Consider the following 57,671-nt stretch of genomic DNA (forward strand, 5'->3'; position numbering starts at 1 on the left):
GAAAAAACAAACGCATCCAGAAATAATTAATTTAATTTTTAATGGCTAAAGTTAACGGCTATGGAAAGTAATCGGGACAAGTTATGCCTCGTTTCAGTAATGCCTTGTTTTATTGTACTTGCAATGCTCATGACGAACCCCCAATACATAATCCGGGTTTAATTGTAACCATAAAAAAAGCCCATGTCAACAACAACATGGACTTTTAAATTATTCATTAAAATATTTATTCAACAGCATTGGAAGCATTGATTCTACCATGCCCATAATATGCATCTTTACCTGGTTTACCCAGGTCATCTGAAGTTTGCTTCAGGATTGATATGATTTGGCTTGGTGTAATATTTCCGTCATATTTTTCTATAATTAAAGCAGCTGTTCCGGCCACATGCGGAGCGGCCATGCTGGTTCCCGCGGAGAACCCCCAACCGTTACTGATGGTACTGAACACCATATCGTACCACCAATAATCTCCGGGATAATCGAAATCGCCGCCGGGAGCAGCCAAATCTATCAAGGACTGACCATAATTTGTGTAACTGGCTGGTATATCAGGATCGGTATTCGGATCAAAAGCGATTCCATAAGGACCGGTAGCGGAAATGGCCAACAAGTGATTTAAGCTTGCAGGTAGAATCACCAAATTACCTGTATGGTTGGCATCGATAGCATCGTTACCGGCAGAAGTTACCACCAATACACCTTTTTGATAAGCATACGTAATGGCCTTTTGGTACGCATTAATATAGGCGGCCACTTCATTGGCTTTAACTTCAACTATGGTTCCGTCGGGCAATTCCACATCAAAACCATTTCTTGGAAGTTGAGAACCCAAACTCATATTAATAACATCAGCCCCGTTGTTGGCCGCATAAATTATCCCTGAGTAGATACCCGAAAACCCTCCGGACCCTGTGTATTCCGAGAGCACCTTTACGGCCACAATCTCGGCATTAGGAGCTACACCAACTACACCAAAATCAACACCTCCCAAATCGGGCCCATCCGCTGCAGCAACAGTTCCTGCCACATGGGTTCCGTGGTTAAAATAAAAACCCGGCTGAATATTGTAATCCTCTCCGGCAACAAATGATATTGACAGATCCGTGTTTAAGTTAGGTGCCAAATCCGGATGTTCGGCATCAATTCCACTGTCAAGTATAAACACCCGGACCCCTTCTCCTGTATATCCTTTATCCCAGGCACCTGGTGCATCGATGGCATCCATACTCCACTGGTAACCGTAATAAATTTCGTTTGATCCCAAATGCATGGGAACAAACTGCAGCTCGTCAGATTTGTTGGGTTCTAACCATTGCAATTGCACATCGGGCAAAACATATTTAACCCCTTTTATTTTTTTAGCATTCTTTGTAAAACTTAAATCATCTGATTCAACAAGATACATCCCAATTTCAGGATGCTTCCGTTTGATCTTTCCATTCGCTTTCATAATATCATCCTCCATTGCATCAGACATATCATCTGATAATATTAAAAAAGCATCTGCCGTATAGGTTACATTGTTTTTTGCGCTTTTGAGACTAATACTTTGGTCATCCAGGGTTATTTCCTCATCTACAATTTGTTCGGTACAGGCCGCCATTAAAATACCTGCCATCAGATAAAATACAATTTTCTTCATATCATTTATGGTTTAAATTAATAGTCACCTAAATTTAGACTATTAAAACACAAAAGTCAATAAGAAAATACAACCTTATAAAGGTACAAGCGTGATTTCAGGGAATTCGCTTTTAAAACATTATTCCCACCCCACACCTCCGTCTCTCCCAAAAGAGAGCATGTGCACGGTTCTCATTAGAAGGGAATTTAAGGGTGAGGGAAGGACAAATAACAAAAAAGCGAGCGTAAAAACCAATACCCCTAACCATGTGTTTACAGTCTTTGCCATCTTATATTTAATTCGTATATTTAATAAAAACCCAACAACTGGTTTACAACAATCCATCGAAAAAACAACAGCCAACCGCCTTTAAATTATTTACTGATTTATTGATATTCGAAAGAACAACTAATAAAAAAATAAAAAATCGAATTCATCATATATTGCACGTACCAGATGATTCAAATGATAAAAGACGTACAATTTGTATCAGGTTACAATAGCCTTGATTACCTTGTTACAGCACCTATAAACTTTATGTTTTACGACATTATGCAAACAAAATGTTAAAATGCAGACTTATTGGGTGGGTGGTTCTTACTCTGGTAATCAGCGCAGAAGCACAGAACACAGAACAGATTCCGAAAAACATGCCCGAACACAACGGTCAATTTTCGGCCTGGACGCTTTACAATCCCGACAACCCCGTCCCCCTTCTTGCAGGTAGTAGATACATTCCTCAGTTAAACTATGCTATTTCTTTAAACAAAAACAACAAAATTGATTTTGAAGTCTCGGCGAATATTTTTGGCAATATTGGTTATCGTTCAATAGATTCTATCTCTACCCATGGCGGGATAAGGACATACAGAGCCTGGGGAAGATATTCCTCCAAACAGTTAGAAGTACGCATCGGTTTGCAGAAGATAAACTTTGGGTCGGCTACCATGCTCAGGCCTTTACGATGGTTCGACCAGGTTGATCCCCGCGACCCTTTACTACTCACTAACGGGGTATGGGGAGTTTTAGGCCGTTATTATTTCCTCAACAACACCAATATATGGCTCTGGTGTTTGTATAGTAACCATAGCGTAAAAGGTATAGAATTTTTAACGACGAAGAAAGGTTACCCTGAGTTCGGAGGAAGGGTTCAGTACCCCGTTTCATCGGGTGAGGCTGGATTGTCGTTCCATCACAGAATGGCCGATTCAAGAAATTTGAACAATACAATACCTGAATATGATGTTATCCCTGAAAACAGAATAGGACTCGATGCGAGATGGGATAAAGTAATCGGAGTATGGATTGAAGGCGTTTGGGTAAACAAGGGAGAAAACCTCGGAAAATATAGCAACCGCGAAATATTCACCGCCGGAACGGATTATACATTTGGCATTGGGTCAGGGTTAAGCATAATCGCGGAACACATGGTTATCGCCAATGACGAAAAAGCTTTTTCCTTTCGAGACGCTACAAACTTTTCCGCTCTTACCCTATCCTATCCCATCGGCATGTTCGACAAATTAACTTTTATTACCTATTTCGATTGGCATAACAAGTCGGCATACAGATTTGTAAACTGGCAAAAGGAATTTAACAAAACATCGCTTTACATTATGGGTTATTGGAATCCTATAGACAGCATGCTACCAGTTACGAGCTCAGAAGAAAATATACTGGGCGGGGCTGGCATACAATTATTGTTTGCTTTTAACCATTAACGAGAAGAATTATTGTTAATGCACATAGTCAATAAGATGGATATAATTAAAATAAATGCATTGGTAAAAAAATTTCCGGTAGGCAAAGGATACTTTACCGCACTCAATAACATCGACCTAAACTTTGGCAAGGGCGAGTTTGCCGGTCTGGTAGGTCCAAGCGGTTCGGGCAAAACAACCCTGTTAAACATCATAGGCTCGCTTGACATACCAACTAGTGGCAGTGCTATTGTTATGAACAAATCCGTTTCCGATCTAAGTCATAAACAGTCGGCTGGATTGCGCAACCAACATATTGGTTTTATATTTCAAACATATAACCTATTACCGGTTTATACGGTATTCGAAAATGTTGAGTACTCACTTCTTCTGCAAAAGAAATCGAAATCGGAAAGAAAAAAAGCGGTATTGGAAGCCTTGGAGTGGGTCGGTCTGACCGACAAAGCATTGTCAACACCCAACATGCTTTCCGGGGGAGAATGCCAACGGGTAGCTATTGCCAGGTCCATGGTAAAAAAGCCTGAGATTGTGTTGGCCGATGAACCGACTGCAAATCTCGACTCAAAAAACTCTCACCATATTTTGCAAACCATGAAACGGTTGAACGAAGAACTGGACGTGACCTTCCTTTTTGCCACGCACGACGAAAAGGTGATGAAATATCTTAACAGGATTATTACCCTGGAAGACGGTAAAGTTGTTAGTGACGAAACCAACTCCTAAAAACCAGCATTATGATCGCACTAAAACTGGCATATAAAAATTTGATGGGTGCCGGACTCCGAACCTTTCTCAACGTATCGGTATTATCCTTTGCCTTTGTGCTTATCATATTTTACAACGGTATGATCGACGGGTGGAACAGGCAGGGAAGGAACGACACCCAAGACTGGGAAATCGGGCAGGGACAGTTCTGGCACCCGGGGTATGATAAATACGACCCTTATACCATTAAAGAATCCCATGCACTTCTGTCGGAAGAAGTCAATAGCCTAATAAAAGAGCGCAAGGTTACTCCCGTATTAATTTCACAGGCCACTATATATCCTCAGGGACGGTTACAAAGCATTGTTCTGAAGGGTGTAGAGCCCTTCCAACAAATCCTCAAATTACCTACTGCCGATTTATACAATGTGCAGGATGAGTATTCCGCCATTATAGGCAAAAGGATGGCAGAAAACACAAAGTTAAAAGCGGGCGACAAGGTATTGGTTCGATGGCGCGACAAAAACGGAACCTTTGATGCCCGCGAGATATATATTGCGTCTGTCTTTCAGTGCAATGTTCCTTCGATTGACCATGGCCAGATATATATCCAATTGGGAGTATTGCAAAAAATGACCGACCTCACAAACGAAGCAACACTGCTGGTAGTCGGCGAAAAGTACGAAGGTGGCGATATAACAGGCTGGTTATTTAAAGATCCAGATGAACTACTTGCCGATTTCGACAAACTTATCAAATCGAAAAAAGCGGGAGGAACCATATTACAGGCTGTATTGCTGACCATTGCCCTCCTGGCCATTTTCGACACACAAGTGCTTTCCATTTTCCGCAGACAAAAAGAAATAGGCACCCATATAGCATTGGGAATGACCCGCGCGCAGGTGGTGGGAATATTTACCGTGGAAGGCGCAGCACATAGTATTCTGGCCGCTATGGCAGGTGCAATTTACGGCATCCCCCTTTTTATGTATATAAACACCAAAGGAATTTCCTTTGGTTCGCAAGACATGGGCCTTACCATTGCTGACACCATATATCCATACTACAGCCTGGGGCTTATCATCGGCACCCTAATCCTGGTGGTGATAGCTGCAACAATAGTCAGTTATATTCCGGCCAAAAAGATTTCCAAAATGAACCCAACAGATGCTTTAAAAGGGAAAATTGCGTAAAGAACAGGATGATGATACGATTTATTTTAAAAGGAGTAGTAAGAGACAAAAGCCGAAGTGTATTGCCTATTATAGTAGTTTCACTTGGCGTATTCCTCACCGTTTTTATGAGTGGATGGATAGGTGGGGTATTTGGAGATATGATTGACCTAAATGCCAATTTCACCACCGGCCATGTTAAAATCATGACGCGTTCGTTTGCCGAGAACAAGAACCAACTGCCCAACGACCTGGCTTTGATGAATGTGGAGCAATTAACGGCGCAACTCAAAAACGACTATACCAATATGGAATGGGTGAACAGGATACATTTTGGTGGTTTGTTGGATGTACCCGATCAAAATGGCGAAACAAGGGCACAAGGGCCGGCCGCAGGAAAGGCCATCGACATGCTTTCTCCCGGCACCAACGAAGTGCAAAGGATGAACATTACCAATGCTTTAGTGAAAGGCTCATTGCCAACAAAACAGGGAGAAGCGCTTATCAGCAATGACTTTGCTGATAAATTCGGCGTAAATATAGGGGATGATATAAGTATTTTTGGTACCACCATGAATGGCAGCATGATGCTGAAAACCTTCACGCTATCCGGTACGGTAAGCTTCGGTAATACCATGCTGGACCGAGGAGCTATAATCGTCGACATCCGGGATGCCCGCCTTGCCCTTGACATGGAGGATGCCACAAGTGAGATACTGGGTTATTTTACACAAGGTGGCTACGACGATGCCAGAGCCGATTCGGTAAAGACCACATTCAATCGTAAGTTTTCATTAGTTGAAGACGAATTTTCCCCGCAGATGTTTAAACTCAGTGAAATGGGCGGCATGAAAGAATATTTACCGATGGCCAAAAGGATGAGCACCATGATGATCGTTATTTTTGTTGGCGCCATGTCGGTGGTGTTGTGGAATACCGGTTTACTTGGAGGCTTGCGCCGCTATAGCGAATATGGTGTAAGACTTGCCTTGGGCGAAGAAAAAGGACAAATCTACCTAACTATGGTTTACGAAGCTATTATCATTGGTTTGGCCGGATCTATCCTGGGAACATTACTGGGTCTGGTAGCATCCTACTACCTGCAAGAAAACGGTATCGATTTTAGCGCCTTAACAAAAGACCTCACCATGATGATGCCTACGGTATATAGAGCTAAGGTAAGTCCGGAGTTATTTTATATCGGCTTCCTTCCCGGCTTAATTGCCATGACACTTGGCAACGCTCTGGCCGGACTGGCCATTTACAAGCGCAACACAGCACAATTGTTTAAGGAACTGGAAGTTTAACGGGCATAGTCAGACGAGATTGATCAGATTGAAAATAGCATGTTACGACAAATAAAACAAACGCATGAAAGCAACCGTATTATTGTTAGGGTTACTGGCAAGCGCAAGCATTAAAGCGCAAACGGCCAATGAAATCCTGCAGAAGGTAGATTTAAACATGTCGGCCGAAAACCGGGTAGTCGAATCATCGATGACCATTCACGGAAGGCGCATCAGTCGCACGCTGACTTCCAGAACCTATTCGGTAGGTGATAAAAAATCTTTTACAGAATATCTTTCACCTGCACGTGAAATGGGGACTAAAATGCTAAAACTTGAAGACAGGCTTTGGATCTACTCCCCTTCTACCGACAGAATCATACAAATATCTGGTCATATGCTGCGCCAATCGGTTATGGGATCAGACTTTTCGTACGAAGACATGATGGACAACCGCAAACTGACGGAGATATACAATGCGGAAATTATAGCAACAGAGGAAAACGACGGAAGGAAAACTTTTGTACTGAAACTTACTGCCAGTATTGAAGATGTTGCATACCACTCCAGAAAAATATGGGTAGATGCCCAACATTACGTGCCCTTGCGAGAAGAATTATTTGCCAAAAGCGGTCAACTGTTAAAAAGCACCACCCTTGGTGATTTACAGAAAGTACAGGAAAAATGGTATCCCATGAAAATCAAATACAAGGACATGTTGAAAAATGGTGACGGAACAGAAATACAGATAAATAGCATTAAGTTCAACCAGGAAATACCGGAGTATATTTTTACCAAAGCGGCATTGAAACAATAAGCCTTATCGCCATTTACTAAATGATTACGTCATGATTTCATTTGGTTCCTATTTCTTTTATGTACAAGATTTTCTAATTTGACTATTAGAAATTTCAATAACCGGGGTATCCTGTTCATACCCTTTAGCTTCAGTATATTTATTTAGCCCGGGTAAACTTTTTTGACCCTAAAAAATACGGAATATAATAATCAACAGTGCTTTCATCTCATCATAATCCCCAAATTGTCATTATACTTCATGTAAATGCCAATTCGATGATTAAAATTTAAACATTACTTAAACCCGCAATATGCATTAGAAATTCTATTACACATTGAAATTACTTTAAAACAAGACACTTCGTTACATCACTTCAGCTCACCAGAACGATGCTATCCTCGTTTCAGTAATGCCTTGTTTTATTGTCCTTGCAATGCTCATGACGAACCTCCAATACATAATCCGGGTTAAACATAGCAATGTAAGATTTTCTAAACCGGTATTCTCTCGATACGGCTGATGCCTGCTGACAATAAGGATTTTTCATATTCCGAATGACAGATCTCGGATAATTTTACGTTTCGAACGTATTCGATAGAACTCAATTAGCATGTTTCGCCACTGGCAGAGAATTTTCAGGGCGCGTTTCATTTTCTGTTTTTCCATTTGTCACAGTACCTTATAGGGTCTTTTATACTGTAATTCCTTATCACATTCCGATTTTCATTTTTCAATGATGTTTTGATAAACCTCGTTTTTCTTATTCAAAGTGCAAATTGATTCCGCCAAACCATTTTACGGATATGTTATACAATACGGCCCCAATCATTCCCCATATAAAACCGGCAGCTGAAAAAAGTAAAGGCATTCCAATAAGTGCGCCGAATGCCAGGACGGTGCCGAAACTTAACCCAGGTGTTTCTGTTGAGACCATCCAATTCATAGTTACAAGCACATCGACGATTAGTCCACCAAAAGAATAAAGAACTCCGCAAACTAGTCCAATATGCCCCCCTAATACCGCATGGAATCTCCCGAAGGAGAACACTCCAATCTTTTTTATCTTTTCCATTGTTACCTGATTGTCTTCATTTATCTTCATATGCTCCTTTGCGAATAGGTGCATCTCATTTATTTTTAATTGCACTTTTCCTTATATACCCTTCATTATCGCAAGCTGCATTGGCATCAACAATCTTCTCTAATATCTGTTAAAAATATAGCTGCCCCTGAATTATGGAGCAACCCCTTACAATGTGAATTTTGCGATATTTTATTCCATCAAAGTCATTTGTTTAAACATAGCGAAAATATATCACGCACGAGTTGCAATATATAGCGACATATTTCCACAAACAACCTACTCCGGAATCTTCAAATTCGTCATTTCATCCACCACTTTAAAATCATAGTCAGGATATTCGTAAACAGAAAGCCGGGGTTCGGTTTCACCAATGGAATAGCCCCAGATGCTTTCGTACTCTGAAATGTCCTCTCCAATTTCTTCCAGCTGATTTAAATATTCGCTTATAGATTTGGATTCTATAATAACCACCTTACCCATTTTGTGTATAATGGGGCTGTGGTTTCGGTTACCGTCATGATCGAATTCCAATATGCGCCTACCATACCTTGTAATACCAATCACCCTGTATGTCATACTTTTCCCTACACCGGGAAGATTCAATACATTGCGGTCTGTGGCCAGGAATGGGATGCCCGCTTCTTTTCGCAGTTTATTAATGTTGTCAACCATTTCTTCGGCATTCATGGGAAATTCCTTTATGCTATCGTGATATTCTTCAGCTATTTTACCCATAGGTTTTTCTTCCACTTGCTCCTGAACGGCGCGGGCATTGGTGGCAAAGTTGAAACTATTCTCCATGTAACCTTTAACCGAGAAAGTGTAGTAGGTAAGAATTCCTATATCATTCAAGCACTGCCTCAACTTATTGGTATGCCCCCTGCGCGACGATGCCGATGTAAAAACATGCTGGTTGGTCACCGTCCAACCGGCAAAAATGAGCTTCTTCACAGCCACAGCCACCTCCGGAGTAATTTCCAGGGGCGACTCAATGTGGGTTTGGATAAGAAATTGCTTCACGCCAATTTCAGATGCCCTGGTTTTAAATTCTTTTAGTATGGTAATAAGCTCCGGAGTTATCCGTTGAGGAAGATACACCGGCAATCTTGTTCCCAACCTTACCCGGACCATCTCGGCATGCTTTTCACCATCTGCTCTTTTTTCATTGTCCGTTTTTTTATTCCGTGCCATCTCGTAAACAGCATCCAGAATTTTCTTTAACGAATGATCACTGCTCATAAAAGCATCACCTCCGGTGATAAGAATATCGCGGAGCTGGGTGTCATTTTCCCAATATCGCATGATACTTTTCATCCGCTCTTCCCAGGTTTCTTTAGGTTTAAGCTTGTCCAGGTTAAAGTTTAAATGGCCGTTCTGGAAATCGTACATCCTTTGGCAGGATGCACAAAGACCACCGCAAGCTCGCCCCATGGTGGACGGAATAAAAATAGCCACCTCCGGATAACGTCGGTGCACAATATGATGGGTGGGGAGTATCCAACCCGCTGCATTGGGTTTGCCGGGCTTAACAATATCTTCCTTTTCCCAGGCCTTAATATTTCCGAACTCCTCCACGAGCTGCTTACTGTAAAGAACATAGTAACGAATAGCCAGATCGGAACCTATCGCAAAATACGGTACCCGCACATGCAAAAGCGATAGGTAATAAGGGTTGACAAAAAACGGTATGCCTGCCTCTTCGGCTTCGTACAGGATTTTCATGGTATCCGGATCCAACGAGTTCCCCAGCATTTCATTGAGCAATTGTGGGGAGCGGACAGCAAACCTGAGGTGAAACATATGATCTTCCCACCAGTCCAGCACTTTTAGGAACTTTTGTTCATGGGACATTCCTTCTTCAAAAAAATATTTTAAATCGGTAATCTCTCCCTTGTCCATTTTATCGATCAGGATATTTATAATCCTTTCTCGGTTTTCTTCCCTCAGTTTTACAATACGCGGATCCATGCCGGATGGATACCTGTCCATCCATTCCTCTATTTTTTCCTTTGAAGGCATTTGGCAAGTATACTCTCCCCTATATTGCCGAAACAGATAAAGCATGTCTTTGAAGAATGCAGGCTTTGCCCCTCCGTTGCCATATGTTACAGCCAGCCAAATCATTTTTATGGGATTGCTGACGGCAATTTCTCCTCTCAGGTTTAAATCTTCATATTCCTTACCGGCATTATCGATATAGTCCAACAAGCGTATGGTGGCAAAATCCTGCCAATCCAATTTATCGAACACCTCCCGGCCATGTGCTTCATATTTATAAAATTGATAGGCTTCGGATCTTTTACGAAAGTCTGCAACAATCCAATTCCGGACGCCAATCAATGCTTCTGTCTCATTGCGGGCATTCCGCATAATCTCATCCAGCTTAGGGTTTTCCTGAAGTAATTGTTTAAGTACCCTATGCGCTCGTACCGTGATGGCAATTTGATCTAACTGAGGATATGCCGGCATAACGAATTGTTTAAGTTGTACAATATTGTGCACACGAATGCTATATAAATTTACGAATAAATACAACACAATGGAAACACCTTGATATTACTTTTCCCAGAGGTTGTTACCAGCTCTTGTGGTATTTTTAGCCTTTGTGCCATATCGAGCCTCTCTCGTCAGTTTTAACCATTCCTCGTGCAACTTTGTAAGGTCCGCATAAAGATATATGCAGCTGTTGTTAGGGAATGTATTAAACCCGCAATATGCATTCGAAATTCTTTTACGCAAGTAAACTACTTCAAAACAAGGAATTTCACTAAGTTGCCTCAACTCACAGGGCGGTGCTATGATTTGTTTCAGCAACTCCTTATTTTATGGTTTTTTAAATGCTCATTACGTATCTCTAATATATTCCGGGTTAATTAGATATACCATAACTATACGTTATTTTGAATTACTCTTTTGCATTTAACCCGCAATATGTATTAGAAAATCTATTACACATTGAAATTGTTTCAAAACAAGACACTCCGCTGCTTCACTTCAACTCACCATAACGATGAAAACCTAGTAAGATTGTACTTTCAATGTTCACGACGAAGTTCTAATGCATAATCCGGGTTTAACAAGCCATAAGAGTCAGAATGGATCTCAAAAAACATTTGGATAACGAATTAGGATTTAATGAAGAGGATATTTAAATTTATAGCTTGCTGAAATAAACAATGAACAAACAAGAAATCATAACGTGGTTGCTTGCTGGTGATGTTTCGATACAGTACCAGGTTCACCGTGATTTATTGGAAAAAACCAAAAAGGAACTTCAACAGAGGATAGCCAAAGAAGGCTGGGGCAAACGTTTTTTATCAAACCGAAATACAAACGGCCATTGGGGAATGGGGTTTTATCAACCCAAATGGATTTCTACCCATTACACGTTATTAGACCTTCGCAACCTAAATCTTTGTCCTGATCATTTTGCTGTTAAGGAAACTATTGATTTGGTAGTGGGTTCTCATAAATCAAAAGATGGCGGTATTCAGCTGGGTTCGTCAACATTTGAGCATAGCGATGTATGTGTCAATGCTATGTTTTTGAATTATGCTTCGTACTTTAAAACCGAAGAACAGAAATTATACTCGGTTGTTGATAGCATTCTGAATGAAATTATGCCCGATGGAGGATTTAATTGCAGAACAACAAGAAGTGGTGCCAAGCATAGTTCTTTGCACACCACCCTTTCTGTATTGGAAGGGATAATAGAATTTTTAAAAGCAGGATATAACTATCGGATAACAGATCTGCAGAAAGCAAGTGAAAGTGCGGAGGAGTTTATTTTGCTTCATCAATTATTCCTGTCAGATAGAACCGGAGAAATAATCCGAAAAGAGTTTTTGAGAATGCCCTATCCCAGCAGGTGGAAGTATGATATTTTACGCGCACTGGATTATTTTCGATATGCAGGAAGAAAGTGGGACGACAGGATGGAGGCAGCTGTACATGTTATCCTGAATAAGAGAAGAAAAGATGGCCGCTGGAACCTCCAGGCGGCCCACCCAGGCCAAATACATATTGAGATGGAAAAAGCAGGGCAAGCAAGCAGGTGGAACACACTGAGGGCTTTGCGGGTGTTGAAACATTTTGGGTTGGAAAAACTACCACCTTTCCCAAAGTATTGAACTTTGGAAAAGGTTAAAGCACAGGACTATGGGAAAGCTATAAAAACATTTCTTTTGAATTATAAGCTTTTCACTATTGATCGTTATCGCAAGACCAGGGACTATAGGTTTACCTTAATCGCCCTACTCGCCTTATTCGCTTTTTCCCTGGCCTCTTCAACCGAAGCTCCCCTTGCCAAGCACACACCCATTCTTCGTTCACCTTGTACTTCAGGTTTTCCAAACAACCGAACTTGCGTATCGGGTTCAATCAATGCTTGCTCCAATCCTGAATAAGTAACCTGATTTGAGTTCCCCTCTACCATAATTACACTACTGGCTGCCGGTGCATGCTGAACAATGTTGGGAATGGGCAAACCCAGCACGGCTCTAACATGCAAAGCAAATTCGCTTAAATCCTGCGATATCATGGTTACCATCCCGGTATCATGCGGACGAGGAGAAAGCTCGCTGAAATAAACGGTATCTCCTTTTACGAAAAACTCCACACCAAACAAACCTCTTCCGCCTAAAGCTTTCACCACTTTCTCGGCAATATATTGCGAATCTGCCAAAGCTTTCTCGCTCATGGACTGTGGTTGCCACGATTCCTGGTAATCGCCTCCTTCCTGGCGATGACCGATAGGAGCGCAGAACGAAACGCCTTCCACATGGCTGATGGTTAATAAAGTTATCTCGTAATCAAAATCCACAAATCCTTCAATAATCACCCGATCGCTGTTTCCGCGAGCACCTTCAAGTGCATAGTTCCAGGCATAATCAATGTCTGCTTCGCTTTTCACCACACTTTGTCCTTTGCCCGATGAGCTCATGATAGGCTTGATCACACAGGGATAACCGATTTCCGCTACGGCTGCATCAAATTCTTCTTTGGTTCCGGCGAACTTGTAGGGTGAGGTTTTCAACCCTAGTTCTTGGGCAGCCAAAGTCCTAATGCCTTCACGGTTCATGGTCAGTTTGGTGGCGTTAGCGGTGGGAATCACATTAAAACCCTCCTTTTCGAGTTCCAACAAAGTATCCGTTGCAATGGCCTCTACCTCGGGAATGATGTAATCGGGTTTTTCTTGGCGAATAATTTTAGCCAGTGTCGCTCCATCCAGCATGGAAACCTCATAACTACGGTGAGCCACCTGCATGGCCGGGGCATTTCTATATTTATCGATAGCTATCACCTCAACGCCATATCGCTGAAACTCGATGACTACTTCTTTGCCCAATTCTCCGGAACCTAACATGATAACTTTTGTCGCTGTAGGAGATAATGGTGTTCCAATTACTGTTTTTGATGTACTGTTCATGATTAATTGGGTATTTTTAAGCTGCAAAAATAGGTTTTTAATCGAAAAGCAGAAAACCAAAGATCTTGGAATAATTATTTGCTTTCAATCTGATTATTAGTGCAAATAACTGATCAAACCCCAATTGTTGGAAAAAGTGCATTCCCAATTTTACCGTCAGGTCAACATTTCCTGATGATTCACAAAAAGGCTACTCCAATTTACAGGCTCATCAAAGGAGACAATTGTCAACTGAAACCTCCAGGGAGTGCTCGATTTTCAAAAGAACTGTAAAATCATTGATGTCTATATTCTCTCTAACCAAATGCACAAATTATGAGTTATTGTTTTGGGATAAACAACCGTAACCATATTTATTCTATGTGAAAATACAAACGTGGAAATTCAGCGAACTTCCACGTTTCGTATTTACCGTGCAATTATTTTGCACGTCAAATTGCTATCAACACATTCGTAGTTAATGTTCTACTGACTTATGGAGTCAGGCAGCATAATGCTTCTTACTTCCATTTCCCCCACTTCGCCAGGCGCCACAAAATTAAGTTGAGGAGTTGCTTTAACTTTGTCCATTAAAGTTGTACTTATGTTTCCTTCCAATTCCAAGGTTCTGATAGTGGCCGTCGAAACACAATCGCCTGTTTCCTTTAGTTGCACCCTAAACGTGTTAAACTGAATTTCCACTTTTGTATTTCTGCCGATATCGTTTCCGGAACCATCCCCATTGAATATAAATTTTTGGACGGGTCCGCTTCCGGCAAAAACATCCAAAGCATGATCATTATCCGTATAAGAATAAGAAGCAAATGTACTGCTGATTACTTTTTCGATATTGAATCCCGGATCGGCGGTATATATTGTAAAATAACGTTCTCTTTTACCATAGGTCCAGTCACTTCTGGTTTCGCTGGCAGTGACATAAATTCTAGCTCTCAGGTGAGTTGATTCGTTTAATATACTGACAGAACAATACATGCGTGGGCCATGCCCATCAAATTCCTTATCTCCCCTACTCTTACCCGGCATGGTGGCATGAAGTGGCATTACGGATATATTGGAGACCGTAAAATTATCAAACTTGCTTTCGCATATATCAGGTGCAGGCTGTATCACGGCCATGGTTGATATATTTCGTCCATTCCATCTTAAGATTATTCGTTTGCTTTGCGCGTTTAATGGTACGCCTGACGATCCAAGATTCAACGTCATAGCATAATGCGTTGGCATATCCAAATGGTTAGTGATATTAATTTCACTTGATCCGCTAACCAGAAAAACCTGCACGTTGGTCATGTCAAAATCGTATCCAAAAAATTCAATTTTGTTACGACGGTTTTGTGGCAGTGACATATCAACTGCTGAAGGTACTACCTGACAAAGTTGTGGTTCGACGGGTGGCAATTCCGTCCCCAACATTTTTGATTTAATCCGTTGAAGACCTTGCCTCATGCGATGTCGCAGAAAATCAACATTACAACGAAATTCTGTTCCTGCAGCTGCGATACCGCGCTGAAGCAGGTTAGAAACTTCGTTCTTGATGGTGGATTGTATTTCGTCGGGCAAATCAGATATCACCTTGTTCATGATATCTTGCCAATCAGCCGAAGCCGCCCCTAATTCATTGATCCCCCGATCAAGAACAGCAATAGCCTGTTCCGTGGCATTGGGCACTGTAACACCAATGAGTTCCTTTATTTTATTGATCAAATCGCATCCAGTCAACAAAAAAGAGAATGTTAGAAAAACAATTAATACTGACTTCTTCATGATAATAATATTAGGTTTAATACTGTTACCCCTAATTTACACCATGTGCGATTATAGTTCAATAGTTTAAGCCGTATTATTGACCAACAAATAAAATAACACCATAGAACTTATCTTATTTTTGTCGTTTGACTTTGCAAAAATGTAAATTTCATTAAGAATATCTAAGCATTCCGAAAAATCTGCGATGTAAGATTTTTTATATCGGCATTCCCTCGTAATCTCTCTTGACTACTGTGATTAAGGTTAGTGGAGTACAATCTAAATATCGTTACATGGTAAAATTAACCCGTATTAAAGAAAAGGAATTATTAAAGGGAGTAATAAGGCACGCCACCATGCCATGATTGCACATATAAAAGATATATTATTTTTGCATATCGAAATACCCAAAGGGATTGTCGGCATTGTATGTAATTTTACTTAATTTATTTAAAGTGACCATAATATGCCAATGATAAAGGATATTTAAATATTTACACATGAATTAAATATGATGCGGCAAAAATACCGGATGCGTTTCGGGATGTATCTGTAACTTCTGTTATTGCCTCTGTATTGCAGAAATTAGACATACACGTAAAATAATTATACAAAATATAGCCAGGAGAATGTCGGAACTTTATCTTCAGGCATACCGACAGTTTAGTCCAGTTTGCTGGTCGCAGGGGGATAATACAAAACACATCCATGGTACATCCGATCCGTTAAATACCCGACCTTGAACAAGTTAGCAAATGAGGAGGTTGTATTTAGCCAGGCTATGAGCAACTTTCCATTGTGTAGTCCTTTCCGTGGCATTTTCTTTACCGGGACAGATCCCTATGCCAACGGATTAATCCGCAATAGGTAGAGAAAATCCCAACCTGCCGTGCTGGCTGGCAGGGATTACACATTGAATATACTTTAAAGCAAGACACTTCGTTGTTTCACTTCCACACCAGCACGGCGCTCCATCATCGTTGGAACCATCCCAAACCCCTCAGCACAGGTGTTTCCATTTTTACAACGATGTCTTCTTATGAAATTTTAATTTCTACTTTAAAATATACATGGCATTTTATTCCGTTATTGCTGCAACCATATAAAACAACAGGATCTTATTTTATTCATATAATGACAAGAGATCATTCGGCAGGTACGATATTTTGGTTCGTGCTGAAGAAGTTAGCTGGGTCGTACCTGTGTTTAATCTTTGTCAACCTATGGTAATTGTCCTTGAAACTGGCTTTGATGCGTTCCTGTCCTTCATCCATAATAAAGTTTAAATATGTTCCTCCAGATGAATAGGGATGAAGTGCGTCCCAATAAGCTTTAGTCCAATTCGTTAATTTATCTTTATTTGCGGGGTTCGGGTCAACTCCGACAATGACACCTGCATATTTTGCATCGCGATAGGCCCAGGGAGTATCATTTTTACCTACCCGGCCTGCGGCGCCACTTATCGGGTACAGGTGCATTTGCGACAGAGGTGTGGGTATTTCGGATCCAAATTTCTTATGAGCAGTTGCCGCTTCTGGTGGTATATCCGTGTAAAAATCTGCTTTCCAATACCATTGCATTCCGGGAGGAAAGAGTCCGTCGAATAAAGTTTGCACAGCGGGATAAGGCATTTCTCCCACATGTTCAAATATAGGGTTCAGATCCATTGCAGGTCTTAAAATTTCAGGGCCGTTTTTAACATTGCCTGAATAACACCAAACAATACCAATAAACTTTTTGTGATGTAATGCCGGGGGGAATGGCGGGCCGGGGATGTTTAAAGTTGTGATAAATCCATTTAGTTCATCCGGTGCATCATGAATAAAATCATGGTACCATTCCATTATTTCTTCTGTCTGTTCAATCGGCCATAGTGTTGGACCGCCATAAACTGTGGTAACCGGATGAGCCTGAAATTTAAAGGAAGTAACAATACCAAAATTTCCACCCCCTCCCCTAATCGCCCAGAAAAGTTCCTTATTCTGATTTTTATTTACAGTAACAAAACTCCCATCGGCTAAAACCATATCAGCTTCAAGCAGGTTATCAATGGTTAAACCGTACTTTCGTGACAGATGACCAACACCACCGCCTAATGTTAAACCCCCAACGCCAGTGGTTGAAATTATTCCGGCTGGAACAGCCAATCCAAACGGATGGGTTGCATGGTCCACTTCTCCCCAAATATTACCTCCACCAACACGAACCGTATTATCCGAAGTATCTACCCGGATAAATTTGATTCCCGATAGGTCAATGACCAATCCATCATTGCAAATACCTAATCCGCCAGCATTGTGGCCTCCTCCGCGCACAGCTGTTAACAGATTATTATTTCTTCCAAAGTCGACCGAGGCAATTACATCGGCAACATCAACACATTTTACAATGAGCCCCGGCTTTTTGTCGATCATTCCGTTATATACTTTTCTGGATTCTTCATATTCTGCACATTCCGGAAAAACTAATTTTCCCCTTATTTTTGATGCAAACTCATCTTGGGTGTCTTTTTGCACATCTCTTACGGAATTTATCATAATTTATAAATTTAAAGTATTGAATTACATGCCTATGTTCTTTAGAACTAATATTCACTCTCTCGCATTTTGTTGAAATATGTATACAAAACTATGACAAGAAAACGTCATCTATTACCACAATTAGTTCTAATGCAAGCAATTTTGGTTCAAAGAAATATTACAAGAAGAAAGAAAGAAGAAAGAAACAACAAGTTAAAGCTGCACCAATTCGGAAGGCATTATCCTGTATTTTTTACGGAAACATTTAGTATAATAGGAAGGGCTGTTAAATCCCGAATTGTAAGCTACCTCAGATACATTTCCTTTTTGTTTTTGTAATAGACGCAACGATTTTCTTAACCTGAAATGTAGTAAAAAGACATTTGGTGATTTCCCTGTTAACCGAATCATTTCCCGGTAAAGTTTTGATTTGCTGATTCCAATATTTATCTCGAAATCTTCTACTTTTAATTCAGGATTTTGCCACTCTTTTTCAGTAAACTCCATTAAACTGGTGAGGAATTTTTCTTCCCTCGGTGTTAGCACATGAAATTGAGTTCCGTTAACATCTTCACCAATATTTTCGCTCTCAAACAATTGCTGTACTTCAGTTGAGATAACAACCGCAGCAATGGAAACAAAACACATTCTTTGAGCCAGTTTAATAGTATCTTCAAAAATTGATTTTTTATTGGTTACAGGAATACCGGCATGCAATCCGATATGTAATTCTGTAAAATCGATTTGATATTGGGTTCTAGAACTCCTATAATTTTCATGAATCTTTAAAGCACATAAAACTGCTTCCTGTACTGTTCGAAATGAAATCAGAAAACCCTCCTTGTTTTGCCGAACAATATTTCCATTAAAGGTATTCAGAATTGAAAGTATCTGTTTGTAATATTGCTGCACATTTGAAAAAGCAGAAAAAGGATCGGATATTTTAAAAGAGTGATTCTCAATTGTCACCATCATTATTGTTCTGAAGGCCGGGTCGTTAATGATATTTAATTTTGTATCCTGAGCTTTTGCCGGATCTTCAATTCTGCCTAAAAACGATTCAACAATAGCAGCATCTACTTCAATGATTTGATGAGGCACTTCACCATGTGCATCTGCATGCATCTGATTAATGGCATCTCTATCGGGTGCTTCCACCAAACAAAAAGCTGTTTTCCTGATATCATCAAACCAATATGTTAATCCCCGACAATCATATCTGTGCTGAATTTTTAGATCTTCCTGGTGAAGTTGTGCAACAATTTCGGCAGTAACCGATTCAGATACATCGTGGCGATCCATAAATATTGGCATATCATTTTCCTTTTATGAAATGACCTTAAAGTCATCCAGTACACTTTAACCTAACATCGAATTCAGTTAATTGTTTTGTTTGTACCGCAGAGTACAGCCCGATAGCTCACTCAAAATATTACTTTAATAAGTAATTTATCTTCTAGTACAATGTGTGGGATTGATTTAATAAGAAGTTCTATCGTTTATCCTCTAGGTGTTCCTTTAGCACTAGACCATAGATAAAACGAGATCTGTCATTGGGAATTTCAAAAATTCCTTAATATCAACAGCCATAAGCGTATCGAGGTAATCCCGGTTTAAAAAATCTTACATTGCTATGCTTAAGTAATGTTTAGGTTTTGTTCGTCGAATTGGCATTTAAATAAAGTCTGATGCCAATTAAAATTACTTTTTTTTATACTATTCAAGTGTTCATCATTACTAAAAATTTAAAATAGATAGGTAATCCATATTTCAAAAGGTGGGGAACTAACAGAGAGTTTGATTTAGGCCTTGTTTTTGTTAGTTTTGCTCAACAATTAAAATATATAATCAACAAAGCAATTATAACAATGAACAGGATTCTATTAATGATTGGCATCTTGCTGCCTTTAACCGTTCTAGCCCAAAAGAAAACAGTATCACTAGAGGATTTAAATAAAAGCCATACTTTCCACGCCAAGTCGGTTAGCGGCTTGAAATCAATGAATGATGGTATACATTATACCATCTTGGAAAACAAAGCCACACAGATTGTTAAATATGCCTATGCTACCGGAAAGCAAGTAGGTATCATCATGGACCTGGAAAAGATAGAAGATTGTCCTATTCACTATATTCAAAGTTACGAGCTGAACAACGACGAGACCAAGATACTGGTTTATGTGAACCGAAAAGCGGTTTACCGTCATTCGTTTAAGGCCGATTTTTATGTGTACGACATCAAGCGCAAGGAAATCAAAGCACTATCGGAAGAAGGGAAAGAGCAGGTAGCCTCCTTCTCGCCCAACGGCGAAATGGTAGCTTATGTAAAAGATAACGACATCTACATTAACAAGTTAAAATTCGGAACCACAGCCCGGATTACGGAGGATGGTGAGTTTAATAAAATCATTAACGGAATACCCGATTGGGTTTACGAAGAAGAATTCGGATACAACAAAGCCCTGGAATGGTCGCCCAACAGTATGGAACTGGCCTTTGTCCGTTTTGACGAGTCAAAGGTAAAAGAGTTTGCCTTCCCGCTTTACAAAGGTAGTCACCCCACATATGAGGCTAACGCGTTGTACCCGGGCGAGTATAAGTTTAAATATCCCAAGGCAGGCGAAACCAACTCCGAGGTGAGCGTAAATGTTTTTCATATAAAAAACCGCACCACCAAAACCATGAAGATTCAGGACAAGGATGAGTTTTATCTTCCTCGTATCCGATGGACACATGAAGATGGTAAGTTGGCTATTTTAAAGTTGAACCGCTTGCAAAACCAGTTCGACTTGCTGATTGCCAATACGGCCAGTACCCTAACAAAGAACATATTCACACACCGAAACGAATATTACATTGCGGAGGATGTCCTGGATAACCTGACTTTCCTGAGCAATGGCAAACATTTTATTTATGTGGGGGAGCTGGACGGTTACAACCATATACACCTGTACACCATGGCAGGTATGAAAATCCGTCAGCTGACCAAAGGGGAATGGGACGTAATGGAATACTACGGGTACGATGCCAAAAAGAAAATGGTGTATTACAAGGCTGCCGAAAAATCACCTACACAAAGGGAAGTTTATTCTGTATCGCTGGATGGCAAAAAGAAATATAAGCTTTCGCAAAAAGAAGGCACCAATACTGCCGTTTTTAGCAGCAATTATAAATATTTTATCAACTATTATTCCAGTACCAGTACCCCCCAAAAAATAACCCTGCACGATCAAAGCGGCAAGCTGATCAGAACATTGGAGGACAATGCCGAATTCGCAAAGAAAATGGATGAATACGAGATTTCACCCAAGGAATTTTTCTCGTTTACAACTTCCGAAGGAATTGAGCTAAACGGCTGGATGGTAAAACCGTTAAACTTTGATGCCAGCAAAAAATATCCTGTGCTGATGACCCAATACAGTGGCCCGAATTCTCAAAAGGTGTTGGACAAATGGGGTATTGGCTGGGAGCAATACCTGGCCGCCGAAGGTTATGTGGTAGCCTGTGTCGATCCGAGAGGAACGGGTGCCCGTGGGGAGCAATTCAGAAAGTGTACGTACATGAAACTGGGCCAATTAGAATCGGACGATCAGATTGAGGCGGCCAAGTATTTGGGTTCGTTGGATTATTGCGATGCGAATAGGATGGCCATCTGGGGATGGAGTTATGGCGGATTTATGAGTTCGAGCTGCCTGAGTAAAGGGAATGGCGTTTTCAAGGTAGGCATTGCGGTTGCCCCGGTAACCAATTGGCGCTACTACGACTCGGTTTATACGGAAAGATATATGCGCCGCCCGCAGGAAAACGCCAAGGGATATGACAACAATTCGCCGATCAACATGGCCGAAAACCTGACAGGCAGATTATTCCTGATTCATGGCACGGCCGACGACAATGTGCATTACCAGAATACGCTGGAGTACGTGGAACAACTGGTTCAGGCAGGTAAACAGTTTGATATGTTTGTGTACCCGAACCGAAACCACAGTATTTTTGGTGGAAACACACGTATGCACTTGTATCAGATGATGAGCGATTACCTAAATAAAAATCTAAAATAGGGCAGAAACCCTTTTTTAGATTTTTATTTGTAAACCGAGCTGCTATTGCCCAGGACAGGAAAACAGCAAAGGAAAAATCATCTTGATCTTTCATCTTGCCCCGGGCTTCTCTAATTTTTATTTCAGCAAAGGTACCTCATAAATATATTAATATGGGTCATTGCATTACCGCTCATTCACTCCCTTTAACCAGAATATATAATACCGATTTTATGGAAGAGCAGAAAATAAATACTATATTGCCTGACTAGGCATAAGCGTTTAATCCGGTTTATGAATTGGGGGTTCGTCATGAGCATTGCAAGTACAATAAAACAAAGCATTACTAAAACGAAGCATCACTTGTCCCGATTACTTTCGGGAGCATCGTTCTGGTGAGTTGAAGTGATGCAACGAAGTGTCTTGTTTTAAAGTAATTTCAATGGGTAATAGAATTTCTAATGCATATTGCGGGTTTAAGTAGTTTTATCGCAAACAAATAACCAACACAACTTGAAACAAGCATTAATTTATATATTATTTGTTGCATATGCTTTTTGTTCCAACGCACAAGGCTTACAAACAATCCGCAAATCAAACGGTCCTTTTTCAGAGGAATATCTGGCATTGCGCTCAGACACATCTATTAAAGAAGGAAGGTACCTAAAGAAATACAAAAACTTTGTGATTGAACGGGGAGCGTTTAAAAACAATAATAAATTCGGGCGATGGGTGTACTTTTCCCTGGACGGCCATTTTGAATTTGAGTACGATTACAACTCCCAAAAAGTAATTAAAATTGCCAACAAGCAAACCCCGGAAGAATACATGGAAACACCGGTATTGTTTCTGGGAAGCCCTCTTATTCCCTATTTGTTTATGGTCAACAATATTGTGTACAGCGATGAGGCCAAGGACAAAAACATCAAGGGCAAAATTATTCTCGCCATCCGGGTCAACAATAAAGGCCAGATAACCAGTCTCTTTATCCAAGAAAAATTGCATCCCTTATTGGATAAGGAAGTCATGCGAGTGGCCAAAACCATGCCCCTCCATTGGGAATGGATTCCGGCAACCTACAACGGTGAAAATATCAATAGCGAGTATTTAATTGATATCCAGTTTGAGCTGGCCGAGGGGGACTCGAATTAATGGGCTTTCATACTTCCAAAAGAAGGCCAATTTTGATTAATCCAAACTTGAGCACGCATTCGCAAAACTGCATAAACCCGGAGTGCCTGTCCGTTGCCAGATAGGTAATTCAGGGAATATAGCCATATAAATTACCATCCTAAGGGGGTAAACAATCATCTTAACCCTCAATTCGGATTACTAAACACCATATCATTCAAGCAACTGTTTTAAGCTATAAGGATTACTGCCTGTTTTACGCCAATTGATGCCAATAAATCCTTGCGGGAAAATTCGTGTTGTCCGTGGACAAAAATAAAACCATAACTTTTTTATCTTTGCACTTTCTTAAGAATTTTAAAGCAGTTATGAATATTGAAATGCAGCTAAAAGGCAAATTAATTGCCGCCGTAAAAGAGTTATACAATCAAGAAATAAATGAAAACCAGGCACAGGTACAAATTACCCGTAAAGATTTAACGGGAGATTTTACCATTGTGGTTTTCCCCTTATTAAAAGTTTCGAAAAAGTCACCTGAAGATACCGCAAAGGATATTGGAGAATATATTAAAAATAATGACCCCACCGTTGCAAGCTTTAATGTGGTTAAGGGTTTCTTAAACATTGAGTTGGCCACTGATTACTGGCTAAACCTTATCAACGAAATAGCCGGAAAAGAGAAACATGGTTATGTGGCTGCCGATGAAAACTCTCCATTAACAATGATTGAGTATTCATCGCCAAACACCAACAAACCATTGCACCTGGGGCATATCAGAAATAACCTCTTGGGTTATTCTGTTTCCAGAATTGCGGCAGCCAACGGAAACAAGGTGGTGAAAACCAATATTGTTAACGACAGGGGTATACATATCTGCAAATCGATGTTGGCCTGGAAAAAATGGGGCGAAGGCGTTACTCCCGAAAGCGCGGGCAAAAAAGGCGACCACCTGGTAGGTGATTTCTATGTAAAGTTCGATAAAGAATATAAAGCTGAGATCAATACCATCATCAAAGAAAAAATATCGGAATACCCTGCCATCAAAGACACCGAAGATTTTAAGGCTACTTTTGCTGCGTTAAAAAACAAAAAGAAAACCAAGGAAGGACTTAACGACGAAGAAAACGAGCAGTTTAAAGCCTGTGAAGAACTAAGCAAATACGCCGAGAACAATGCCCCTTTGATTCTTGAGGCCCGGGAGATGCTTTTGAAATGGGAAGCCAAAGACCCTGAAGTTTATGCCGACTGGAAAATGATGAACCAATGGGTATACACCGGATTTGATGTGACTTACAAAAAGCTGGGAGTTGATTTTGACAAGATTTATTACGAATCGGAAACCTACACCGAAGGCAGGGATATGGTGTTACAGGGTGTTGAAAAAGGCTTGTTCAAGCGAAGAGAGGACGGCAGTGTTTGGGCCGATTTATCGGACCAGGGTCTGGACCAAAAACTATTGTTGCGTAAAGATGGAACCTCGGTGTACATGACTCAGGATATTGGTACTGCCAAATTGCGTTTTGATGATTTCGGCATAGACAAGATGGTGTATGTGGTAGGTAACGAGCAGGATTACCATTTTCAGGTGTTAGCCCTGCTACTTGACAAGCTGGGTTTTAAATGGGGCAAAGACCTGGTTCATTTCTCCTATGGGATGGTGGAACTTCCGCAGGGTAAAATGAAGTCGAGGGAAGGTACCGTGGTAGATGCCGATGACCTGGTGGACGAAATGGTGAAGACCGCTCGCGAAATGTCGAAGGAGCTCGGAAAACTGGATGGTTATTCCCTGGAGGAAGCCGAAAAAGTTTACAAAATGATCGCCTTGGGTGCGCTGAAGTATTTTATCTTAAAAGTGGATCCGCGTAAAAACATGACTTTCAACCCGGAAGAGTCCATCGACTTTAATGGCAACACAGGTCCTTTTATTCAATATACACACGCACGAATTCAGTCTATTTTCCGTAAAGCAGCGGAGAAAGGCATTGAGGTGGCAGAAACAGCGCCAACCAACATCGAAATTGGCGAAAAGGAAAATAACCTGATCAGAACCATTGCCAATTTCCCTAATGTAGTTGCCGAAGCAGGTAAAACTTTTTCGCCTGCCATCATCGCTAATTTTGTTTACGATCTGGCCAAAGAGTATAACCAGTTTTATCACGATTGTCCCATCTTATTCGAAGAGGACGAAAATAAACGTATGATGCGTTTGGTATTGTGCAAAACAGTAGGAAAAACCATCAAGAATGCCATGTGGTTACTAGGTATTGATGTTCCCGAAAAAATGTAATTTTTGTTAGACGAACGCTATAAACACTTGCATCTTGTTATGCATTACATAAGGTGTTAATTGATTTTAGGAAGAGGCTGGAATCTTTACATTACCGTCTCTTATCTATTATCTAAAATCTATTATCTAAATGCACATCCACTGGATTCAACATGTACCTTTTGAAGGACTGGGAAATATTGAAGAATGGGTCATAACTAATAATCATCAGTTAACCTGCACAAAACAGTTCAATAACGACGCTTTGCCTTCGTTAAACAGTTTCGATATGTTAATTATCATGGGAGGCCCTATGGGTGTTTATGATACGGATAAATATCCTTGGCTGGCTGAAGAACTTGAATTTATTAAGTCGGCCATTGAAGCTGACAAAGCCGTATTGGGAATCTGCCTGGGTTCCCAGTTCATGGCTGCTTCCACGGGCGCCAGCGTCTATCCCGGTCCTATGAAAGAAATTGGCTGGTTCCCGATTAACATCGTAAGCGAATCTGCTCCGTTTAATTTCGAAAGTTCCAGACCAACCGTCTTCCATTGGCATGGAGACACATTTGATTTGCCAACTGAGGCCGTACATTTGGCTTCTACGGATGAAGTGGCCAGCCAGGCTTTTATGATTGGCAACAAAGCCATTGGCCTGCAATTCCACCTTGAACAAACGGAAAAAACCATTAGCGGTATGGTTGAAAATTGCGGGCAGGAGCTGGTTCAGGGGAAAAAGAAAATTCAAATGGCGGAAGAGATTATCAACGAAAAGGCCTTTTTTGCTGAGAACAAAAAGGCCATGTTTGGGATTTTGGATTATCTGAGCCACTAGTTTTACTCACAAGGTGAATATGTGCGACAAGCAGCTATTCACTCTGTGAATAAATCCAACTCTACAAACTCTTTTTAAAATCGGGCAACATAACTAAGCTCGCCAATATCCTTGGCGCCACTTCATAACCATAGCGCTTAAATTTATCCACCACATCCACATAGGCAACATCTTTTTGCTGGATTAATTCAAGAAGGTCTTCCAATTGCGATTGACTCAACTCTTTGCGAATGGCCTCTTCAATGATTTTAACCTCTCCTGTGTCAACCTCTTTCTTTTGCTCTATTTTTTCGGCCAGGCCAAAGGTTTCAATTTCCAGAATAATGGTTTCCAATACATCGGCACATGTTTTTTTTATGGAATCAACATCTCCGGTAGTATCACGCAATGACCAGCTATTGTTTTCAAATTCAATATCTTCAATAAGTTTTCTTTTCAGGTTCTCCGGTCCCAGAACAGAATCTAAAACGGCAATTGTTCCTTTTTTCCAGCTATTAAGGTCGAAGTTACGTTCTTCAATTTTTCGAAATCGGTTATGTAGGAGTTCCAGTGCTTTTTCCATGACGTGAAGTTTAAAAACTAACTAAATATAAGCATTTTAAAAATACCAAAATAAAAAAGCATTGTCCAATATCATGAGCAATGCATGAATCGCAAAAATTTCGATAGACTTCAACTAAATACCAATTCGATTAACGATCAACGTTTATGACTCAAACTGAGCAAAAGTCTTTTTAATGATCTCTAACGCTTCCTGCAGCTCTGTTTCGGAAATGACCAAAGGAGGGGCAAAACGAATGATATGTCCGTGCGTTGGCTTGGCGATCAAACCATTTTCCTTCATGGCCACACAAACGTCCCAGGCTGTTCTTCCGTTAAGAGGCTTGATAACTACCGCATTTAATAAGCCCTTACCTCGCACCAGCTCAATCATTTCGGAACCTATATTTCGTAGTTCCTCTCGGAATATCTCTCCCAGACGGGTTGAGTTCTCTGCTAGTTTTTCGTCCTTGATCACTTGCAATGCAGCAATGGCCACCTTACACCCTAATGGGTTTCCTCCATAGGTAGAACCGTGTTCACCGGGCTTGATGCAAAGCATAATATCGTCATCGGCTAATACGGCCGACACAGGGAATACACCACCGGAAACCGCTTTGCCTAGAATCAACACATCAGGCCGAACATCTTCGTAATCGCAAGCTAACATTCTACCTGTTCGGGCAATTCCTGTTTGCACCTCATCAGCGACAAATAATACATTGTTGGCCTTACAAAGCTCGTATGCCTTCTTCAAATATCCCTCCTCCGGCACATAAACACCTGCTTCTCCCTGAATAGGTTCAACCAGGAATCCGGCCACATTAGTATCCTTCAACGCTTTTTCAAGTGCTTGCACATCATTATACGGAACCACTTCGAAACCAGGTGTGTATGGTCCAAATCCTTTGTACGAATCAGGATCGGTTGACATGGAAATGATCGTCACCGTTCTTCCATGGAAGTTGCCTTCACAAACTATCATCTTAGCTTTGTTCTCCTCAATTCCTTTTTTATCGTAAGCCCATTTCCGGCAAAGCTTAATGGCTGTTTCAACAGCCTCGGCACCCGTATTCATGGGCAACACTTTTTCGTAACCAAAATAATCGGTGATATATTCTTCAAACTCGCCCAACACACTGTTATAAAAAGCCCTGGAAGTTAAAGTTAATTTTGCCGCTTGATCCGTTAAAGCCTTTATTATTTTAGGGTGACAGTGCCCCTGGTTTACCGCCGAATATGCCGACAGAAAATCGTAGTATTTTTTTCCATCGGTATCCCACACAAAAATCCCTTCTCCCCTATCCAATACCACCGGAAGCGGATGGTAATTATGTGCGCCAAACTTATCTTCTCTTTCAATATATTCCTGCTGGGTCATCTGAACATCAACCATATGAATTTATTTTTATATTCAACCAAATCGCAGCCTAAAGATAATAAATTGCAAGAATTGCATCCGTGAGATATATCAGTTTACATTAAATATCGCAATCCATTATTCCGATGTTAGAAACCTTATCATCAGGTCTAAAATCTTGTAACAATCTTTAAATTTAGCCTCCTTGAAGTCAAGTAGTTGGGAACTGCATACTGACGATTATTCACATCGGTTACCCAAAAGTAAGAAATGGTGTTGTTGATATTGAACAGGTTAAATATTTCCAACCCAATCCACAGGTTTTTAAAGGTTCCGGTTGTTTTGTTTGGATTCAGCTGGGTTCCGGTAATTTCTTTAGAAAAACCGATATCTACTCTTCGGTACGAGGGCATCCTGTTGGTAGCTAGATATCTTTCAGATCGGGGCGGTCCAAAGGGCAATCCCGTTCCGTATAAAAAATTAAGGTTCACCTTAAAGGAAGGATTATCCCTGAAGTAATCCTGGAACATCAGGCTAAAGTTTAAGCGCTGGTCTGAAGGGCGCGGGATATACCCCGGATATATCGTTTCACCTGAAGTATTCTCGTAAACATCATCCTCTAAATCCTCCTCCGTACTCATGAGCGAAAGCGTGGCCCACGACTCTACCCCCTTCACAAACTCACCGTTAATTTTCATGTCGATACCGGTCGCATATCCCTCCGCATTGTTCCTGGCGGAATACCGTATCCTTACATTATCGATCTGGTATGGGATCAGGTTTTTCATCTTCTTGTAATACAGCTCGGTCGAAAATTTAAACTGCCGATCGCCCCTGGTAAAATAATGATCGAAACCGGTAACAAAATGGATGGACTGCTGTGCTTTGATATCGTAGTTTATCCCACCCCCTTGTGATCGGTACTCCTTATAAAATGGCGATTGATAATATACTCCGGTGGAAAACTTAAAGCTATAATCTTTCTCCCAACTGGGTTTTATAATGATACCAACCCTTGGGCTTATGAGCAGTTCCTCATTAAAGTCCCAATAATTGGCCCGAACACCCACGGACAAATCCATTTTACTCTTCCCAAGTTCAAAAGTCCTGTTCTCCTGCACAAAAGCCGTAAAACGGTTCGACGAGATATCGTGCTCCGAATTGTAGGCGTAAATCATCTCCAGTTTGTCGGGGTTGAGGGGAATATTAAAATCCGCGGAATCCCTCAGCTCCCATTCGTTAATGATATCGGAAAACCTTTCGTGCTGATATTTCACTTCCCATTCGAGACGGTTCGCATTGATGCGGTGGTTACCTCGTAAAGCCACATTGGTAATTACCCCATACAGATAGTTGCGGGCATGCTCCAGATATGAGCCCACGCCAATTCCAGAGGCTATTCTATCGGCATCGGACACTTGTTGTTCTTCATCTTCCAGTTCCTGCAACCAATACTGTCCCAGAATATCAAAACGTTCATCCTCTGAGGTTCTGTATCCCGAAACCAAAAACTTAAAATTATGGTTACTATTGGGCGAAAAATCCAACGTTCCGGCTGCAAATCCGGTTATAAAGTCGTCTTCCTCCTGTCCTTCAAAATATATCTTCAACACCTTCGCTTCGTTTATAGTGCCAAAAGATGTTTCCCTGTCCACGGGTTCAAAGTCGTACCTATTTCTGGACACGTTACCCAAAAAACCCAGGCGCCACTTTTCCGTAAACCTGTAGGTAAGATATGTTTGTGCATCAAAAAACGAAGGTTTGTAATCGCCCGAAACATCGGTGCTGCCTAACAAGTATTTATTGGTTTTATAACGTATCCCTGTTATATGCGTAAACTTTCCGCTATTATTCGCTCCTTCAAAATGCACATTACCTCCGAGAAGACTCGCCGAAGCACTCCCGGCAAATTCTGTTGGCCGCTTGTATTTAATATCCAGCACCGATGACATCTTATCTCCATATCGGGCATCGAATCCTCCGGCCGAAAACTGAATGTCCGATACCAGTTCCGGGTTAACAAAGCTCAATCCCTCCTGCTGTCCGGAACGAATCAGGAAAGGCCGATATATTTCTATATCGTTTACGTAAACCAGGTTCTCGTCAAAGTTACCTCCGCGAACCCTGTATTGCGAACTTAATTCGTTGTTTGAACTAACCCCCATCTGTGTTTTCACCAAAGCCTCGATACTTCCTCCGGTTGCATCAGGCAGGTTGGCGGACAATTTGGAGTCAATAGCTGTAAAGTTCTGGTCCCTTTCGCGTTTGGCTTTTACATCAACCGTCTCTATTGATTCGGTTTTGCCCGACATGATTACAACCAGATTCTTAAGTTCGGATGGGTTGTTTAAAGAAAGCTCATGTACCCGATAGCCAATTCTGCTAAATATTAAAACAACAGGGAACTCACTTTTTAACCTGATTCGGAACTTACCCATAGCGTTACTGATAGAACCTCCGGGGTTTCCCTTTACAGATACATTGACCAAATCGAGCGGTTCTCCGTCAGCCGCTTTAACTACGCCAGCAATTTCAATATTTTGTTGCGCCGTTAAACCATAAGCACAAACCATATAAAGAGATAAAACAAATAGCTTTTTAAGCATGTATACAGATTAAAAGAGTCCCAGTTTTTTCAAATTCGAATGACAAAAGTACGCAACTGCAACAAATATCCTTTCGAATTACTAAGAAAAACGATAGATTTACTGTTTTATTACACTTACAGCCATGAAGAAAAAGGTTCTGGTCACCTATAAAATCCCAACCTGCGGATTTGACACCCTAAGAGATGAGTTTGATGTAATTTTTCCGGAGGATGATAAAATCAGCGATCTGGAAGTAGACAGACATATTGAAACTGCGGAGGCCATTGTTTCCGTCTTTGGCCACAAGTTATCTAACGGAGATATAAGCAGGGCTGCAAAGCTTAAGCTGATTGCCAACTTTGGTGTAGGATATGACAATATAGACATCCCTTTTGTAACCGGTAAAGGCATTACGGTGACCAATACCCCGGATCCCGTTACCGAACCTACTGCCGAACTGGCCATGGGTTTGATGATTGCCGTTGCCCGTAAAATAGGCTGTTTGAACAACCGGTTGAGAACCCGGGAAGGAGTTAGTGTAGGCGTTATGAAAAACCTGGGCACTACTTTAACCGGGAAAACACTCGGAATTATAGGCATGGGTTCGATAGGACAAGCTGTAGCCCGGAGAGCACTGGCATTCGGGATGAACATTATCTATCACAATCGCACACGTTTGAGTACAGAAATTGAAAATAGATATTCTGCCGGCATGGTTTCACTTGAAGAGGTTTTAAGGACTTCGGATGTGGTTTCGTTACATACACCGTTAACCCCGGAAACCAAACATTTAGTGGGTGAAGCCGAGTTTAAAATCATGAAAAGAAGTGCTTATATTATTAATACGGCAAGGGGAAGCGTTATAAACGAGAATGAATTAATTGCCGCCTTACAAAACAAAGAAATTGCAGGTGCCGGGCTTGACGTTTTCGAAAACGAACCCAATATTCCTAAAGAACTATTGGCTTTTGATAATGTGGTGGCCACACCCCACGTAGGGACTGCAACCTTGGAAACAAGGGAAGAAATGAGCATTGTGGTAAGCGATATCATTCGAAAGTTTTTCCAAGGAGAGCTGACAAAGTTTATGGTTAATCGTTAACAAAATAGTTGGCTTACCTTTTATTATTTAATGCCCGATCACGGTTTAGATAGTGTGAATGTGTAGGTTACCAATTTTTCAATACTTGATTCGGATTCTTAAAATATTCTATTGTATATTTATGTTCATTATCTAATGCGTCTCATATAAAAACCATGAAAAAAATACTCGTATACACCGAAAAAAACGCAGCCCGTTCGCAAATGCTTCAGGGTTGGTTGAATTATTATTTAAAAGGGAAAGCCGAGGTTATCAGTGCCGGAGGCAATATTGAACCCATTCATATGTTGGCACAAAAGGCCATGATGGAATCCGTTATCGATATCAACAAAAATAAATCGGCCAACCTATCCGATTACCGCCACGAGATCTTTGAATACGTTATTATTGCCGACAGTTCGTCTCCCGAGGATGTGATACTTACCCACGAACCGGGTGAAATTATCTGTCACCCATTTCAAAACCCTGGCCTGGCGGAAGGCTCCGACCAGGAGAAATTGATTTCATATCGAGAAGCGTGTAATGAAATTGAAGATTACGCCATGGAATTTGCCATGAAGCATTTCAACATCTTGCAATAATTGCTACATTTAGCTTTGAAAATTAAATCTTATGATTCAACAAAAACAATTACGTTTGCCCGAGTTCAGAAGAGGATTTCATCTGATAACGAGCTTCATAGAATCTCATCTGGACCTACCGGAAAAGGGCCTGCTCAATTTGTTCCTACAACACACTTCGGCAGGTCTAACCATCAATGAAAATGCCGACCCTTCGGTTCGTATTGATCTCGAATCCATTATGAACATTCTGATTCCTGAAAACCGGCCGGAATACACCCATACTTTAGAAGGTAGCGACGATATGCCATCCCACGTAAAATCGAGCATAACAGGCTGCTCCCTGAACATTCCCATAACAGATGGCCGATTGAACCTGGGAACCTGGCAGGGCATATATTTCTGCGAGTTCCGGAATTATGGTGGGCACCGCAACCTGATAGCTACTATTTATTCGTAAAATACTCCAGCATGTAGGCACACAAGCTTTTAGTGTCTGGCAAAACTATATCGGCTCCCACATCCGCCAGCACTTTTTCCTCCAATACCCCGGTATTAACACCGATAGTAGCAACCCCGGCTGCCTTTGACGACCGAACGCCCAACGGAGCATTTTCCACTACCAAACATTGTTCTGCGGTAAAACCGGAGCGATCAACCGCTTTCCTATAAGGCTCCGGATCAGGCTTACCCTTCTGAACATCGTTGGCAGTAATAATTTGATTCGGATCCATCCCGAAATCATCGGTGAGCCTATCCAGTAACGTAGGTTGTTTTGAGCCTGTCACAACCCATACTGCAATCCCTTTTTTTCTTAAGAAATTAACAAGATCGTTCATTGCGGGCATTATCTCGGCCTTAGGAAGCTGACCCATTATCCGTATTTTTTCGTTATACACGCGCTCCTTTTCTTCCTCCGAGGCTTCTCTATTGAGGTATTGTTTAAATACATAACCTATAGTCTCATGTCCCGGGCTACCCTCATGCATGTAGGCCTCATACGCCGGAAAATCAATTCCCACAGTTTTAAAACATCCCGCCCATGCTATTTCATGATTTTTCATGGAATCGTATAAAACACCATCCATATCAAATATTACACATCTTAAATCACCTGGTATTACCGACTCACTCATATTGCTATAAATTAATACATTAAAAAATGGGAGAAAGATCCTTTTAATATAAATCGAAAGAAACAAAAAAAACGATAAAACAGGAAATCTATATGAAATAGTTATGACGTTTAACCTTGAAAATACAATACAATTACCAATATCTCCGGTAGCGATGAAGTATCACATTTTTACTCCCAAAAAATGGGTTTGGCTATTGCGGGTTTCACCTGCGACAAGGCATACGCTTGCGCTCAAAGCTTCCGCATAGGTGCATGGCGACCAAAGGGTGACCGGCATTTACATTCATCTCAGTTAAATTTGAGGAATAATGCAAGTTAAATATTAACTTTGTGCTTCGAATAAAAAATTGAATGGATGCCATTAATTAGCATAGAACCTGAAATTAAAAATATACTGCCACAAATAAAACTGGCCTGCATTGAAGCATGCGTGGATGTAAAACCCAGTTCCAAAGAGCAAACCAATTGGATAAACAAACAATTGGAAAACATTCAGGTTGCCCTTACTCCGGAAACCATACGACAAACAGGCACGGTAAAGGCTACGAAAGATGCGTATAGAGCACTGGGAAAAGACCCTAACCGCTACCGTCCTGCAGCCGAGTCGCTTATGCGCAGGATAGCCAATGGCAAAGAATTATACCGGATATCCAACGTGGTGGATGTGCTGAACTTTATATCCGTTAAAACCGGTTTTTCAATCTGTGGATATGATACCCAATTGATTTCCGGAGATATTTCATTGGGAATAGGGCAAAACAGTGAGCCATACGAGGGTATCGGTCGAGGAACGGTGAACATTGAACTGTTACCCGTATTCAGAGATGATGAAGGAGCTTTTGGAACACCTACCAGCGATTCTACCAGAACCATGATCACTGAAAAAACACAAAACATACTCTTTATATTTATTGGTTTTGACGGTATGATTGAAATGAACGAAGCCTTGCTGGAAACCGGTGACCTGCTGAGCAAATATGCGGGAGCGAAAGATTTAAGAACATATTTTATATAGTTTACTACTTACTAATCGTAATAAGAATGATTGAAGTTTGTGCGTTAGCTTCGGGAAGCAACGGGAACTGCTATTATATTGGCAACAAGAAGGAAGCAATAATTATAGATGCCGGGATAAGCCGGCGTAAGATTATTGAACGGATGAAATCCAGAGGTATCAACCCGACTAAGATAAAAGCCGGTTTTATAACGCACGAGCACCAAGACCACTATCGGGGAGCCAAGATATTAAGCAAGAAATTAGAAATCCCTTTTTATATCTCGGAGCAGACCCTCAACCGCAGTTACTACACCATGCGTCCTCCACATATTGAAACCTTTACCCCAGGCGACAGCATCAGAATCGGCGAGTTTACCATTCATTCTTTTTTAAAGAATCATGATGCCGCCGAACCCTGCAGTTTTAGGGTGCAAGTTGGAAGACACAACATCGGTGTATTTACGGATATTGGCGAAGCATGCGACAACGTAAAGTCCCATCTAAACAAATGCGATTTCCTATTCTTGGAATCGAATTACGATGAAGATATGCTGGCCGCAGGAAAATATCCCGCTTTTTTAAAACAAAGGGTTGCAGGCGAATATGGCCATTTGTCCAATATACAAGCAGTTGAATTGGTAGAAAATCACGCCGCTGAAAATTTAAAAACCGTATTTTTATCTCATATTTCAGAAGATAATAACCGGGGCGAAATTGCTTTGGATGCCTTTAAACACCTCTCCGGGAAATACGATATAAGATTAACCTCAAGATATGATGCCACCGAATTGTTGGCACTTGAAGATGAATAAAATTTTAAAATTATAACCATGAGAATTCGAAAAGAAGACACGATTGCTATTTGTGTAGATATTCAGGAACGTTTGTTTCCGCATATTCACGAGCACGAACAACTAAAAAAGAATACTGAAATATTAGTTGAAGGGTTAAAAACCCTGGAGATTCCAATGATGGTCACCGAGCAATATAAAAAAGGCCTGGGAGAAACCATTGCAGGCATTAAAGAAAAAGTAGAAGGATGCCCTTCATTTGAAAAAACAGCTTTTAGCTGTTGCGACGATGCCCCTTTTATGCATAAAATGGAAGAAGGAAGCCACAAACGCTACGTAATCCTTTTTGGGATAGAAGCGCATATCTGTCTGCTGCAAACCGCTATCGACCTAAAAGAAAGAGGATTCCAACCGGTTATCGTTGAAGATTGTGTGGGTTCAAGAAACCCGAAAAACAAGAGCATCGCCATTAACCGCATGCTTCAGGAAGGTGTTACCGTAACTAGCTACGAATCGCTACTTTTTGAATTATGCCGTTTTGCAGGAAGCGATTCTTTCAAGGCGATCTCCAAATTGGTGAAGTAAACAAGATTATAAATGTTAGCATCAGGTATCAGAAAAGTTTTCTTGATACCTGATACTTGATACTTGACACAAAAATAATGCGCAGAGTTTTTGGTTTAGGAGAAACGGTGTTGGATGTCATATTTAAAGATGGGCAACCCATATCGGCCAAAGCAGGTGGTTCCGTCTTAAACGCCTTGGTTTCATTGGCCAGAATGGGACACGAATGTTATTTTATCTCGGAACTGGGAAATGACCAAGTGGGCGATATTATCATTCAGTTCCTGCAGGACAACAACATTCACACGGATTACATTCAAAGATATGACAACGGCCAGAGCGCCTTAGCCCTGGCTTTTTTGGATAAAAATAACGATGCGGAATACGATTTCTACAAAAACTATCCGCAGGAGCGATTATCGGACTTATCCCCTAATTTTCAAAAAGATGATATTCTTCTCTTTGGTTCCTCCTATGCAATTTCGCCGGCAATAAGAAAACAGATCCACAACATAGCAGAACATGCCAATAAGCGTGATTGTATCATATTGTACGATCCCAACTTTCGGAAAAAACATGATACTACTAAGGAGCAGTATCTTCAATACATCAAGGAGAATTTTGCATTTGCAGGCATTGTAAGGGGCAGTAACGAAGATTTTGAGAACATTTATAAAGCATCATCGTCGGAACAGGCTTTTTTCAACATTCAAAAACAATGCGACAATTTGGTGTACACGGCAAATGCGCAAGGTGTGTTTATGCAGTCCTTAAAAATTCAAAAACACTACCCCGTCCCTCACCTACAACCCGTTAGCACAATTGGTGCCGGCGATAATTTTAACGCCGGGATAATCCACGGCATTCTGGAAAGAAACATTTTGAAAAACGACTTAAGTGATTTGAACGAAAAAGAGTGGGATTATCTGATTCGCTGTGGAATTGAATTCTCAAAGGAGGTTTGTATGAGTTTGGATAATTACGTGGCAGTTGGGTTTAACCTGACGCCTTGAGGTGCTCGCACGCTCAAGGGTCCATAACCTCGACTAGCCAACCCTTGGTCGTCGCAGACACCAAGGCGTTGAAACAAAAAAACACACATACTAAATCCCCAACCAATATTCGATACTTCTATCCATTGGACTCCGATAATGTTCTGCTTTAAAATAGCCCTTATTGTCAAACCATTTAAGCACATCCACTCGCAAGATTTTAGTTTCTTTATCAGAAAGACAGGTAAGGTACGAACTCCAGGGATATTCAATCGCGTCCTCACAAAAACCATGATGCACAGGATTATTATGAATATAAAGTAAAACCTGTTTTAAATAAAAAACGTTATTAATAGGATTCCTTTTAAACTTATACTCAAACAAAGCTCCGTGTCGCTCATATTTAGCATTAAAATATTTTGAATAGGAACTAAACAAATGTGCTAAGTGGTTTGAGGGATTTGGCACTTTTAGTTTAGAACCATCAATATCATTATTACACGTAATCGTTTCCCATTTTTTTAATTCCCAATCCACATCTTCTTTTTCAAATAACTTTATTTCTTCGATAGTGTATTTGTAAACTAGGTTTTCTTTGATCTTTACCAGAAAATGAACGTGATTGGGCATCAAAACCCATGCATAAGAATTAGCAATTGGATAAATATATTTTTCATACAGAAATAAAAACCTTTCATAATCGCCTGAATCAGTGAATACATTACAACTATTTATACCCCTATTGTAGATATGATAGTATTTACCAGGAAGTAATTTGATTGTTTGGCTGGACATCTTATGACGGTTAAGTTTATACACCTAGTAATTTACGGTATTTATTGGTAATTTCATAAAAACGCCTTGAGGTGCCCTACTCTAAAGGGCCACAGGGACAACCCAGCCAACCCCTGGTTGTCGCAGACACCCAAGGCGTTAATATAGCCCCAATAACTTTTTCTTTAAAACCTCATAATCTTCTAAGCTTCCTGTCTTCTTTAACTTCCGAAACACACGCCGGCCCCCTTCTAAATATTGCGAAGGGTATTCCCAGAAACATTTTAATTGGTTTAGCATTTGATGTTCCGACAAGCCGAATTCTTTTAACTTATTCAGAAAGCAATCATGTAGTTTCAGGATAGTCTCTTTCCAATCCAACTGCGGTTTTAACATACATGGGTTCATCAACAAACCTCTACCGATCATCCATGCATCCACATTCCGAAACCGCTGCTTTAATACCTCCAGTCCATCCAACGAAACGATATCACCATTTCCAACTAACCTATGTTGTTTGCTACATTCCGCAAAAATATCCCAATCCGGTTTTCCACTATATTGTTGAATGCCCAAACGTGGATGTATAATTATTTCCTCTAATGGATATTGGTTCAACACATTCATAACCCTATAAATATCCTCTTTGTCCTTTAACCCTAACCGCAGCTTTACGGAAAGTTTCACCGGTATATTTTCATTAAAAAAAACGGAAAGCATCGTGTCCAACCTGTTGGGAAATGGCAACAAACCGGAACCTAACTTTCGGTTAACAACCATAGGGAAAGGACATCCCAGGTTAAGGTTTATCTCCTCAAATCCTCTCTCTTGCATATTGTTGGCAAACAAAATCAATTCTCCTGCACTGTTTGTTAACACCTGAGGAACAATATGGAATGGTGGCCGATAAAATAAATATTTTTCGAAGGAAAACGTACCATCTTTATCTGTCCTGTAGAATGGCATAAAATATTTGTCAACCCCGCCTACGACGTTTTCAAATGCTAAACAATAAGGTAAAGTTGTAAAGCTTTGTAATGGAGCTAAGTAAATTGAAGTATTCAAGAGCAGAAATAATAAAAGCAGATCCGCAAGAACTGCTTTTAAAAAATTAAGTCTATTTCCCAATTAGCGGATTTTGAATTACAAAAGTACAAAATATTATATTACAAGAAAATAACAATTTGATTTTAGTATTTTTGCGCGTACAAAATATTATCGCAAAAATAAACACTTTGAATATAGTTAACGATCCATTGGGCACTGCATGCCTCGATTTTATAAATGGCGCAAAGAATGCAGAAATAACCGTTCAATCCAACATTGCCGAAGACGATGTACTTCCCGTTGAGTACCTGTTTAGGACATTTAATGAAATGCCCGTCCTGGAAAAAAAAGCCCTTACATTGAGCAAGGGCAAAATTCTGGATGTAGGCGCCGGTGCGGGTAGCCATGCCCTTTACCTTCAACAAAGCAGCAAAGAGGCTTATGCCAATGAAATAAGTCCCACCGCCTGTAATGTGATGCGGCAAAGAGGCGTTAAAAATATATTAGAACAGGATTTCTACGAACTTCCCGAAACCGAAAAATATGATACCATCTTAATGTTGATGAACGGTATTGGAATAGCTCAGGAAACAGCCAACTTTAAAAAGTTCTTCGGTAAAGTTAAATCACTTTTAAATCCAAACGGGAGTCTGCTTGTCGACAGTTCCGACATCCGGTATTTATTTGAAGATGACGACGGTAGCATTCTTATCAACCTAAACGAATCCTATTACGGTGAAATTACGTATAGAATGAAGTATAAAGATATAAAAGGGAAATCGTTTAAATGGCTTTTTATTGATGACGAACTATTGAAGTTTTATGCCGATAAGAACGGCTTTAAAATGGAAAAAGTGGCCGATGGCTTACACTATGATTATCTGGCCAGACTTACCCTTAAATAAAACTATTTACTCAAAACAAATACCTAATTCACAAAGTATTTGTTTGTTAAATAAAAATTAAGTGTATTTTTAAGCTTGCTAAGTTTTGGCACACACATTTATCTATATATCTCAACTGATTATTAAACCAACAACCTCCACTTATTATCTAATAATAGTGGTCTTAAAATATTAGTAATATGAAAAAGCTTCTTTCATTATTTTTTATACTTTCCATTGGTCTTACGGCTTGGGGACAGAGTTATAATTCTGGATATCCAAGTGTTACTAACCTAGGAGAAACTACTTGCGACGTAAATACGGAAATTGATACAGATCTATATGAAACATCATTTATTATATTACCTGCTTCAGATCCAGTTCCAACTATTCAAAATGTTCTTGATTGGTCTTATGACGGAAATGGGGGAACTTTAACCAGTGGTACTTATGGGGATATACAACCATTAAACAGAGGAAATATAGTCTCTGTTGCAAATTCGTTGTATACACTTAGTGTTACTAACTTAACTGCTTCAACTGATTATGTTGCATATTTTGTTTCAAGTACAGATTGGACTGTCGGAACAGCTATTGAAACTAGCTCCCCAACATCAGTAGCTTTCACAACAAACTCTGCAGCCCCACAATGGACTACTGTTGCTTACAATAATGGTTTAACCAAGACAGACTTAACCGTTTCCGGTACGGTTGATAACGCAGGAACTTTTTATACGGTGGTTACTTCCAGTTCCACAACGCCAAGCGAAGCGCAAATTGTTACCGGCACCGACCACAATGACGCTTCCGTACCCAATGACAACGGTGCTGTTTTAGCCGATACTGAATTCACGGGAACAGTTGATATTTCATCACTTTCCTCGGAAACAACATACTATGCTTACACGGTAGTGTACGACGGATCAAATTATTCAACCATTGAATCCTTCTCTTTTGACACTCAAGACACTCAGGCTCCGTCGTATAATACGGCTCCAAATATTGATAATATTGCAGGTACAGGTGCAACCATTAATTTACAAACTGACGAGGCCGGTACTTTTTACTGGGTAGTTGTACTCAGCACTGATGCCGCTCCAAGTATCGAAGAAGTTAAAAACGGACAAATTTCAGGTGGAGGTTCTGCCACGTTTTCCGGTAATGCTGCAACGATAGCCTCCACAGATGTATCCGATAACATTACAGGCCTTACTTATGGAACCAATTACAGTGCTTATATTGTTACTACAGATGACAATACCAATGACATCGAGACCGTAAGCGCAACACAAGTTGATTTTACCTCGCAGGCAGCTCCGCCAACAATTAGTTTATATTCACCTGTTGATGACGCTACAGATGTTGCCATCAACACCTCACTTATATTAACTTTTAATGAAGATATCAATATTGGTACTTCAGGATATTTTACGATTCAAGAAGTAAGTGGCGGAACAACGCTTTACGCCTATAATGCAGGTAATGTTTCAGTTGGAACCAACACGCTTACGGTTACACATACCTTCAACAATGAAAAAGACTATTACATTGAGATTGATGCGGGATTTGTGACTTCAGCCTCTTCGGGTGTATCGTTCGAAGGCATCAGCTCCAGTACCGAATGGAACTTCACGACTATTGCAGCCGCTCCGCAATGGACAACTGTTGCCTACAATAATGGTTTAACAAAAACAGATTTAACGGTGTCCGGAACGGTTGACAAGGCTTCCACTATATATACGGTGGTAACTTCAAGTGCCACGGTGCCAACGGAAGCGCAAATTATTGCAGGAACCGATGATAATGATGCTACTGTGCCATCGGGATCGGGAGCAGCCACTGCCGATACCGAATTTTCAATAAATGTTGATATTACCTCACTATCCTCCGAAACACTCTACTATGTGCATTCAGTTGTAGATGACGGGTCGAGCTATTCCAGCATTGAATCTTTCTCTTTTACAACACAAGATACGCAAGCTCCATCATACAGCAGTGGATATCCCGACTATTTTATCCTTGACGAAACTACGGTTGTTTTAGATGTAGAAACCGATGAAGACGGTGAGTTTTATTATGTGGTCCTAACTTCAGGAGAAACAGCTCCTTCAGCAACCCAGGTAATGAACGGTACAGATGCCAATGATGTGGCAGCAACTTTTGCAGGAGGAGGGTCGTTTGAAGGTATGCTATTTGCCGATTCTCCTTCTTCCGTGTTCGTTACTGGATTAAGCGAAAACACCAGTTACACTGCATACTTTGTTTCAATGGATGACAACTCCAATCAAATAGAAACAACAACCTCTACTGCTTTAACATTTACCACACCTGCTTCCGCTCCTGAAGTATCATCGTATTTACCTGCACAAAATGCTACGGATGTTGCGATTGATCAAAGCTTGGAGATAACGTTAGACGAAGACATACAGTTTGTCACGGGTTCAACAAGCAGGGTTTATATCCTACGCACAAGTGATGATTCGGAATTTATTTCATATGGTATATCCAGTGTGCAGCTATCCATTACAGACGGCACACTGTCTATTGCCCACCTAACAGATTTTGAAGAAAACACCTCGTATTACGTTTTGATAGACGACGGTTTTATTGAATCCTCTGCTACAGGGGCCGACTTTTATGGTATCACCGTTACTACAGAATGGGCATTTACCACCGAAACACTTCCGGCGCAATGGGCCGGGGGATACCCTAACCTGCAAAACCTGACAAAAACCGGTTTAGATATGGTTGGCCAGGTGGATGAGGCCGGAACGTATTATGTGGTGATAACCACAAGCAGCACAGCTCCAACCGATGCACAGGTGGCAGCCGGATTGGATCATACAGGCGCTGCAGCTTTGATAACCTCAACAGGTGCTGTTACGGCAGATACTGAATTTACATCGAACCTTGATATATCAAATTTGGATACCCAAACCGACTATTGGGTTCATGTTGTGGTTGAAGATGCCAATACTAATTTTTCAACAGTTCAGTCGTTAGCATTTACATCTCTTGAAACTTCCTGGGAAGATACCTACCCCAACATCCAAAACCAGAGTAAAACAAGCATGGATGTATACGGACAAGTGGACGGTAGCGGTAATTATTATCTTGTAGTTACAGCGAGTAGTACTTCTCCAACGGAATCCCAAATCATGTCTGGCCTTGACGAATTGGGTGCCGCAGCACTTATCACAGCCAATGCGGCAGTCAGCGCAAATACCGAGTTTATATCTAACCTTGATCTTTCTGGTTTAACTTCAGAAACTGACTATTGGGTGTATATTATGGTAGAAGATGCCTTTGGCAATTACACTTCCATTTCACAGCTCGCTTTTACACAGTTCGATACTAGCGCACCGGTATATGCGGCTTCCAAACCAGAGATGACTAATATTACAGGTGTTACAGCAACCATAGAGGTTCAAACTAACGAGGATGGCAGAACCTACTGGGTAATACTTCCGGCTACCGATGCGGCTCCATCTATTGCACAGGTATTAAATGGAACCGATGCAAGCGACACATCGGTTAGTTCTTCCGGGAACAGGGGTATTACTGCGGATGAATTGCTACAGGTAGTTACCAATAGCTACACCTCCGAAACCGATTATATGGCTTATTTTGTAACCCGAGACAATAGCGAAAATTATATTGAGACAGTCAGCCCAACAGAGGTTTCGTTTACCACAGCCGATATTACTTCGCCTGTGGCTACATTTGATCCAACAGGTGGGTCTGTTGATGTTGCTTTAGATAAAACGATAACCATAACGTTTACAGAAGCGATTTACAATACATCGGCTGAGTTAATCACCAACAGCAATGTATCTTCCATTGTCAGTTTAAATGAAACCAGTTCAGGTGGCGCTGCAGTTGCCGCTGCGATAACATTTGACGAGATCAATTTTATTATTACCATTGACCCAACAAGCGATTTAAATGAATTGCAATTATATAACATTGGTTTATCCGACTTGCAGGATGGAAGCGACAATATATTAGTCACATCTAATACAACTTTCACCACCGAGGATATCACGCCTCCGGTAACCACATTTGTGGATCCACAAAATGAGGATACCAATAGGTCAATTGGTTCTCCTTTGGAAATTAGTTTTGATGAAGCAATAAGAAATCTGGATGGAACGGAAATTAGCAATACGGATCTTGAAACCATAATCACTTTCAGTCCGGCCGCCACTTTTACGGCAACTTTAAATACATCCGAAGACGGCATCCTTATTTATCCGGATCCATATTTAACCTCCGAAACAACCTACACGCTTACGGTTAACCAGGTAGAAGACGTCTCCGGCAATGAGCAGACCGCAAGCGCTTCCATAGATTTTACAACTGCTGTGTTTAACACCTGGAATGGAAATGCCGGCGATAATGATTTCTTAAACAGCAATAACTATGATGCGGGATATTCCAGTGGTGCCAGTGTGGTAGTTGAATCCGGTTCTTCTTTAATGCGAATCAGTTCTAACGCAAGTCTGCCTAATTTAATTATTGAACCATTAGGGAGTGTAACCATAGAGTCTGGCGTTACCGTTTCGCTAAGCGAGGAATTGACACTTAAGAGTGATGCCACAGGCACCGGATCGCTTATCATTGATGGAACCTTATCCGTATCAAGTTCGAACATTAACGTCGAGCAAAACATAACCGATCCGAACGAATACGAATTTGTAAGTTCTCCGGTACAAGGAGCTACCCCTAATAGTGTTGGAGCAGATGGATCTATTTATTCATGGGATAACACCACAGGAAGCTGGGTTGCCCATGATAGTGGATCAAGTTTTGGTTCGATGGATGGATATATCCTGAAAAGTTCGGATGATTTACTTTACAGCGGCGCGTTACACAGTGGCGCTTATTCGCTGGATGTAAACGGAACACCTAAGAACTCAGGCTTTACCCTTGCCGGCAACCCGTATACTGCAGCGTTGGATTGGGATTTACTTACCGCTAGTGACACTTCAAATATTGAAGATAAATTTTGGATATATGTGGATGGTGTATATGGTAGCTACAATGGTTCCGACGACTCACAAATTAACCTGGAAGGTGATGCCTCACTTATTCCTAGCGGACATGCATTCTGGGTTAAAGCCGTTTGGGAATCGGGTCAAACAGTTGCTGGATCTTTATCCGTGGACGAAACATTGCTCGACCACAACCATACATCATACCTGAAATCGTCAGCCAGTTCCTATACCATACCTAATATTAGATTGGAAGGCGTCCATAATGGCGTTAAATGCGAACAACTATTTACCTTTAATCCAAATGCTGCCGAATCGTTTGAAAGATATGATACGGAAAGATTCTTTGGATTTAATACAGATGCTATAGAAATGTTTACCCTGGTGGATGAGAAAAAACTGGCTATTAATTCGTTGCCTGAGCTTACCGACAACATGATTATACCATTAGCTTATAAAACTCAAAAAACCGGTGATTTTTCTATCAGACTAAAAGATGTTCAAAATATCAACAATGGTTTGCAGGTATTATTAACGGACCATCAGGAAGGCGTAACCATAGATTTAAATGCTGAAGATTCATATACATTTCATTCTGAAGCCATTACCGCAACAGATAGGTTCAGTCTGAAATTAGTGGGTAGCATCAGCACCGATATAGTTAAGGAATTATTAAAAAAACCAGTTTCTATTTATTCTAATAAGAAGATCGTTTTTATCGACGTTGAAAAGTTAAACAACGCGGAGTATTCCGTATATGATATGGACGGGAAAATGATCAAGGCCGGAAGACTAGACGAGTATTCCTTAAATCAGATTACTTTAGATAGGCCAAACGGTATATTTGTTGTCAAGGTGATTGGGGATGAATATGTAACCTCAAAAAAAGTAGTTATTAATTAGTGAAATTTAAATCTTTCATTTACTTTTGTACCGATGAGCACTAACAACAAAAAGAAATATTCCAAACCCGTTATCACCGCTCATGCCATAGACAATGAAATTTCTTTGGTAATGATGACATATACGGGTGAAGATCCACCGCCGGTTCCAAGTTCGGCAGCAAATAGTGCTGACCCAACTCCAACGCAGTTGAACAATTTTAACGATAATCCCTTTGGGGAATAAAATATAAAGACCGTCAAATGAATGACGGTCTTTTTTTTATCTTTGCAGCCAAATTGAACCGGTATGGCCGGAACAAAAAATCACAATCAATAGTAATATCATACTAAGCATTGCCTTGTAGGTCAGGCTTGGTAATTTAAACGCACGTATAAAGCTAGTTACCGTGGGAAGATCAAGAAAAAGAAAGCCGCTGTTTGAGCAAGTTGAGATAATAGATGTGGCTGCGGAAGGAAAAGCATTGGCCAGGATAGATGAAAAAGTATTATTTGTACAAAATGCCGTTCCCGGCGATATTGTAGACGTTCAAGTCAATAAAAAACGTAAAAGTTTTTACGAAGGGTATGTGACGCAATATCATAAACTATCCGATATCAGGGTTGAACCTTTCTGTGCTCACTTTGGTAAGTGCGGCGGTTGCAAGTGGCAAGCTCTACCCTACTCCGAACAGTTAAAATACAAGCAACGTGAAATTGAAAATAACCTGCAAAGAATCGGTAAAATCGACCTCCCGGAAGTGATGCCCATAATTGCTTCTAAAAAAGATCGGTATTACCGTAACAAACTGGAATATACCTTTTCAAACAAAAGGTGGGTGGAGGAACATGAAATGGATATTCCCCAGGACTCTGTTGAGCGATATGGTCTGGGCTTCCATATCCCCAGAATGTTTGACAAGGTGATCGACATTGAGAAGTGCTATTTGCAGGAAGAACCATCCAACAGTATCCGTCTGGCCATAAAGAAATATGCACTGGCGAATGGGTTGACATTTTTTGATATCCGCAACCACGAAGGCTTTTTAAGGACATTGATCATACGCACAACTTCAACAGGGGAAGTCATGGTTATTGTTGCGTTCTACCACGAGGATGTGGAAAAAAGAGAAGGACTTTTAAATCACCTGAAAGAGGAGTTTCCGCAAATCACCTCCTTGCTTTACGTGATTAACGAAAAAGCCAATGATACCATTGGCGACCAGGAAGTGCTTTGCTTTCACGGGCGCGAATATATTGAAGAAGAGATGGAAGGCCTCAAATTCAGAATCGGGCCAAAATCCTTTTATCAGACCAACTCTGAACAAGCCTACGAACTCTATAAAGTCACCCGTGATTTTGCCTCACTAACAGGAAATGAAGTGGTTTACGACCTATACACCGGAACCGGGACCATCGCCAACTTTGTGGCTTCAAATGCGCAAAAAGTAGTTGGGGTAGAATATGTTCCCGAAGCCATTGAAGATGCCGTCATCAACTCAAACAACAACAAAATAGACAATACCACCTTTTATGCCGGTGACATGAAGGATGTGCTGAACCCCATTTTCATGGAGGAAAACGGTGCCCCCGATGTCATTATCGTGGACCCCCCAAGGGCGGGCATGCACGAGGATGTGGTTAGGACCCTTCTTAAAACCAATGCCCCCAGAATTGTTTATGTAAGCTGCAATTCAGCCACACAGGCAAGAGACTTAAATATATTAGATGAAAAATATAAAGTATTAAAAATTCAACCGGTTGATATGTTCCCACACACGCACCATGTTGAAAATGTAGTACTTTTAGAACTTAAATAGAACGGAAATACATGGAAAACTTTGAACAACTAGGTGTAAAAAAACAATTTGTTACAGCCATTAACGAAATGAACATCGTTACACCTACCAACATACAAGCACAAGTCATCCCCTTGCTATTGCAAAGCCATACCGATTTGATTGCACAAGCACAAACAGGCACCGGAAAAACAGCAGCCTTTGGTCTGCCTTTATTGCACCGGGTGGATGCTAAGAAAAAAGAAGTGCAAGGCTTAATCCTATGCCCGACAAGGGAATTAGGACAACAGATTGCCAAACAACTGTTCAAGTTCACCAAGTATTCCGACAAGATATTTACGGAAGCTGTTTTTGGAGGTGCGCAAATTGAACCGCAAATCAGTGCCTTGCGTCGCCCAACACACATTGTTGTTGCCACGCCGGGCCGCCTGATTGATTTGGTAAAGCGTAAAGCGGTGGATCTTCGAAAAGTGCATACCGTTATTTTGGACGAGGCTGACGAGATGTTAAGCATGGGATTTAAAAAAGAGCTGGACGAAATACTATCCATGCTCCCTGCCGTTGAAAACAAATGGCTTTTTTCGGCCACCATGCCCGACGGTATCAAAAAAATCGTTAAACGACACCTCTCTAATAAGGCTGTAAAAATTGAGATTAACAAAAAGCGTCAGGTAAACAGGAATATCGACCATCAGTTTTTGGTTTGCGAGGAAAGTGAAAAACTGCATGTTCTGATTCAGATGCTAAACTCGGATCCGCATGCCAGGGGCGTTGTTTTCTGCAAAACAAAGGCAGCAGCCCAAACTTTGGCCAAACAACTTAAAGCCAAGAACATTGCCACAGATGCTATTCAGGGCGACCTGAAGCAAGTGGAGCGCGACAAAGTGATGCGGGCGTTTAAAAACGAATCTCTGCGCTTATTGATAGCCACAGATCTGGCCGCACGAGGAATTGACATTGCCGACCTCGCCTTCGTGGTTCATTATCAACTGCCCGATAAAGATGAGTATTACACACACCGTAGCGGCAGAACCGCTCGTGCAGGCAACAGGGGTATTTCTTTGGCATTAATCACTTCTGCCGAGATTAAACAAATCAGATGGTTTGAGAAAACATTGGGTATCAGTTTTAAACAAATTAGAAGATCCAAGTAGAAGACGGAAAAGGGAGCGGAGATTCGGGATCAATAATGACTTATCTCACGTTCAAAAGGTTCTTCTCACCTCACATTTGATGGTTATCACCACCATCTTAGGGGTTATCGAATTGCCAGAGGTGTTATCACAGTGCAATAGGCCAGCTATCGCGGATCGGTGGGCCTTTATCGCACCGGAGTTACCTCTTGTCGCAACAGTGTTTCCTCTTGTCGCAGTGGAGCTACCTCTTGTCGCAGCAATGTTTCCTCTTATCGCAGCAGGTTACCCTTTGTCGCACCGTAGTTTCCTCTTTTTGCACCAGAGTTACCTCTTGTTGCAGCAGTGTTTCCTCTTATTGCAGCAGGATACCTCTTGTCGCACCGGAGTTACCTCTTGTCGCAGTAATGTTACCTCTTGTCGCAGATGTTTTTCCTCTTATCTCAGCAGGTTATCTCTTGTCGAACCAGGGTTTCCTCTTTACACAGTAACAACAACCTGGGAAAGGGAAGCATAGTAAAAAATAAATTACAAAATTAATGAAAGTAGAACAGGCATTACGTCTCTACCACGGTAAAGAAGGATTTAACTGCGCCCAGGCTATTCTTAAAACTTTTCAGCAAGAATTTAGTGTGGACGAAAGTGCCATCGCAGAAGCCAAAAAACAAGGAAGAGGGAAGGCTGAAGGGGGCACCTGCGGGGCGCTTCATGCGGCACTTATTCTGGTTAAAGACCAAAACCTGCAAAACAAGCTAAAGGATACCTTTATCGCCAATGGCGGCAGTATATGCTGTAAAGATATTAGGATAGCACACGAACTCAGCTGCAAAGAATGTGTAAAACTAGCCGCAAAAACCATTCAGGAAATCTTGTGATTGACAAAATATCCACTTTACTTATTTTATTTATTTAATGAACCTTAAATTTTACCACTTTTCTTTTAAAAAAAGCAACTAAATATACCAACATCTAATATGGCTCATTTGTAATTACTATTATTCACTTTAAACCCGGATTATGCATTAGAACTTCGTGGTGAACATTGAAAGTCCAATAAAACAAGGCTTTACCGAAACGGGGCATAACTTGTCCCGATTACTTTCGGGAGCATCGTTATGGTGAGTTGAAGTGAAGCAGCGGAGTGTCTTGTTTTGAAACAATTTCAATGTGTAATAGATTTTCTAATGCATATTGTGGGTTAAATGGCTAACATTATTCTTTATCAATATTCTGTTGCCCCATATACTCCTTGGGAGAAATTCCATAGTACGACTTAAACGAAGTAGAAAAGTGCGAAAGACTTGAATACCCGAGAGAATAAGCCACCTCACTTACGTTTAATTTTTTATTGACCAAAATATAGGCAGCTTGCTTCATGCGCACATTTTTAATTAAATCACGAGCCGATTGATTGGTGATTTCCTTTAGTTTACGGTGCATATGCACACGACTAATACCAACACCATCTGCCAGCATTTCAACATTCAAATCATTATTAGAAATATTATCCCGAATAATGGTCATCACCTTTTGCATCAAAATTTCATCGTGCGACTGTACTTCAACAGGTTCAACCTGGTATTTTTCAGCTTTCTTTTCAGCTTTAGCCAATATCTTTTTTCGGTTTTCAATTAGATTGGCCACTGATTTTTTGAGGAAATTTGTATTAAAAGGTTTTACCAAATACATATCGGCACCTGTTTCAATACCTTCCGCTTTGTCCTCTTCCTTTGAAAGTGCTGTAAGAAGAATAATAGGGATATGATTGGTTTCAACATGGCTTTTTATTTTTTTGCAAAAAGTAATCCCGTCCATTTCCGGCATCATTATATCACTGATAATTAAATCCGGTTTCTCCTCAAAAACAATTGCGTGTGCCTGTTTTCCGTTTTCACATGCAATAACCTTATACCTGTCTGAAAGCTCCTCGGTCAGATATTCTCTAATTTCAACCTCATCCTCAACCACCATAATCTTATAGGATGTTTTAGGCTTAAGCTCTTTTTTACCCCATGAGCTTCGTTCGGTTACTATTCTATAGCTATGTTTATGCGAAGGCGCAGGAAGAAGATTTTCATCTACTACTAAATCTTCTTGCGGCAGATGTTGATTACCTAGGGGGATCTGAACATAAAAAGTACTTCCTACACCATTTTCCCCACCTTCCGCAAACAACTTTCCTTTATGTAACTCCACTAAAGAACGAGATAAATGAAGTCCAATTCCAGTACCGGTAATATGTCTGGTTTCGGGAGTATTGATCTGATAAAAACGATTAAATATCTTTTCTAAATCTACTTTCTTAATACCAACACCAGTATCCGAAACACTAACTTGAGCATAGGCAGGAGTGTTTGCAGTAGCAGGAACTTCAATAATCTCTATGTTTATCCTGCCTTTTTCTGGTGTAAACTTAAATGCATTAGATAGCAGGTTAACCACAACTTTCTCGAAATTTAAGGGATCCATCCATATTTTTATGGCTGGATTAACGCATTCAATATTAAATTGAATATCTTTTGAAGAAGCCAGATAATTGTATGATTGACTAATTTCATTGATAAAATCAAGCAGATTAGTTTCCTGGTATTTAACTAACATACGCCCTTTCTCAATTTTACGAACATCCATCAATTGATTGATTAACCTAAAAATACGATTAGTATTTTGCTGCATTATAGCATATAACCTTTTTGTTTCATTGTCCACTTTATTTTCAAGGAGTTTATCTAATGGATCAATAATTAAACTTAATGGTGTTCTTATTTCGTGGGAGATATTAATGAAGAATTGCATTTTCTTTTCATTCAGTTTCTCTACTTCTATTCGTTTAAACGTTTGCTTATATAGTTGAAATCCAATAAAAATAATAGCGAATGACAATAGTATCCAAAGTAACTTTGCTGCATTAGTTTTAAACCAGGGTGGATGGATAATAATGGTGAGCTTCCTGGGTTCAGAATATAGTTTTTTATCTACTCCTCTCACTAAAAACTGATAAGAACCATGTGATAAATTTGTATATGTGGCTATTCTATTGTACGAATTGCTGGTATTCCAGTCCGTATCAAAACCTTCCATCATATATTCGTAATTTATCCGGGATTGATTAGCTAACTCTAACGAAGTAAATGCAATAGAAAATACATTGTCTTTTTCTGCCAGATTAATGGTGTCAGCTACGACAATAGATTTTTTTAGGATAATATGATGGCCCGATTTTTCGCCAATACGAACAGCTTTATTGAAGCGCTGAAAATCAGTTAACATCACTTTGGGCGCTTGGGGTATATGTTTGTTATAATCTTTCCTAATCTCAGTGATGCCATTAATACCCCCAAAATACAAGTTGCTATTGTCCGATTTAAAAACGGAGTTTCTATAAAATTCATTGGATTGTAAACCATCGGAAGCATAATAATTTACAAAGTTGTTGTTGGTAGGGTCTAAACGACTTAAGCCATTATGTGTACTGATCCATAGTTGATAGTATTCGTCTTCTTCAATGGCACAGACAACATTTCCAGCCATTCCATTATCAATGGTAAAAGTAGTAAACGACATATCAGAGGTAGCTATTTTTACTAAACCTTTGTAGGTGCCCACCCATATATTGCCTTGATAATCACGCTTAACACAATAGACAACATTGCTAGGAAGGTAATTGCCTTCTTGTGTGAAAATAGAAAGACTATTGATTGATGGATTCACATATACCAACCCATCGTAAGTGCCAATCCAAAAGTTCTTATTTTCATCAATGTATATATCGTTAATCCATTGCGGAATTAAACTGTTCAACGAATCGTTAATGTCTAATCCTAAAGTAAACTGATTGCTGGAGGTGTTTAAGTTCACCAAACCTTTGCCTAAGGTACCAATCCAAAATTCCCCATCATCTCCCGATTCAATACATCCTACCTTATCGCTGGGTAAGCTTAAAGGGTTTTCCGGATCATTTTTAAATGAATTAACCTGACCATTACTTTTATTGTAACGCAACAGGCCATTGGAATAGGTGCCAATCCATAAATATTTATCGTTCGAATTATTTAAGCTAAAGATATTTGTACTAATTGGGTTTCCTCTTTTGTCTAATAAATCAATATGAGAAACCTGTTGGTTTCTTCTGTTTACCCTGTAAAGTCCATCTCCATCAGTACCTATCCAAAGTTCATTGTTATTGCCGTCTATTGCAGTTACACAGCTAGATCCGATACTATTTGAGCCAAAAGCTTTGTATCCGTAATGATTAAATAGCGTTTTTGTTTCTGGAAAAAGGAATAGTCCTTTCTGAAATATGCCGGCCCAGATGTTACCGCCATTATCTTCCATTACACAATGCACTTTACTTTTAGAAAAATCAAAGGTGGAGTTGGATGGAGAATATGCATGGAGTTCTTCTTTTTCAGGATCATAACGATATAATCCTAAACCATCGGTACCAACCCACAATCTTTTTTTAGAATCGAACATTAAATCCTTAACAGGAATCTGATATTTGTTATGAGTGGGCGAAAAGATTCGGGTTACCGCCCCTGTTTGTTTATTTAATTTACACAAGCCTTCTTTTAAGCTACCGATAAATAAGTTGCCTTGCTCATCTTCACAAATAGAGGTAATATCGTTGCCGGGAACGGAAATGTAGCTATGCTCTGAGTTCGAATATGTTTTAACTTCTCCTGTTGTTCTATTATAAGCGTTCAGACCATCATTATCGGAGCCTATCCACAATAATCCATCCTTATCTTCAAATAATTTCCGTATATGAAGACTACAGAACTGTTTGTTAAGTCGGGTTGAATATCTGGGGCGACCTAAATCTTTTGGTATTTGAACTAGTCCAAATCCTGACGTAGCTATCCATATGTCACCATTTTTAGTTTCTAGAATGGAAGTTACAAAAGGATGAATCTGTTGGTTTTCGATAAATATTTTAACTTCGATAAAAGTTTCTGAAGTATGATCGTATACCTGAAGACCGTTAACCAGACCTAACCATATCTTACCTTTAGAGTCTTCTGTTATCGTAATTACATAGTTGGCTTTTAAATGGTGTTCGGCTTCTGTAAATGTTGAGAATTTTATACCATCAAACCGGTTTAAGCCATTTTCGGTGGCTACCCAAATAAACCCTAAATGATCCTGATAAACTTTATTGATTAAGCTATTTGAAAGACCTTCATTATAATCAAAAAAGTATTTGTTCTGACCACTCAAAAACTGAGCAATTAGAATAAATAAAAAGATTAGAAAGTGATTTCTTGGTTTTAGCATGATAAAGGCATTCTGTTAAAAATCTAAAATAGGAAAAATGAAACGTTTTGCATCTTTAAAAATATAAAACATTCAGTTTTAGGGGCAGATGTAACCTTTGCGAAAGGATTTGTAACCTATAACAAAGTCATGTAACGAATATACAAGCATGTGTAACGGCTTATAATGCCTAAGTGTAGGGTTGTGGATAGATTTGTATAACAAGTTTTAACACTTGAAAACTCATTTTAAAATACATCCACAATGCCAGTAAATTTTTACATCCGACTATTAATTATAATTACTGTTTTTTCAGTATTGTCATCTTGTGATAATAATAAACAGTATGCGGATACATCATTAAGCTTTAAAGAAAGGGTTGATGATTTAGTATCACAAATGACTTTAGAAGAAAAGGTGTCTCAGTTAGTATATAATGCACCAGCCATTGAAAGATTAAATATTCCTGAATACAATTGGTGGAACGAATGTTTGCATGGAGTAGGCAGAGCTGGTGTTTCAACCGTTTTTCCTCAGGCCATTGGAATGGCAGCAATGTGGGACGATAGTACTATGTTTAGCATTGCCGACGTAGTTTCAGACGAGGCCCGTGCTAAGTATCATGCTTTTACTAAAGATGGAAAAAGAGGTATTTATCAAGGTTTAACCTATTGGACGCCGAATATTAATATTTTCCGCGATCCACGTTGGGGAAGAGGTATGGAAACCTATGGCGAAGATCCATTTCTAACCGGGAAGTTGGGCGTGGCTTATATAAAAGGACTTCAGGGTAATGATCCAAAATATTTTAAATTGATTGCAACCGCTAAGCATTTTGCAGTGCATAGTGGTCCTGAATCATCCCGCCATAGCTTTAATGCTACACCTAGTCAATATGATTTTCTGGAGACTTATAGTCCGCAGTTTAAAATGGCTATTGACAGTGCGAATGTATATTCTGTGATGTGTGCGTATAATAGTTATAACGGGCAACCATGTTGTGGGAATTCAGCGCTTTCTGGATTGTTACGTAACGACTGGGGATTTGATGGTTATATTGTTTCTGATTGCTGGGCGGTAGTTGATTTTTATGCAAAGGATGCACACGAAATAGTGAATACAAAAGCTGAGGCTGCGGCGATTGCTTTAAGGGCAGGGACTGATTTGAATTGTGGAAATTCATATCCTGCATTAGTAGAGGCTGTTAAACATGGCTTTGTTACAGAAGAAGAAATTGATGTTTCTGTAAAGCGTGTTTTTCTGGCCAGAATGAAGTTAGGAATGTTTGATCATGATCAAGATGTTCCTTATTCAAACATCTCGCACGATGTGATCGATTCAAAGAAGCATCAGGATATGGCATTGGAATCAGCACAAAAGTCGATTGTACTATTGGAGAATAAAAATAATATCCTTCCATTCACTAAGAAAGTTAGTAAGGTAGCAGTTATTGGACCTAATGCTAATAATGTAGATGTTTTGTTAGGTAATTATCATGGATATCCATCTAACCCGGTAACGCCATATTTAGGTATCAAAAATAAACTTCCGCAAGCGGATGTAAATTACGCTGTAGGTTGTCATTTAGCAGATAGTCTTCCTTTATTTGATGTGATTCCATCTCGTGTTTTATTTGTTGATAAAACCATGAGGACCAAAGGTCTGAAGGGTGAATATTATGACAATAAGAATTTTCGGGGTAAAGCTCAAGTGTATCGTGTAGATGAGCAGATTGATTTTACATGGTGGAATTTAGCGCCAGACAAATCTTTAAACACGGATACTTTTAGTGTGCGATGGACAGGTGTTGTTGTTCCTGAAGTTTCAGGAAAATACGCCATTGGTGTAGAGGCCTTTCCTCAAATGAAATTATGGATAGATAGTGTACAAATTGCTAGTTATGAGAGTGAGCATCATCCATTAAAAGAATACGATTTTATCACATTAGAAGCAGGTAAGTCATATGCTATTAAAGTGGAGTATGTTCAAAATAAAACGGAATATGCTACTGTAAAACTACTTTGGGAAGAGCCAAATAATAACTTAAAACAAGAAGCCATTGATCTTGCTGAAAAGGCTGATTTAGTGGTGATGTGTATGGGTTTAAGCCCAATGTTGGAAGGCGAAGAGATGAAGGTGAAAGTGGAAGGTTTTACACAAGGTGATAGAGAAGATATTAAATTACCTACTGTTCAAACAGATTTAATCAAAGCCATTCATAAAATAGGTAAACCAACGATTTTGGTGCTGTTAAATGGTAGTGCCATTGCTTTTAACTGGGAAGCCAAAAATATCCCAGCTATTCTTGAAGCTTGGTATCCTGGTCAGGCTGGGGGTACGGCTATCGCTGATATTATTTTTGGCGATTGTAATCCTTCAGGTCGTTTACCTTTAACATTTTACAAATCGGTTGATCAACTTCCTTCATTTGATGATTACAGCATGGAAGGTAAGACCTATAGGTACTTTACGGGTAAACCGTTATACGAGTTTGGTTATGGATTAAGTTATACAAATTTTGAATACAGTAAGCTTGATATGCCGAACAAAATCTGTGCTGGCGAAACGTTAAGTGTTTCTGTTGAAGTAAAGAATACAGGAAAAATTTCAGGAGAGGAGGTTGTTCAGTTGTATGTTGCTCATCCTGAAACTCAATTGAAGAAAGCGATACGAAGCTTAAAAGGTTTTAAAAGAATCTCACTACAGCCTAATGAAAGTAAGAAGGTCAAATTTGTGCTAACACCTCAGGATATTGCACTGCTGAATCAGGAGAATCAATATATCCTGGAAAATGGACTAGTAAACATTACTGTTGGGGGACAACAGCCAAATAAGGTTGCTCAGCAAAACAAAAGAGTGATTACAGAAAGTATCAGTGTCGAAGTGTCAGAAGGTGAAGTCTTTCACCTGAATTAATATGGGGGATTTAAAAACACGATAAGTTATAATTATTTAAATCTAATAAATGATGAAAGAAAAAGGAAAAACATAGAGAAACAAGAGAATTAAGTATTGTTAATTAACCCAATTGGCGATAGATCGTTTTCATATAAAGACCAATTAAATCTGTAAACGAGCTATTGATTTTTTAAATCTATATTTTATGAAATTTAAAGAAATGTTGAAGAAAGGATGTCTGATCCTCTTTTTCGTTTGCATGCAGTTAAGTCTGTTTGCGCAAGATATACAAGTAACTGGTGAGGTGCTTGACTCTAGCGGGGAACCTATTCCGGGTGTTAATGTATCCATTCAGGGTACTACAACAGGAACCATAACCACCTTTGATGGAGTATACACGATTGAAGCTCCGGCTAATGGAAAATTACAGTTTAGTTTTATTGGCTTTCAACAACAAATGGTGGAAATCAATGGGCGTAAAACCATCGATATTTCCCTTGCAGAAGATCTTCAGGATCTGGAAGAAGTTGTTGTTGTTGGTTATGGTACTACCAAGGCTCGCGACTTAACAGGAGCAGTCAGCTCCATTAAAGCGGATGAGTTGGAAGACCAGCCATTTGTAGCCATCGATCAGGCACTTCAAGGAAAAGTCTCAGGTGTAACTATCTCTCAAAACTCAGGTGCGCCAGGTGGTGGTATTTCTGTACGTGTTCGTGGTGTAACATCGCTTACAGGTAGTAATGAGCCGCTTTACGTTGTGGATGGTGTACCGATTGATGGTAACTCAAACAACGATAGTTTTAGTTTTGCTACTATGGGGGGAGAAAGTGGACAAACCAAAGTAAGTGCCCTTTCAACAATTAACCCGAATGATATTACTTCCATCGAAGTACTCAAAGATGCGTCTGCAACAGCTATTTATGGATCCAGAGCTTCTAATGGTGTAATATTAATTACTACAAAAAGTGGAGAAAAAGGAAAGTCAAAAATTTCTTACGATGGGTATTATGGTG

General features: G+C 40.2%; 40 protein-coding genes (1 of these 40 running past the window's edge). 26 read left to right on the plus strand and 14 right to left on the minus strand.

Features of this window, described 5'->3' with window-relative positions; translation table 11 throughout:
* Positions 1–226 precede the first annotated feature (226 nt).
* Complete coding sequence (locus ACRD64_RS01830; protein ID WP_430931445.1) at positions 227–1,645, minus strand: S8 family peptidase; 1,419 nt, start codon at positions 1,643–1,645, stop codon at positions 227–229.
* Positions 1,646–2,190: 545 nt separating this feature from the next.
* Here ACRD64_RS01830 and ACRD64_RS01835 point away from each other — a divergent pair.
* The 5 genes from ACRD64_RS01835 to ACRD64_RS01855 all read left to right on the plus strand — a co-directional run bounded on the left by ACRD64_RS01835 (position 2,191) and on the right by ACRD64_RS01855 (position 7,328).
* A complete protein-coding gene (locus ACRD64_RS01835) occupies positions 2,191–3,348 on the plus strand; it encodes a hypothetical protein (RefSeq protein ID WP_430931446.1) in 1,158 nt (385 codons plus the stop codon).
* 36 nt (positions 3,349–3,384) lie between these two features.
* Entirely contained in the window at positions 3,385–4,071 is a 687-nt protein-coding gene (locus ACRD64_RS01840; protein WP_430931447.1) for an ABC transporter ATP-binding protein, read from the plus strand.
* An 11-nt stretch (positions 4,072–4,082) separates the two neighbouring features.
* Complete coding sequence (locus ACRD64_RS01845) at positions 4,083–5,246, plus strand: ABC transporter permease (RefSeq protein WP_430931448.1); 1,164 nt, start codon at positions 4,083–4,085, stop codon at positions 5,244–5,246.
* A gap of 8 nt (positions 5,247–5,254) precedes the next feature.
* Positions 5,255–6,532, plus strand: a complete 1,278-nt coding sequence (locus ACRD64_RS01850; RefSeq protein ID WP_430931449.1) for an ABC transporter permease — start codon at positions 5,255–5,257, stop codon at positions 6,530–6,532.
* Positions 6,533–6,596: 64 nt separating this feature from the next.
* Complete coding sequence (locus tag ACRD64_RS01855; protein ID WP_430931450.1) at positions 6,597–7,328, plus strand: outer membrane lipoprotein-sorting protein; 732 nt, start codon at positions 6,597–6,599, stop codon at positions 7,326–7,328.
* Between the two features lie 742 nt (positions 7,329–8,070).
* Here the strand turns inward: ACRD64_RS01855 and ACRD64_RS01860 are convergent.
* Positions 8,071–8,436 carry a hypothetical protein gene (locus ACRD64_RS01860; protein WP_430931451.1) on the minus strand — a complete coding sequence of 122 codons (366 nt, stop codon included), beginning with the start codon at positions 8,434–8,436 and terminating at the stop codon, positions 8,071–8,073.
* Between the two features lie 234 nt (positions 8,437–8,670).
* The gene (locus ACRD64_RS01865) at positions 8,671–10,863 is read right to left on the minus strand and encodes a KamA family radical SAM protein (protein ID WP_430931452.1); all 2,193 of its coding nucleotides are present in this window, start codon (positions 10,861–10,863) and stop codon (positions 8,671–8,673) included.
* Between the two features lie 707 nt (positions 10,864–11,570).
* On the opposite strand from ACRD64_RS01865, the gene ACRD64_RS01870 reads away from it, so the two are divergent.
* Complete coding sequence (locus tag ACRD64_RS01870) at positions 11,571–12,524, plus strand: hypothetical protein (RefSeq protein ID WP_430931453.1); 954 nt, start codon at positions 11,571–11,573, stop codon at positions 12,522–12,524.
* 101 nt (positions 12,525–12,625) lie between these two features.
* On the opposite strand, the gene purT is transcribed toward ACRD64_RS01870, so the two are convergent.
* Together purT and ACRD64_RS01880 are read right to left on the minus strand one after the other, a co-directional pair.
* Positions 12,626–13,822 carry a formate-dependent phosphoribosylglycinamide formyltransferase gene (gene purT, locus ACRD64_RS01875; RefSeq protein WP_430931454.1) on the minus strand — a complete coding sequence of 399 codons (1,197 nt, stop codon included), beginning with the start codon at positions 13,820–13,822 and terminating at the stop codon, positions 12,626–12,628.
* A 465-nt stretch (positions 13,823–14,287) separates the two neighbouring features.
* Positions 14,288–15,586, minus strand: coding sequence for a hypothetical protein (locus ACRD64_RS01880; protein WP_430931455.1), 1,299 nt, complete (start codon positions 15,584–15,586; stop codon positions 14,288–14,290).
* A gap of 721 nt (positions 15,587–16,307) precedes the next feature.
* Between ACRD64_RS01880 and ACRD64_RS01885 the strand changes: the two genes are divergently transcribed.
* A complete protein-coding gene (locus tag ACRD64_RS01885) occupies positions 16,308–16,439 on the plus strand; it encodes a hypothetical protein (RefSeq protein WP_430931456.1) in 132 nt (43 codons plus the stop codon).
* Positions 16,440–16,713: 274 nt separating this feature from the next.
* On the opposite strand, the gene ACRD64_RS01890 is transcribed toward ACRD64_RS01885, so the two are convergent.
* Both ACRD64_RS01890 and ACRD64_RS01895 read right to left on the minus strand, forming a co-directional pair.
* Entirely contained in the window at positions 16,714–18,105 is a 1,392-nt protein-coding gene (locus tag ACRD64_RS01890; protein WP_430931457.1) for an FAD-binding oxidoreductase, read from the minus strand.
* Positions 18,106–18,300: 195 nt separating this feature from the next.
* Positions 18,301–19,401 (minus strand): nickel-binding protein, encoded by a 1,101-nt coding sequence (locus ACRD64_RS01895; RefSeq protein WP_430931458.1) that lies wholly within the window; start codon positions 19,399–19,401, stop codon positions 18,301–18,303.
* Between the two features lie 554 nt (positions 19,402–19,955).
* Between ACRD64_RS01895 and ACRD64_RS01900 the strand changes: the two genes are divergently transcribed.
* The 4 genes from ACRD64_RS01900 (at position 19,956) to ACRD64_RS01915 (ending at position 26,360) form a co-directional block, all read left to right on the plus strand.
* A complete protein-coding gene (locus tag ACRD64_RS01900; RefSeq protein WP_430931459.1) occupies positions 19,956–22,148 on the plus strand; it encodes a S9 family peptidase in 2,193 nt (730 codons plus the stop codon).
* A gap of 492 nt (positions 22,149–22,640) precedes the next feature.
* Positions 22,641–23,279 carry an energy transducer TonB gene (locus tag ACRD64_RS01905; protein WP_430931460.1) on the plus strand — a complete coding sequence of 213 codons (639 nt, stop codon included), beginning with the start codon at positions 22,641–22,643 and terminating at the stop codon, positions 23,277–23,279.
* A gap of 347 nt (positions 23,280–23,626) precedes the next feature.
* Positions 23,627–25,546 carry an arginine--tRNA ligase gene (gene argS / locus ACRD64_RS01910; protein ID WP_430931461.1) on the plus strand — a complete coding sequence of 640 codons (1,920 nt, stop codon included), beginning with the start codon at positions 23,627–23,629 and terminating at the stop codon, positions 25,544–25,546.
* Between the two features lie 130 nt (positions 25,547–25,676).
* The gene (locus ACRD64_RS01915; RefSeq protein ID WP_430931462.1) at positions 25,677–26,360 is read left to right on the plus strand and encodes a type 1 glutamine amidotransferase; all 684 of its coding nucleotides are present in this window, start codon (positions 25,677–25,679) and stop codon (positions 26,358–26,360) included.
* Between the two features lie 61 nt (positions 26,361–26,421).
* Here ACRD64_RS01915 and ACRD64_RS01920 read toward each other — a convergent pair whose 3' ends face one another.
* The 3 genes from ACRD64_RS01920 to ACRD64_RS01930 form a co-directional block, all read right to left on the minus strand.
* Positions 26,422–26,922 carry a hypothetical protein gene (locus tag ACRD64_RS01920; protein WP_430931463.1) on the minus strand — a complete coding sequence of 167 codons (501 nt, stop codon included), beginning with the start codon at positions 26,920–26,922 and terminating at the stop codon, positions 26,422–26,424.
* Between the two features lie 144 nt (positions 26,923–27,066).
* On the minus strand, positions 27,067–28,296 hold the full coding sequence (gene rocD / locus ACRD64_RS01925) for an ornithine--oxo-acid transaminase (protein WP_430931464.1): 1,230 nt from the start codon (positions 28,294–28,296) through the stop codon (positions 27,067–27,069).
* A 134-nt stretch (positions 28,297–28,430) separates the two neighbouring features.
* On the minus strand, positions 28,431–30,866 hold the full coding sequence (locus ACRD64_RS01930; protein ID WP_430931465.1) for a TonB-dependent receptor: 2,436 nt from the start codon (positions 30,864–30,866) through the stop codon (positions 28,431–28,433).
* A 124-nt stretch (positions 30,867–30,990) separates the two neighbouring features.
* Here ACRD64_RS01930 and ACRD64_RS01935 point away from each other — a divergent pair, with 124 nt between their 5' ends.
* The 3 genes from ACRD64_RS01935 to ACRD64_RS01945 all read left to right on the plus strand — a co-directional run bounded on the left by ACRD64_RS01935 (position 30,991) and on the right by ACRD64_RS01945 (position 32,970).
* Positions 30,991–31,950 (plus strand): NAD(P)-dependent oxidoreductase, encoded by a 960-nt coding sequence (locus ACRD64_RS01935; RefSeq protein ID WP_430931466.1) that lies wholly within the window; start codon positions 30,991–30,993, stop codon positions 31,948–31,950.
* A gap of 155 nt (positions 31,951–32,105) precedes the next feature.
* Entirely contained in the window at positions 32,106–32,531 is a 426-nt protein-coding gene (locus tag ACRD64_RS01940) for a hypothetical protein (RefSeq protein ID WP_430931467.1), read from the plus strand.
* Between the two features lie 31 nt (positions 32,532–32,562).
* Positions 32,563–32,970, plus strand: a complete 408-nt coding sequence (locus tag ACRD64_RS01945) for a secondary thiamine-phosphate synthase enzyme YjbQ (protein ID WP_430931468.1) — start codon at positions 32,563–32,565, stop codon at positions 32,968–32,970.
* Here the strand turns inward: ACRD64_RS01945 and ACRD64_RS01950 are convergent.
* On the minus strand, positions 32,957–33,646 hold the full coding sequence (locus ACRD64_RS01950) for an HAD family hydrolase (RefSeq protein WP_430931469.1): 690 nt from the start codon (positions 33,644–33,646) through the stop codon (positions 32,957–32,959). The two genes, ACRD64_RS01945 and ACRD64_RS01950, sit on opposite strands and share 14 nt — an antisense overlap.
* A gap of 357 nt (positions 33,647–34,003) precedes the next feature.
* Here ACRD64_RS01950 and ACRD64_RS01955 point away from each other — a divergent pair, with 357 nt between their 5' ends.
* From ACRD64_RS01955 to ACRD64_RS01970, 4 genes are all read left to right on the plus strand, one after another.
* Entirely contained in the window at positions 34,004–34,663 is a 660-nt protein-coding gene (locus ACRD64_RS01955) for a B3/B4 domain-containing protein (protein ID WP_430931470.1), read from the plus strand.
* A 26-nt stretch (positions 34,664–34,689) separates the two neighbouring features.
* Positions 34,690–35,457 carry an MBL fold metallo-hydrolase gene (locus tag ACRD64_RS01960; protein WP_430931471.1) on the plus strand — a complete coding sequence of 256 codons (768 nt, stop codon included), beginning with the start codon at positions 34,690–34,692 and terminating at the stop codon, positions 35,455–35,457.
* 18 nt (positions 35,458–35,475) lie between these two features.
* The gene (locus ACRD64_RS01965) at positions 35,476–36,021 is read left to right on the plus strand and encodes a hydrolase (protein WP_430931472.1); all 546 of its coding nucleotides are present in this window, start codon (positions 35,476–35,478) and stop codon (positions 36,019–36,021) included.
* 77 nt (positions 36,022–36,098) lie between these two features.
* Entirely contained in the window at positions 36,099–37,013 is a 915-nt protein-coding gene (locus tag ACRD64_RS01970) for a PfkB family carbohydrate kinase (RefSeq protein WP_430931473.1), read from the plus strand.
* A 90-nt stretch (positions 37,014–37,103) separates the two neighbouring features.
* Here ACRD64_RS01970 and ACRD64_RS01975 read toward each other — a convergent pair whose 3' ends face one another.
* Both ACRD64_RS01975 and ACRD64_RS01980 read right to left on the minus strand, forming a co-directional pair.
* Positions 37,104–37,787, minus strand: coding sequence for a transposase (locus tag ACRD64_RS01975; protein ID WP_430931474.1), 684 nt, complete (start codon positions 37,785–37,787; stop codon positions 37,104–37,106).
* 138 nt (positions 37,788–37,925) lie between these two features.
* The gene (locus tag ACRD64_RS01980) at positions 37,926–38,732 is read right to left on the minus strand and encodes a tRNA-dihydrouridine synthase (protein ID WP_430931475.1); all 807 of its coding nucleotides are present in this window, start codon (positions 38,730–38,732) and stop codon (positions 37,926–37,928) included.
* 269 nt (positions 38,733–39,001) lie between these two features.
* Here ACRD64_RS01980 and ACRD64_RS01985 point away from each other — a divergent pair, with 269 nt between their 5' ends.
* The 6 genes from ACRD64_RS01985 to ACRD64_RS02010 all read left to right on the plus strand — a co-directional run bounded on the left by ACRD64_RS01985 (position 39,002) and on the right by ACRD64_RS02010 (position 49,379).
* Positions 39,002–39,718 carry a class I SAM-dependent methyltransferase gene (locus ACRD64_RS01985; RefSeq protein ID WP_430931476.1) on the plus strand — a complete coding sequence of 239 codons (717 nt, stop codon included), beginning with the start codon at positions 39,002–39,004 and terminating at the stop codon, positions 39,716–39,718.
* A 179-nt stretch (positions 39,719–39,897) separates the two neighbouring features.
* Positions 39,898–45,594, plus strand: coding sequence for an Ig-like domain-containing protein (locus tag ACRD64_RS01990; protein WP_430931477.1), 5,697 nt, complete (start codon positions 39,898–39,900; stop codon positions 45,592–45,594).
* A 33-nt stretch (positions 45,595–45,627) separates the two neighbouring features.
* Entirely contained in the window at positions 45,628–45,819 is a 192-nt protein-coding gene (locus ACRD64_RS01995) for a hypothetical protein (RefSeq protein WP_430931478.1), read from the plus strand.
* Positions 45,820–45,982: 163 nt separating this feature from the next.
* Entirely contained in the window at positions 45,983–47,392 is a 1,410-nt protein-coding gene (rlmD, locus tag ACRD64_RS02000) for a 23S rRNA (uracil(1939)-C(5))-methyltransferase RlmD (RefSeq protein WP_430931479.1), read from the plus strand.
* 11 nt (positions 47,393–47,403) lie between these two features.
* Positions 47,404–48,525, plus strand: a complete 1,122-nt coding sequence (locus tag ACRD64_RS02005; protein WP_430931480.1) for a DEAD/DEAH box helicase — start codon at positions 47,404–47,406, stop codon at positions 48,523–48,525.
* Positions 48,526–49,043: 518 nt separating this feature from the next.
* On the plus strand, positions 49,044–49,379 hold the full coding sequence (locus ACRD64_RS02010) for a C-GCAxxG-C-C family (seleno)protein (RefSeq protein ID WP_430931481.1): 336 nt from the start codon (positions 49,044–49,046) through the stop codon (positions 49,377–49,379).
* Between the two features lie 337 nt (positions 49,380–49,716).
* Here ACRD64_RS02010 and ACRD64_RS02015 read toward each other — a convergent pair whose 3' ends face one another.
* Positions 49,717–53,781 carry a two-component regulator propeller domain-containing protein gene (locus tag ACRD64_RS02015; RefSeq protein WP_430931482.1) on the minus strand — a complete coding sequence of 1,355 codons (4,065 nt, stop codon included), beginning with the start codon at positions 53,779–53,781 and terminating at the stop codon, positions 49,717–49,719.
* Positions 53,782–54,024: 243 nt separating this feature from the next.
* On the opposite strand from ACRD64_RS02015, the gene ACRD64_RS02020 reads away from it, so the two are divergent.
* On the plus strand, positions 54,025–56,676 hold the full coding sequence (locus tag ACRD64_RS02020) for a glycoside hydrolase family 3 C-terminal domain-containing protein (RefSeq protein WP_430931483.1): 2,652 nt from the start codon (positions 54,025–54,027) through the stop codon (positions 56,674–56,676).
* A gap of 187 nt (positions 56,677–56,863) precedes the next feature.
* Positions 56,864–57,671, plus strand: partial view of a SusC/RagA family TonB-linked outer membrane protein gene (locus ACRD64_RS02025; protein WP_430931484.1) — the 5' end (the start) only. It continues 2,312 nt past the right edge of the window; 808 of the gene's 3,120 nt are visible here — the first part of the coding sequence; it begins with the start codon at positions 56,864–56,866; the stop codon falls past the right edge of the window.

The sequence above is a fragment of the Saccharicrinis sp. 156 genome (assembly GCF_050589685.1).
Taxonomy (GTDB): Bacteria; Bacteroidota; Bacteroidia; order Bacteroidales; family Marinilabiliaceae; genus Saccharicrinis.

What these genes read in the sequence shown, in the direction of transcription:
- ACRD64_RS01855 (WP_430931450.1), top strand. Translation starts at nt 6,597, where the DNA reads ATGAAAGCAACCGTATTATTGTTAGGGTTACTGGCAAGCGCAAGCATT.
- ACRD64_RS01980 (WP_430931475.1), bottom strand. Translation starts at nt 38,732, where the DNA reads ATGCCATTCTACAGGACAGATAAAGATGGTACGTTTTCCTTCGAAAAA.
- ACRD64_RS01990 (WP_430931477.1), top strand. Translation starts at nt 39,898, where the DNA reads ATGAAAAAGCTTCTTTCATTATTTTTTATACTTTCCATTGGTCTTACG.
- ACRD64_RS01930 (WP_430931465.1), bottom strand. Translation starts at nt 30,866, where the DNA reads ATGCTTAAAAAGCTATTTGTTTTATCTCTTTATATGGTTTGTGCTTAT.
- ACRD64_RS02005 (WP_430931480.1), top strand. Translation starts at nt 47,404, where the DNA reads ATGGAAAACTTTGAACAACTAGGTGTAAAAAAACAATTTGTTACAGCC.
- ACRD64_RS01955 (WP_430931470.1), top strand. Translation starts at nt 34,004, where the DNA reads ATGCCATTAATTAGCATAGAACCTGAAATTAAAAATATACTGCCACAA.
- ACRD64_RS01890 (WP_430931457.1), bottom strand. Translation starts at nt 18,105, where the DNA reads ATGATAAATTCCGTAAGAGATGTGCAAAAAGACACCCAAGATGAGTTT.
- ACRD64_RS01850 (WP_430931449.1), top strand. Translation starts at nt 5,255, where the DNA reads ATGATGATACGATTTATTTTAAAAGGAGTAGTAAGAGACAAAAGCCGA.
- ACRD64_RS01860 (WP_430931451.1), bottom strand. Translation starts at nt 8,436, where the DNA reads ATGCACCTATTCGCAAAGGAGCATATGAAGATAAATGAAGACAATCAG.
- ACRD64_RS01995 (WP_430931478.1), top strand. Translation starts at nt 45,628, where the DNA reads ATGAGCACTAACAACAAAAAGAAATATTCCAAACCCGTTATCACCGCT.
- ACRD64_RS01880 (WP_430931455.1), bottom strand. Translation starts at nt 15,586, where the DNA reads ATGAAGAAGTCAGTATTAATTGTTTTTCTAACATTCTCTTTTTTGTTG.
- ACRD64_RS02015 (WP_430931482.1), bottom strand. Translation starts at nt 53,781, where the DNA reads ATGCTAAAACCAAGAAATCACTTTCTAATCTTTTTATTTATTCTAATT.
- ACRD64_RS01835 (WP_430931446.1), top strand. Translation starts at nt 2,191, where the DNA reads ATGTTAAAATGCAGACTTATTGGGTGGGTGGTTCTTACTCTGGTAATC.
- ACRD64_RS01945 (WP_430931468.1), top strand. Translation starts at nt 32,563, where the DNA reads ATGATTCAACAAAAACAATTACGTTTGCCCGAGTTCAGAAGAGGATTT.
- argS (WP_430931461.1), top strand. Translation starts at nt 23,627, where the DNA reads ATGAATATTGAAATGCAGCTAAAAGGCAAATTAATTGCCGCCGTAAAA.
- purT (WP_430931454.1), bottom strand. Translation starts at nt 13,822, where the DNA reads ATGAACAGTACATCAAAAACAGTAATTGGAACACCATTATCTCCTACA.
- ACRD64_RS01940 (WP_430931467.1), top strand. Translation starts at nt 32,106, where the DNA reads ATGAAAAAAATACTCGTATACACCGAAAAAAACGCAGCCCGTTCGCAA.
- ACRD64_RS01865 (WP_430931452.1), bottom strand. Translation starts at nt 10,863, where the DNA reads ATGCCGGCATATCCTCAGTTAGATCAAATTGCCATCACGGTACGAGCG.
- ACRD64_RS01900 (WP_430931459.1), top strand. Translation starts at nt 19,956, where the DNA reads ATGAACAGGATTCTATTAATGATTGGCATCTTGCTGCCTTTAACCGTT.
- ACRD64_RS01895 (WP_430931458.1), bottom strand. Translation starts at nt 19,401, where the DNA reads ATGCCAATATTTATGGATCGCCACGATGTATCTGAATCGGTTACTGCC.
- ACRD64_RS01950 (WP_430931469.1), bottom strand. Translation starts at nt 33,646, where the DNA reads ATGAGTGAGTCGGTAATACCAGGTGATTTAAGATGTGTAATATTTGAT.
- ACRD64_RS01870 (WP_430931453.1), top strand. Translation starts at nt 11,571, where the DNA reads ATGAACAAACAAGAAATCATAACGTGGTTGCTTGCTGGTGATGTTTCG.
- ACRD64_RS01960 (WP_430931471.1), top strand. Translation starts at nt 34,690, where the DNA reads ATGATTGAAGTTTGTGCGTTAGCTTCGGGAAGCAACGGGAACTGCTAT.
- ACRD64_RS01845 (WP_430931448.1), top strand. Translation starts at nt 4,083, where the DNA reads ATGATCGCACTAAAACTGGCATATAAAAATTTGATGGGTGCCGGACTC.
- ACRD64_RS01970 (WP_430931473.1), top strand. Translation starts at nt 36,099, where the DNA reads ATGCGCAGAGTTTTTGGTTTAGGAGAAACGGTGTTGGATGTCATATTT.
- ACRD64_RS01975 (WP_430931474.1), bottom strand. Translation starts at nt 37,787, where the DNA reads ATGTCCAGCCAAACAATCAAATTACTTCCTGGTAAATACTATCATATC.
- ACRD64_RS02020 (WP_430931483.1), top strand. Translation starts at nt 54,025, where the DNA reads ATGCCAGTAAATTTTTACATCCGACTATTAATTATAATTACTGTTTTT.
- ACRD64_RS01830 (WP_430931445.1), bottom strand. Translation starts at nt 1,645, where the DNA reads ATGAAGAAAATTGTATTTTATCTGATGGCAGGTATTTTAATGGCGGCC.
- ACRD64_RS01965 (WP_430931472.1), top strand. Translation starts at nt 35,476, where the DNA reads ATGAGAATTCGAAAAGAAGACACGATTGCTATTTGTGTAGATATTCAG.
- ACRD64_RS01840 (WP_430931447.1), top strand. Translation starts at nt 3,385, where the DNA reads ATGGATATAATTAAAATAAATGCATTGGTAAAAAAATTTCCGGTAGGC.
- ACRD64_RS01935 (WP_430931466.1), top strand. Translation starts at nt 30,991, where the DNA reads ATGAAGAAAAAGGTTCTGGTCACCTATAAAATCCCAACCTGCGGATTT.
- rocD (WP_430931464.1), bottom strand. Translation starts at nt 28,296, where the DNA reads ATGGTTGATGTTCAGATGACCCAGCAGGAATATATTGAAAGAGAAGAT.
- ACRD64_RS01920 (WP_430931463.1), bottom strand. Translation starts at nt 26,922, where the DNA reads ATGGAAAAAGCACTGGAACTCCTACATAACCGATTTCGAAAAATTGAA.
- ACRD64_RS01915 (WP_430931462.1), top strand. Translation starts at nt 25,677, where the DNA reads ATGCACATCCACTGGATTCAACATGTACCTTTTGAAGGACTGGGAAAT.
- ACRD64_RS02010 (WP_430931481.1), top strand. Translation starts at nt 49,044, where the DNA reads ATGAAAGTAGAACAGGCATTACGTCTCTACCACGGTAAAGAAGGATTT.